Origin of the sequence: Nevskia ramosa DSM 11499 (assembly GCF_000420645.1) — a bacterium.
Lineage (GTDB): Bacteria > Pseudomonadota > Gammaproteobacteria > Nevskiales > Nevskiaceae > Nevskia > Nevskia ramosa.
Genome location: NZ_ATVI01000005.1, coordinates 978232 through 1035902 on the forward strand (window position 1 = coordinate 978232; position 57671 = coordinate 1035902).

Genomic DNA, 57671 nt, shown 5'->3' on the forward strand with positions numbered 1-57671 from the left:
GTATTCCACCGCAGGGATCATGCGGCTGGTGCGGAAGCGATCAGCGCGGCTCTTGTCGGTCATCAGCTTGTCGCGGCCGGACCGCAGCAGCTCGTCGAAGAACACCGCGGCCTCGACGCTGAGCATGGTCAGTTCGATATCGAATTCAGGCACTTTCAAGGGCACCAGATCGACCCCCATCCGACGCAGCTGATCGAGCGTGGCCTGATCGTTCTGCTTCCAGCTGGCCAGGCGATCGCCATCGCCAAAGGCTTGCGGCAGGTAGCCGACCTTGAGCTTGCGCCAGTCCAGCATCGCATCCCAGTTGAACGGAATTTCGCTGACCGACAGATCGCGGCCATCGGGCCTGGCGATCACGCTCATCACCGCGGCGCAGTCTTCCACCGAGCGACACATTGGCCCGAGGCGGTCCTGGGTCCAGCTCAGCGCCATTGCACCATAGCGGCTGACCCGGCCGAAAGTCGGACGCAGGCCGGTGACGCCGCAGCGTGCCGACGGGCTCAAGATCGAGCCGCCGGTTTCGGTGCCGATCGCGAACGGCACACAGCCGGCGGCCGTTGCCGAACCGGGCCCGGCCGACGAACCGCTGGCGCCCTCATCGAGCTTCCAGGGATTGTTGGTGCGTCCGCCCCACCAGCGATCCCCGCCGGCCAGTTCACCGGTGGCAAGCTTGGCGACGCAGACCGCACCAGCGGCGGTGAGCATCTCGACAATGCTGGCGTCGTAATCGAACACCTGATCCTTGTAGGCACCTGAGCCCCAGGTGGTGGGGTAGTTCTTGACCGAGATGATGTCCTTCGCGCCCCAGGGAATGCCGTGCAGCGGGCCGAGATCGCGGCCGGCGGCCAGCTCGGCATCGGCCTTCTTCGCCTGTTCGAGCGCGAGATCGTCGAGCATCGTCACCACGCAGTTGAGCTTGCCGTTGTGCTTCTTCAGCCGCGCCAGAACCATCTGCGTCAGTTCCACCGAACTGATCTGCCGGGTCTTGATCAGCTGCGACAGCGCGGTGACCGGCCAGAACGCCACGGCCTCAAGATCGGCCGGACGCTTGACCATCGCCGGCTTGCTGAAGCGTAGCGGCCTGGCCTGGCGATCGACCTTCATGCCCGCCGTGATCGGGCTGAAGTAGAACGGCGGGCCGACATCGTTCGGGATCGCCGTGGCGCGGACTTTCTGCATCCGGTCGAAGCTCTGGTTGACCTGCTTGACCATGCCCTCGTATTCGGCCTCGCTGAACTCGAGGCCGGAGATCCGCGCGGCGTCCTTGATCATGGCTGCGTTGATCGCTGCGGCACCGGTCTTTTCGACCTGTGCCCAGAGCACGCCGGGCAGCAGCGTTGCCGACAGGCCCAGGGTCGAGAAGCTGGCCAGAAAGCGGCGGCGGGTAGCTGCGAGGTTGCGGCTCATGGCGGAGTCTCGGAGATCAGCGGAGCGGGCCAAAGGCCGGCGGTGCGAATCGGTGATGGGTCGCCGATTCGTAAGCCGTGCCGACCTTGATCAGCACCGGCTCTTCACCTTGTCCCGCGAAGAAAGTGATCGAGATCGGCAGCGGATGCTTGAGCGTGGTTTGCTTGGTCCCCGGCGCCAGCACCGGCACATAATCGGTCTTGTCGGCGTTCAGCGCGTACTGCGGTTCGACGATCGTTGTCGTCACGCCGGCCGGCACCGCGACTCGCGGAATCTGGAAGAACGGGCTGATGCTGTCGAGACTGATGGCACCGACATTCGGGCCCTGGATCTTCGGCGTCGGCACCGTGTTCTCCGGGTGCACGAAGACATCGATCTTGTTCTCGTACATCACCCGCAGCAGCGCCAGCCGTGCGATATGGCTGCGGGCCAGGGCATCGGCCTTGCCGGCCTGTTCGTGGCCCTGCCACTGCACCCAGTTCTTCGCGCCGGCCAGGGATTTGTCCTCGCGGAACTTGGCATTCGCCACCCAATCACCCCAGGTCTTGATACGCGCATCGCCGCGGTCGATCAGGTAGCGATCGATGTCGAACGCGAGGTCCGCGCACAGCGCCGGCTGGCAGGGCACGGCGCCGAAGCTCATGAAGTTGGTGATGTTGACGGCATCGGTCAGCGGCGCCTGGCGCTTGCTGAGCTTGAGCAGATAGGCGTACGAGGTGACGTCGTAGCCCGGCACCTCGAAAACCAGCTTGCCGGCCTTGTCGCGGCGCTGGAAGATTTCCGGCATCGCCCAGGGCAGCAGTTCTGACAACGCATCGGAGAACGTGTACTTCAGGTCCGGCACGGCGGGATCGTCCGGATACTCTGCGGCACGCATCTCGACCAGCTCGGCACCGAGCCGATCGCGCAGCACGCGCTTGATCTCGGCATCGATCTGATCGGAGATCGCCACGTGGTTCGCGGTCTTCTTGACCATGTGCTCGCGGACGATCGCGATGCACAGGCCCTTCAGCGGCTTGGCGTCGCTCTTCAGCTGTGCATCGCCGGCGATGAAGCTTGCGTAGGGCTGAGCAGGCACCAGTGACTTCGGCACTGAGGTGAAGGGATCGCGCGAATCGTAATAGCCGCTGACCGGATCCTTGACCGCATCGAGCACCTTCACGGCATCGGCCAAAGTACGGGCATGGATGCCGGCGCGATCGTTGAACCACTGGTAGCCGATACCACCGTTGTCCGGCAGCAGGCCCTTGGTGGTCAGCAGGGTCGCCACACCATTGCGCGAGGCCGGGCCCTGGCAGGACGCGCCGGACTGCTCGCAGATGCCGATCGCGACAAGGTTCGCCGACACCGCAACACCGGAGCCGCCGCTGGAACCGCGCGAGACGCGCTCGGTGTCATACGGATTGCAGGACTGGCCGCCCCAGGAGCCGTGGGTCTGGCCGCCGGCGACGAAGTTGTAGCGCGCCTTTGCCGGGCCGCCCGGATCGCCTGGCCCGCCATTGAATTCATGGGCAACGGACTTCGCATAGATGATTGCGCCCTTGGCACGCAGCTGGGCGACGATGGTCGCGTCGTGCGGCGGCACATCCATCGCGAAGTTGACGTCGTTGTTCGCTGTCGTCCGCATGTCCTTGGTGTCGTACGGGTCCTTCACCGCCGTGGTGATGCAGTACATCGGCATCGCCGCGAGATCGGGTTTGCTGCCGTACAGCGCATCAAGTTCCGCCGCGCGTTCCAGCGCGTCCGGCAGCTTGCGGAAGGCTTCGCAGACCGCCGGCGCGCCGGCCGGCAATGCGCCCTTCGATGGATGCCGATCGAAGTCGCCCCTGCAGGTCACCGAACGCTCGCCGCGGATGTTCAGCGTCTCCAGCGCATTGACCTGGCCGGCGTCCGCCATGCCGACTCTCATGCCGTTCTGAGCACTGACGGTCGGATCCGAAACCGTCGCCTCCATGCGCCCGAATTCGAGCGGCAGGCCCTTGTACTGGCCTAGGTCCGGAAAGATCGTCGAAGCCTTCACCGTGCGGGTCGGGAAGTGCAGCGGCGCGCCCGCCCTGACATAGCCATTCGCAGCCGGAATCTTCTTGCCATCAGCCGTGAGCAGCGCCGTGCAGACGCCGTTGTAGGCACGAGCGCGATCGATGTAGGCCTGCACGACGCCGACGCAGGTGGTCTTGCCGGAGGTGATCGCAGACTGGGTGTCGGCGATGCTGGCTTCCTGGATGTCGAACTTCGCGGCGGCTGTCGCTGCGGTGCTGGCGATCAGCAGCATTGCCGTCAGAAGCTGACTCACGCCGGGAAGTGATGCCGTGCTGGACTTGATCAAGACGAAGCTCCCGCGTGAGCTGGCCGGATGGCCGTGACATCTGCTCAGACGGGTGCGGGGATGTGTCCCCCCACCTTGGGCTTGGCTTTGCGTTGGTCTTGCTGCGGTTGGTGTGACTGGCTTTGCTTGTTCTAGGCTTGATCCGCCTTTGCTGTCGTTTGTTGATTTCAGCGCACTATTCCGCGCTGTCGCGAAAAGCGCGGAATAGTGCGCCGAAGCAAGCCAACAACCGCAACGACCGATCAAGCCGAGAACAAGCTCAAACACAACCGGGCGGACGAGGAAGGACTCGCCAATCAATGCGTCTGAAAAACCTCCTGATACAAACCCAGCTTCTCCCGGATCGCGACCAACTCCTCCGCCGTCGGATGCGCTACATCCAGCACCCTCGGCAACGGTCCGAACTTCATCAGCGCCGCCGTCAGCAATAGCCGCGCCTTGGTCGTGGTCAGGTTGTTGCCTTCGATGAACAGGTTGCGCGGGTTGACCTTGACCAGGCCGCTGGCGTCGCCGCGTGCGGTCTTGACCACCGGCAGGCCTTGCAGCACCGCGAGTTCCAGCGCCTTGTCCTGTGAGGCGGACATGCTCGAGTACGGTGCCAGGCCTTCGCCGACGATGCCGGCCAGCGGGTACTCGCCGAGCAGCATGTCGATGGTCGCGACGATGCCTTTCTCGGCGCTGGGATCAGGCACGCCGCTGTCGTCGTACCAGTTGTCGCCCTTGAGCATCGCGACTTTCGGGATCGCCTGCGGCAGCAGTTCGCCGGCCGCATTCTTGATCGTCACGGTCACCGCTTCGACCTTGCCGGCCTTGGTCTTCAGCCAGCCGCTCTGATTGGCCGGCAGCTGGCTGATGCGCAGCTCGGATTTCCAGGTGTGCTTGCGGGTCGGGATGTTGGTGAGATAAGCGCCGGCGGTCATCGAGCCGAAGATGCCGCCGTAGCCACCGGTGGCGACATAGGCACCGGGATGGGCGTCGCCTTTCTCCACTTCACGCGCGGAGTAGATGATCTCGTCCTGGACCATCACCGTGCCGAGCCGGTTGCGGCCTTGTTCATCGGCCCAGACCTTGGAGTTGATGTAGTCGATCGAATCGAGAATGTTGCCGTCGCCATCGGCGCTGACCAAGCCGCGATTGCGGTGCGCGGAATTGGCGGAGATCGGCAGTTGGGTGTCGATCAGCAGACTCAGCCAGTAGGCGCTGTCTTCGACCGTGGGGCTGCCTTCCAGCCAGATCGCGCCGGCGTACTTGCCGCTGGCCAGCACGCGCTGAACGATGTTCGCTTCGCGGGCCAGCATCGGCCGGATCTGCGAGGCCGAGTACGGGCCGTAGCTGAAGAAATCACGGCCGAGCTTTTCCGGGGCGATATCGCCTTCGCCGGTATCGCTGCGCTTCGCCGCTGGCAGGCCTTTGGTATAGCCGCCGGAAGGCACGGCGCGATAGAAGTCGTAATCGGCGCGGGCTTCGATGCCGCCGCCATCACGTTCGATCTCGGCGAAGATCCGTGAGCCATCGGGCACGAAGGTCTGCCTTGACTGCGCAAACGGCGCGCCGGGAAACGCGAAGGTGTCGTCCCAGGCTTTGCCATTGGCCTGGCGGCCCATGTAGGGCAAGGCGTAGAGACCGTCTTCGGGCTTCAAGGTGACGGCATAGACCGGCTTGTCGTCGGCGCCGCCACGGGTTTTCGAGAACTTGCCGGCGGTGTTCACGTAGCCATCCGGTGGCGCATACAGCTCGGCGACATCGGCTTCCAGCGGATGGGCCGAGAACTGTTCGACATAGACGGTGACCGGTGCCGCCAGGCGTTGGTAGCGCGGCCAGTCGGTCTGGGTCTTGCCCCAGGCATCGGTCAGCAAGGGCAGGCCGTACTGGGCGCGCGCCTTGTTGCTGGTGATCAGCGGCTTGTTGTTCTGGATCGTCGACGTCGGGCCGGAGAACACGGCGATGCGCGGCTTGCTGTCAGCGGCAGCCGCGGTGCCCGCGGTGATCGTGATCAGGCTGGCGGCGAAGGCAGCGGCGATCCGCGTGCGGCGCGGCGTGAGGGAAGCTGGAGGCATGGTCGACTCGGAGGGCAAGCGGACATCCGCATTCCTTAGACGCACGCCACCGGCAGACCCCCACCGTCGATGAACAGACCCTAGTTCAGGAAGGATTTCTTCAGGGTCACGCCGCCCGAAGTCTGGTTGGCGATCGCCCCGCGCCAGAACGTGCGGCCGATGCTCAGGCTCATCCAGAGGCCTTTGCCGAGATGCAGATCGGTGCCGGCGCTGAGCTTGTAGAAGCTGTCGTCGTCGCGGTCCTTGAACCAGTCGTGAAGCACGGCAGCTTCCAGGTTTGCGTTCCACGGCGCGGTGCCGCCGCGCAGGCGCGCGGAGATCACCACTTCATCGGCATCGACGAACGTCCTAGGCTGCCGAGGGTCCTGCAGAGGCTCGTTGTGGCGATACAGCACCTGGCCGAGGATTTGCGCATGGCGGCCGAGAAACGATGGTGCGTAGTCGGGATGAGTGCCGAGCGCATCGAAGCCATAGGCCGTGGTGCCGAAGGCGACGAAGCCTCTGGGTTCGAGCGCGCCGAGACCATCGCTGAGCGTGCGGAAGGTCGGCGAGATGCCGATCGCATGGCCGGTGGCGTTCCAGGTGTAGGCAGCCACCTGAGGATCGTCGCGGCAGGCTCGCATGCCTGCACGCACGGTCTCGTGCAGCGCGGCGCGATACGCGGTCTGGCTGGCTTGCCACTGCGCCTGCAGTGCCTCGTGTTGCTGCTGCGCTTCCTGACGTTGAGCTGGCGCGGTGTTCGGGTCCTGCAGCAGCAGGTCGACAGCCTTCAGTCGTGCGGCAAGCTCCGCCAGCTGGTTGCGCGCTTGCTCCGGTGGGCTGATATGCCGCTCGAAGCAGTCCTTCAGCGAGCCCGGACCGCGATGGACGCGGGGATCGCGCTGCTCGTGCAGGACGATGCGCACGGTCGGCGCGAAGCGAGTGCTGCGATCGTCGTCGCTCTCGCCCTTGCTGACCGCCATCGACAGCTGGATGCGCGACACGAAGCGTTTTTCGCGGTTGTGCTGGTAGTCGGCAAGATCGAGCTGCGATTCGCTCAGGCTCACCGGCGCGAAATCGATGCCGAGTGCTCCGCGTGGATGACCCTGGTCGTCGAACACTTGCGCGGCAGCGATCGAGAGGTCTGACGAGGCCAGCGACTGTGCGGTGAGAAACGGCGCCACGCCCAGCGCGGTGAAGCTGGCCGGCTCGGGGCCGGCGACATCGATGCGGGTATCGCGCAGCCGGGTGTACTGCTCGACATCGCCGAACCAGGAATCGTCGCCTGACCACGCCGCATTCGCAGCCATGGCGGCCGGCAAGGCCAACACGAGTTTCCAGCGAGACATGGATGCTCCAGAAGCCGCCCCCGCGGCAATTCGCACAGGCTCGCGGGTTTCGGCGGCCATTGCAAAGGCCGGGCAAAGGCTGATGCGCGGGTAGGGCGCGGCGACTAAGCGGCGTCTGAAGCAAGGACCACCCAACCCACGCGCGGAGCCTCGATGAACACGCCATTGCTTTCCCACCGCCTGCGCCCGCTGGCGCTTGCCGCCGCATTGTTCATGGCGGCACCGACCGCACAGGCCGCGCCGGTGCCGCTGACCGATGCCAGCATCGCCGAACTGCAGCAGGCGATGAGCGACGGAAGCTTGAGCAGCGAGCGCCTGGTGTCCCTGTACCTGAAGCGCATCGAGGCCTACGACAACCGCGGCCCGGCGATTCATTCGGTGATCCTGATCAATCCGAAGGCGCTGGAAACGGCGCGCGCGCTCGACAAGGAGCGCAAGGCCGGCAAGCTTCGCGGCCCGCTGCACGGCATTCCGGTGGTGCTGAAGGACAACTACGACACCTACGATCTGCCGACCACCGCCGGCTCGTTCCTGCTCAAGGGCTCGATCCCTCCGGACGACGCCTACATGGTCAAGCGGCTGCGCGAGGCCGGCGCCATCGTGCTGGCCAAGGTCAATCTGTCGGAGTTCGCTTCCGGTGGCGCGCAGAGTTCGCTCGGCGGTCGCACCCGCAATCCGCATGATCTGACCCGCACGCCATCCGGCTCCAGCGGTGGCACCGGTGCCGCACTGGCGGCGGTGTTCGCGCCACTCGGCTTCGGTACCGACACCGGTGGTTCGATCCGTGGCCCGTCGACCTCGAACGGCATCGTCGGCCTCAAGCCCACGCACGGTCTGCTCAGCCGCGATGGCATCGTGCCGCTGGCGCTGAGCTTCGATACCGGTGGCCCGATGGCGCTGAGCGTTGCCGATATCGCCGTCTCGCTCGGCACCATGACCGGTGTCGATCCGGCCGATGCCGCGACGCAGAAGAGCGCCGGCAAGTTCGAAACCGATTACACGAAGTATCTGAAGGCCGACGCGCTGAAGGGCGCCAAGATCGGTATCGCCCGCGATTTCATGGGCCAGGACGACGAGGTCGACTGGGTCATCGAAACCGCGCTGAGCACGATGCGCAAGGCGGGTGCGACGATCGTCGACGTCAAGTATCCGAAGTGGCTGCTCGACAGCCGCGGCGAGTTCTACAACGCCATCCGCCGCCCGGAATTCCGCGCCCAGATCGGCGACTACCTGAAGACCCTGAAGCCGGGTTATCCGAAGTCGCACGACGAACTGATGGCCGGCGTCGAGTCGCTGGTGTCGCCGACCGACGGCATGATCCCCAACGAAGGCCGCTGGATGCTGTTCAAGCAGGAAGCCAAGAGCGGCACGCTCGAAGACGCCGAATATCTGACCATCCGCGACCATGCGCTGCCGCTGGTTCGGGCCGAGCTGGATGGCGTGCTGAAGAGCAACGGCCTCGATGCGATCGTCTACCCGACGTCACCGAAACGCCCGGCACGCACCGACATCGATCCAGTCACCGGCGGACCCGAAGGCCGCTCGGCCACCAACTTCGCGAACTTGAGCGGCTATCCGGATCTGATCGTGCCGGCCGGCTTCACCACCGGTGGGCTGCCGGTCGGCATCTCGTTCTTCGGCCCGGCGTTCAGCGAGCCGAAGCTGATCGCGCTCGGCTATGCCTTCGAGCAGTTGAGCCACGCACGCCGCTTGCCGGCGCTGACGCCGCCGCTGCCGGGTGAAGCGATCGGGCGTTGATGGCTGCGCGGTAGGACCGCAGGAAGCTGCCGTTCGCGGCAGCTTCCTGCGCGACGCTGATCCGGGGACAATCGGCCCATGTCCTCGCTCAATTCGCTGCTGCCGATCGCCCTGGTGATCATCATGCTTGGCCTCGGTCTGTCGCTGACCGGTGCCGATTTCCGGCGGGTGCTCGAGCAGCCGCGCAGTGTCGTCGTGGCGCTGCTGTGTCAGGTGTTGCTGCTGCCCGCGGTCTGCTTCGGTCTCGCCGTGGGCTTCGGCCTGCTGCCGGAACTGGCGGTGGGGCTGATGCTGCTCGCGGCTTCGCCCGGTGGGCCTATCGCCAACATCTTTTCCCATCTGTCGAAGGGTGATGTGGCGCTGAACATCACGCTGACGGCTGTCAACTCGCTGCTTTCTCTGTTCACCCTGCCGCTGGTGGTGAATCTGTCGCTGGCGTACTTCATTGGCGAAGGCCGCGACGTGCCGCTGCAGTTCGCGAAGATCATCCAGGTGTTCCTGTTCGTTCTGGTGCCGGTCGCGGTCGGCATGGGCGTGCGGCGGCGCTGGCCGATGCTGGCGCAGCGGCTGGACCGGCCGGTGCGCCTGCTGTCGATCGTGGTGCTGGCCTTGATGTTCGCGCTGGTATTCGTCACCGCACGCGTGGCGTTGATGGCCAACCTGACCACGGTCGGTTCCGCGGTGCTGGTCTTCAACGTACTGAGCCTGTCGGTGGGTTACGCGGTGGCGGTGATGGTGAAACTGAAGAAGCCGCAGGCGATCTCGATCGCGCTCGAAGTCGGCATCCACAACGCGGCGCTGGCGATCACCATCGCACTGTCGCCGCAGCTGCTCGGCAATCCGACGATGGGCATTCCGCCAATGATCTACGGGCTAACCATGGTGGTCACGGCGCTGGGCTTCGGGCTGCTGGTGAACCGGCGGCCGCGCGCAGGTTCCTAATCGGTTTCAACCCGGAGGCGGCAGCGTCGCCGGCGGCGGTGTTGCCGGTCCGGCGACGATCAACAGCGCATCGATCTCGGCAAGATCGGTCTCCGCCAGTCGGCCGGCCTGACGCTTCAGGCTCAGCACGCTGATCAGATAGTCATAGCGGCTCTGCGAATAGCTGCGCTGCGCGGCGTACAGGTTGCGCAGCGCGGTCAGCACATCGACTTCGGTACGAGTGCCGACCTTCAAACCCAGCTGGCTCGATTCCAGCGCCAGCTGGCTGGACTTCATCGCCGCCTGCGTGGCCTGGACGCTGGCGATGCCCGAGATCACGCCCTGGAAAGCGTCGCGGGTCTGGCGTTCGACGGCGCGCTGGGTGCCTTCCTCGCTGGCTTTCGACTGGCTGCCGAGGGCGGCGGCCTGTCGCACCTGCGACGCGATCTGGCCGCCGGCGTAGATCGGCAAGCTGATATTGACGCCGATGCCGCCACGGGTGGAATCGGCATTGCGTTCGCTGCTGTTCAGGTTCTCGTTGTAGGTCGCGGTCAGCGCCAGGGTCGGGTAGTGGCGGGCGCGCACGGCACTGACATTGCGCACGGCGATCTCGGTGCCGAGGCGGGCGATGCGCAGGTCGTAGTTGTCGCTGCGGGTAGCGTCCAGCCAGGGCTCGATGCGCGCCGGTGTTGGTGGTGCCAGCGGCATGTTCTCGGCCAGCGCCTGGCCAGGATCGGCTTCGCGGCCGGTGATCTCCTCCAGGGCGCGCTGGGCATTCGCCACCCGTCGCTCGGCAGCGATCACCGTGGCGATGCTGGCGTCGAAGGCGGCGCGGGTTTCCTGCACGTCGATGATCGTTGCCAGCCCGACCTCGCGACGCCGCTCGGCCTGCTGCCACTGGCGTTCGGTGGCGGCGCGCTCGGCGCTGCCGGTGCGCAGCGCATCGCTGGCGGCCAGCACTTCGAAATAGGCCTGTGCCAGCCGCAGGATCAGCGACTGCTGGGCATTGCGATAGGTCGCCTCGGCCTGCGCCACGCTGATGTCGGCCTGCTTCAGGCGCTGGAAGGCTTCGAAGCTCCACAGGGTTTGCGACAGCAGCACCTGGGCCTGGTCGGCGGTGTTGTAGAAATCGACCTTGCTGCTGGCGGTGGGTGCCGGATTGGTCGGGTCGGTGATGATGCGGTTGCCGCTGGTGGTGATCTCGTTGTGGCTGCGCTCGTGGCTGCCGGTGGCGGTGAGCCGGGGCAGGAACGCCGATACCGCCTGCGGCTTGGCTTCGACGGCGGCATCGCGCGCGTACTGCGCCGCCAGCAGCGTGCGGTCCTGATCGAGCGCCTCGTGATAGCTGTCGAGCAGATCGTTCGCGGTGGCGGCGCAGGGCGCTGCTAGCACGCCGGCAAGCAGGGCAGGGACTATCGGGCAGCGCATGGAGCGTCCTGGAAAAAGGGTTCGGCAAAACGATGCCGTCCCTATGCAGACGTTTGCGGCGGCGGCTCCCCCACCGCGGACCCCAGGCAATTGTCAGTGAATCGTCGAGGTGGGGGGAAAGCGTGCGGCTGCGTCTCTAGATGTGTAGCCCGTCGAAACGGGCATTGCCGCTGTTGCCTGCCGCCATCGGATTCAGCCTCCTGGCCGGCGCGCCCTGAACCACGACCGGAGCCGAGCATGGCCGCAGAAGCAGGAGGTCCCCCGAGAATGTCGACCATCAGCCCCAGCCCGGTGCCCAGGCTGTATCGCGGCGCGGTGCTCAAGCATGGGCTCGACTGGGATCGCATCGATGCGCTGCTGCACACCGTGGAGCCGACGCCGCAGAACCTGCAGCTGTTCCAGGATGGCGCAGTCGATCCAGCCAGCTATGTCGAGCGTGCCGGCGAACTCGGCATGTCCCGCCCGCGGCTGATCAAGGAACGCTTCTACAGCCTGCTGCGCGGTGGCGCGGCGCTGGTCTTCAACCGCATGGAGCTGCATTCGCTGGAAGCACGCCAGCTGTGCGCGGCGGTGTCACGCCTCGGTGGCGCGTCCGGCATCGGCAACGGCTATCTGAGCTTCGGCGGCCAATGCGCTTTCGACAAGCACTGGGACACCCATGACGTCTACGCCGTGCAGCTGATCGGCCGCAAGCGCTGGCAGCTGTTCCAGCCGACCTTCATGAACCCGCTGGCCGAGCACACCAGCGAAGCGATGGCCATGCAGTGCCCGGACAAGGTAGTGCTCGACTGCGTGCTGTCGCCCGGCGACATGCTCTACGTGCCGCGTGGCTGGTGGCACCAGACCCTGCCGTTCGACGAACCGAGCTTTCATCTCTCGGTCGGCCTGTATCCGCCGACCATGCACGATTTCCTCGGCTGGGCACTGGCCAGAGTCGCGCCGCAGCGCCTGGCCGTGCGCCAGACCTTGTCGAACGATCCCGGCGTGGTCGCCGGCGATCTCGGTGCTGCTGTCGAGGCGCTGCGCGATCTGCTGCTCGACCCGGCGGTGCTCGCCGACTATCGCCGCGAGATCGCGCTGGCCGATCGCCCGGTACCGGAATTCGAGTTGGCGCGCTTTGCCGGCGAACGGACCATCGGCCCGGAAACCCTCCTGCGGCTGTCGACGGCCCAGGCTGCGGTCCGCACGCCGGAGGCCTTGCTGATCAACGGCCGCGCGCTGCCTGCCGACGGGCTGGGCGCGCGGATCATCCAGCTGCTGGCAACGGTGCCGATGTGCAGCTTCGCGGCGCTGTCCGACGCCTTCATCGATGTGCCGGAAGCGCTGTTGCAGGAAGGGGTGTTCGAACTCTCGGCGCACGGCTGCATCGTCACCGGCGGCGTGCAACTGGCCGAGCCGTGAGCGCTCGTCATCGGCAGCTCGGCTGCATCGGCAGGTAGGGGAAGCTGTCTCCCAAGCGTCACCAGTACAGGCCGCCACGCTGCCGCTCTGCCGACGCCATGAACCACAGCCTTTCGATGTCCGCCGAATCGCCTGCCCGTAGCACCGGGCAGCGATCAAACGGGACGATGCAGCAGCGCTGGGTGCTGTCGCCGGGCCTCGATGGCCTGCTGATCATTGCGGCACCGGTGCTCTGTCTGCTGCTGGCGATCGCCACCTTTGCCTGGCTGCCGGCGGAACGCGCCGCGACCCTGGTGCTGGTCACCCACGTGGTGCTGACCGTCGCCCATCACCTGCCGACCTACATCCGCCTGTACGGCGATCTCGATACCTTCAATGCCGATCGCTGGCGCTGGCTGCTGACGCCGTTGCTGCCGTTCGGACTTTCTCTGGCGGTGCTGATCCATCTGCGCGCGCAGGGCTACGGCCTCGAACAGTTCTTCTACCTGTTCATCCTGCTGACGCTCTGGGATCCGTGGCACTTCCTGATGCAGCACTACGGCTTCATGCGCATCTACGACCGTGGCAACGCCGCGCCGCGTCAGCTTGCCGCTGGCATGGATCGCATGGTCTGCACGGCCTGGATGCTTTATCTGCTGCTGGCCTCCAGCGCCTGGCTGCCCGAGTTGCTGCAGGATCTCGATACCAGGCTGGCGCTGCCGCTGCTGCTGGCACTGCCGGCCGGTGCGGTCGATGCCGTGACCAGCGGCGCGGCAGCGATCGCGATCCTGGCCAGCGTCGTCTATGCCGGCTATCTGTGCTGGTGCTGGCGGCGCGGCTGGTTCGTCAGCCCGGCCAAGGTCGCGCTGCTGGTGCTGACTTTCGGCGTCATGTGGCTGAGCTACACACCGAACGCGCTGATCCGCGAATGGGCGCCGGGCTGGTCGTTCAAGGTCGGCTTCGCGACCGTCGGCATCGTCCACATGACCCAGTATCTGGCGATCGTCTGGCGCTACAACCGCAATCTCGCCGCACGCCCGAATGCCACGCGCGCCGGCTGGTTCCGCTGGCTGCACAGCCGCAACACGCTGTGGGCTGCTGCGCTCTACGTGATCGTCTGCATCGCCTACGGCGAAGGGCTGACCACCGATTTCCAGACCGACTGGATCACCATCCCGGTGCTGGCACTCGGCTTCACGTCGACGCTGATGCACTACTACTTCGACGGCTACATCTGGAAGCTGCGCAAGCCAGGGACGGCAGCGACGCTGGATGGCAGCGCAGCGGGTTCAGCTGATCCGACACCGGCAGGCCGTCGTGGTCCAGCGCTGCGTGACTGGCTGCGACCCCTGCTGATCTTCGGCCTGCCGCTGGGCCTGATGACCACGGTGGCGGCCGCATCCTGGTCGGTGCCGCAGCCGGCCTATACCGAAACCCTGAAGGAAGCGGTGCAGGCCGCTCGCGCCGGCGATCGCGAACAGGCCGTGCGCAATGCCCGCCGCGCGCTGAGCGCAATGGACCGCGAGCTGCCGCGTGTCCGCGCGCTGGCGCGGCTCGAGGATTCCTCTTCCCGCGATGCCCAGCTGGCCTTGTTGCTCTACAGCCATCGCTGGGTGCAGTACGCGCTGCTGCCACAGCTCGGCGGCCGTGACGATATCGAACAGCTGGCCTTGCAGCGCGATGGCATCGCCGAGCCGCTGCAGATCATCGATCGCGCCCTGGCCCGCGGCGGCAGCGTGGCCCATCCCGGTCATGAAGCGATGAGCCTCGGTGAAGCAAAGCGCCTGCGCGATGGTTGGGCCAGGCAGATGCAGCAGCTCGATCAACAGCTCGCGCAGGTCGCGCCATGAGCGGCCGAAATGAATACCTCGATGTTCAATTACCAAACCGGAGGCTGCGGATGATTCGCTCGTTGTTGTGGTCGCTTTGCCTTGCTTCGCTGGCGTTGGCGCCGGTGCAGGCCGGGGCACTGCCGCAAGTCCGCCTGTTCACCACCGGCGGCACCATCCAGAGCAAGGGCGCGCATCGCCAGAAGCTGATGGAGTATTCCGATGGCCGGGTGACGCCGTCCGAGCTGGTCGACGATCTGCCGGAGCTGCGTGATGTCGCCCAGCTCAGCTATGCGGAGATCAGCAACGTCGGCTCCGGCAACATCGATACCAAGACCCTGCTGACCCTGGCCCAGCAGGTCAATGCCTGGCTGGCGCTGCCGGAAGCGGCGGGTGCGGTGGTCACCCACGGCACGGCGACGCTTGAGGAAACCGCGTACTTCCTGAACCTCACGGTGAAGTCGGACAAGCCGGTGGTGGTGGTCGGCGCGATGCGGCCGTTCACCGCGGTGAGCCGCGATGGCCCGATGAATCTCTACAACGCGGTGCGTGTGGCCACGACGCCACAGGCCCGGGACATGGGCGTGCTGATCATGCTCAACGACGAGATCAATGCGGCCCGCGACACCACCAAGAACAACACTTATCGCGTCGATACCTTCATCGCCCGCGATGTTGGCCCGCTCGGCTTCGCCGACAGTGACAGCATCGTCTTCTATCGTCGGCCGATCTACCGCCACACCTCGCACAGCGAGTTCGATGTCTCGAAGCTCAGCAGCCTGCCGCGCGTCGACGTGCTCTACGCGTATCAGGAGTCCGATGACGCGGCGGTCAAGGCCTTCGTTTCGGCGGGTGCCAAGGGCATCGTCAACAGCGGTGGCTACTCGGAGCCGCTGGCCGCACTGAAGGACAAGGGTGTGGTCGTCGTGCAGAGCGATCGCAAGGGTTCAGGCCGCGTGGTCAAGAGCGAGAAGGTGGCTGCCAAGGGCCAGGTCACCGCCGACAACCTGCCACCGCAGAAGGCTCGCATCCTGCTCCGCCTGGCGCTGACCAGGACGACCGATCCGGTCGAGATCCAGCGCATCTTCGACGAATACTGATCATCAATTTTGGGGTCACCATGAACCGTCTTTCCCTGATCGTTGCCGTCATCTCGGCAACGCTGCTCACCGCTGCGCCCATGCTGACTGCGAGCGCTGCCGAAATCCCCACCTACGCGCCGCCGCCAGCCGCGCCACCGCCCGGCACCAGGCTGCCGACGGTGGTCATCATGTCGATGGGCGGCACCATCGCCAGCCGCGGCACGCCACGCCTGAACGTCGCCAACTACGGTGGCAAGGGCGTGCCGCGAGTCGATCCTCAGGACTGGTTCAACGACGAACCGGAACTGGCAACTATCGCCAATATCCGTCTCGAAGACGGCCGCCCGCCGGTCGATCGCGCCAGCGGCGAAACCCAGGGCGATGACCTTAGAGTCGCCGCCCGGCTGCGGGTGCTGATGCAGGACCCGACGGTCGATGGCGTGGTCGTCACCCACGGCACCAACACGCTCGCCGAATCGGCGTTCCTGATGAATCTGATTATCGACACCGCGAAGCCGATCGTCTTCGTCGGCTCGCAGCGGCCGTGGACGGCGCTGTCCGGTGACGGCCCGCGCAACCTCTATGACGCGGTGCGAGTCGCCGGTACGAAAGAGGCTGCCGGCAAGGGCGTGCTTCATTGCATGAACCAGTACATCAACACCGCGCGCGATGTCTCGAAGACTTCCGCGTATCGCGTGCAGACTTTCAAGGGCATCGATGTCGGTGCCATTGGTTTCGCCGACCCGGACATCGTCAAGTTCTATCGCGAGCCGATGCGTCGACACACGATGGCCTCCGAGTTCGCCGGCCGCGATTACAAGGATCTGCCGACCGTCGAGATTGCCTACGCGTATCGCGATGCGCCGGGCTACATCATCGATGCGATGGTCGCCAACGGTGCCAAGGGCATCGTCATCGACGGCACCGGCGCCGGCAGCCCGACCACCAGCCAGACCGACGCGATCAAGCGCGCCCAGGCCAAGGGCGTGGTCGTGGTCGCCACCGCCCGCACTCACGGCGGCCGCGTGCAGGACACGCCGCGCCGACGCGAAGCCAAGATCGTCCCTGGCGACAATCTGGTGCCGGAGAAGGCCCGCATCCTGTTGCAGCTGGCGCTGACCAAGACCAAGGACGTGGCCGATATCCAGAGAATTTTCAATGAGTACTGATCGCCGCTCGCTGAGTTCGTTGCTGGCGGCTGCATTGCTCGCCGGCTTCGCGACGGCTGCCAGCGCCGCAGCGCCGACGCTGCCGAAGTACGAACATTGGGTGAAGCTGAAGCCGGAGAACTCGGTGATCGGCAACTTCCCGGCGCAGAAGAAACCGATCCTCACCGTGAAGTCCGGCGACACCGTGCGCATCGACGGCGGTGGCGGCAACCGCTGGATGGAGCAGGACCCATTCGCCTGGATCAAGGACAACGGCATCAAGCTGAACGCCGAGGAAACGGCGGCGATCCGCGAGATCGACACCGTGATCAAGGACACGCCGCGCCAAGGCGAGATCAAGACCGGGCATCTGCTGATCGGCCCGATCGCCGTCGAAGGCGCGATGCCCGGCGATACCCTCGAAGTGCGCATCATCAAGGTGGTGCCGCGCCTGCCGTACGGCACGGTCGGCCAGCGTTCAGGCCGCGGTGCGATTCCTGATGACGTGAAAGAGCCGTTCACGGTCGTCGTCAACTTCGACGAAGCCCGCACCATGGGCTCGTTCGGCGGCGGCATCGAAGTGCCGCTGCACGCGTTCCAGGGCGTCATGGGCGTGCTGCCGGCAGAAAGCGAAGGCCCCAACCGGCGCAGCGGCCCACCCGGTGTGTTCGGCGGCAATCTCGACTGCAAGGAACTGATCGACGGCACCTCGCTGTACCTGCCGGTGTTCCATCCGGGCGCGCTGTTCTTCACCGGCGACAGCCATGCCGCGCAGGGCGACGGCGAAGTCACCATCAACGCCATCGAAACCGCCAACACCTCGGTGCTGCAATTCGTGCTGCACAAGGGCAAGAAGCTGAGCGCGCCACGGGCCGAGAGCGCGACTCACCTGATGGCCTTCGGTCTCGATCCGGATCTCGATACGGCGATGCAGATGGCGACCCGCGAGACCAATTCGCTGCTCGGTGACGTCTACGGCCTGGACTTCGCGCATGCCTTTGCGCTGTCCAGCGCAGCCGTCGATTTCCGCGTGACCCAGGTGGTCGATGAGACCAAGGGAATTCATTCGATGATCGCGAAATCGCTGTTCACGAAGGCGAAGCTGGCGCCGTTCTGGGCGGCGGGGAAGGGGCGGTAGGGTTGGTCCACATTTAAGGATATTGGTCGGGTTCTCGACTTGATCCGCCCTCGTTCTCGTTGACTGATTTCGGCGCCCTATTCCGCGCTTTCGCGCGGGTAACTTTCTTCGAACGCCCGAAGAAAGTCACCAAAGAAGTGCGCCCCGCGGCATGCCGCCGACTCGCGAGAAGAAGAAGCGCGAGTCGGTTCCCTGTGCTTCTCGCGCTCTCCGGGGCACCGCGCCGACAGGCCATCCATGGCCTGGCAGCGCTCGACCGGCATCCATGCCGGTCGTCCCTCTCCGAGCACTGCGATGCTCGGCGGCATGCAGGGGGGATGAACGTCAACGGCAGAAGCAAAGCACGGCAACGTCAAAAGCCAAGGCGGCTTCGCTTTTGATTCTGCAGTTGCTGCGGCTTTTGACTTTGGACCCCCTTAAGCGCGCCGAGCATCGCAGGCCATGGCGGACAGGCTCCGAAGGAGGCGAGGCAGGATGCCGATGCCTTTTCGCCGCGCCACGGATGGCGCGTCGAAAAGCCCCGTCATGGCCGAGAAGCACAGGGTGAAGATTCGCGCTTTGCGAGCACTGCTCGCTGCGAATCTGAACGCCCGGCCGGGATGTTCGGCCGGGCCGGGGGTATCAGAAGGACTCGCGATCCGACGCAGCGCCGGGGGCGCCCTTCCTTTGGTTACTTTCCTTGGGCGTCAAGGAAAGCGGGAAGCGATTAAAGCTTCCCGCGCCCGATAGCGCGGAATAGTGCGCCAACGCCAGCCAACAACAGCAACGGCGGATCAAGTCGAGAACGAACAAATTGTCATCGAACTAGTCATGTGGATAAGGCCAGACCGAAACGACCCATTGTCTCTCCGCGACGCTTCTTGCTATATCGAACCCCAACCTCGAACAGCATGGCCACCAGCCCCATGAACGCACGCACCCTGATCCCAATCATCTTCTGCATCCTCACAGGCTTCGCAGGCATTGCACGCGCCGGCGAACAGCGAGTCGAGGTCGCGAAAGGCGTGAGCGGTGCCTGGCTGACACCCGACAGCGGCTGGGACGGCCGCACCGTGCTCATGCTGCATGGCTTCGCCGATGACATGGATGGCGTCGGCGACCTCGGCAAGCACCTCGCCCAGGCGATGGCCGCGGAAGGCATCGCAAGCTTGCGGATCAACTTTCGCGGCGAAGGCGATCGCCTGCGCACCCACATCGAATCGACCTTCCCGACACGGCTGGCCGATACCGCATCCTCCTACGCCTTCCTGCTGAAGCAGAAAGGCGTCGACGTGAAGCACATCGGCGTCTGGGGCTTCAGCCTCGGCGCCAGCACCGCGATCGAGACCGGCGGCAGCAAGCCGGCGTGGTTCCGGACGATGGCGGTCTGGTCCAGCCCGGCTGGCGACCAGTTCGCGATGTGGCAGCAGAGCGTGCCGGAAGTCGTCGAGAAAGCGCTGCGCGACGGCGAGGCCACGGAGGACGTGCCGGGCTGGAAGAAGATCACCACCAAGCGCGCGTTCTACGAAAGCTTCCGCGGCTTCGATATCGACCGCTCGCTGGCGAAATACCCCGGCGCCTTCCTCACCGTACGAGGCTCGCAGGATCACCTGCCACAGCACGATGCGGAGTTCCTGCGCATCGCTCCCGGCCAGCCCGCCGAAGCCCTGCTGATCGGCGGTGCCGACCACATTTTCCGCGTCTTCGATCCCGGTGCCCCGCTCGCTCAGCGCGCGATGGATGTCACGGTGGCTTGGTTCGTTCGGACGCTGTGATCACAGCTGTGTAGTGCGGGAAAGCCGCAGGCGCAGCCCACCTTCTGCAACGCGCCGACTGCCAGACGAGGCGGGATGCGCGGCCAAGAATCCGGCCGCTTTCCCGCCCTACGTGCGTTCAATCCCTCGCCACCACAGGCCCCAAAGCCGGCACGCTGGCCGGCGGTCGGCGATAGCGAGTGGCCTGTTCGTAGGCATAGGCGTAGCCAACGATCTTCGCGTCGTCCCAGGCGCGGCCGAGGATCTGTAGGCCAACCGGCAGGCCCTGGCCGAGGTAGCCGCTCGGTACCGATAGCGCGGGCCATTGCAGCGTGCTGCCGACGAAGGTCAGGCTGCTGCCGAGGCCGGTGACGCCGCCCTTGGGGTTGGCTTCTTCGGTCATCAACTGGGTGTTGCGGTCGCCGTTGACGACGGGCAGTTGCGCCCAGGTCGGGAAGACCACGGCGTCTATCTTGCCGCTGTCCATCGCCTTGGTGAACGCGACTCTGTAAGCCTCTTCGACTTCCAGTCCCTTGATGGTTTCCTGATCGGTGGCGACCGGGCCGGCGGCGGCATCGGCTTCCAGTCGCACCTGATGCAGCGGATGGGCGAGCTTGGAGGCGGCGATGGCTTCCATCGACGGATACGGGATGCCCGGATGGGCGGCGAGGTAGCGGTTCATGTCGTCCTTGCGGCGTGCCGAAGTCTGCGGCGCGCGGGGCAGGGTTTCGATCTCCGGTACGGCGAACGGATCGACGATCACGGCACCCGCGGCCTTCAGTTCGGCGAGCGTCTTCTCGAAGTTCGCGAGAATGCGCGGATCGGTGTTCTTGGCGGTGAAGATCTGCCGCAGCACGCCGAGGCGCGCGCCCTTCAACGCGTCCTTCTTCAGCACCGCGGTATAGGTCTTGGCGATATGGCCCTTGGCGCGCAGCGTGGCGGCGTCGGTGGGATCGATGCCGGCGATGGCGTCGAGCAGCAGCGCCATGTCGGTGACATTGCGCACCATCGGCCCGGCGGTGTCACGAACGCTGTTGTTCGGCTGGATGCCGTCGCGCGATACCAGGCCGACGGTCGGCCGCAGGCCGGCGAGGGCGTTGTGGGCGGCGGGCATGCGTACGCTGCCGCCGGTATCGGTGCCGATGCCGACGGTCGCGAAGCTCGCGGCGATCGAAGCGCCGGTGCCGCCGGACGAGCCGCCGGTGGCGAACGCGGTGTTGTACGGGTTGCGCGCGAAGCCCGGCAGCACCGAGTTGATGTTGTCGCCGCCGCCGTTGGTGAACTCCGAGGTGGAAGCCTTGCCGAGGATGATGCCGCCGGCCGCCTTGATCTTCGCGACCAGGGTCGCGTCGCGCTTCGGCATCCAGTTCTTCCAGCCCTGGAAGCCGGAAGTGTTCGGCATGTCGTCGGCGTCGATCACGTCCTTCACCAGCACCGGGATGCCATGCAGCGGCCCCTTGAGCTTGCCGCTGGCCTTGAATGCGGCGTCGATGCGATCGGCTTCCTCGAGCGCTTTCGGATTGAGATTGATGATCGAGTTCAGATACGGGCCCTGCTTGTCATAGGCTTCGATGCGGGCCAGATACATCTCCACCACCTGGCGCGTGCTCAGCTCGCCGGATCGATACGCGGCCTGGATGTCGGCAATGCTGGCTTCCTCGATCTGCAGCGCGTGGGCGGGTGCGGCGGCGATCAGCGCAGCGGCGAAAGCGGCGAGCAGGGACAGGCGGCGGTGACGCATTGAGGATTCTCCAGAGTAGCCAGGACGGTCTTCTGAAGATGACGGCCAATGTCGGCGCTGACCCTACGTCCCGGCTCAGGTAGGGGAGCGATGCCGCCTCGCGTCTGAATCAGTACGGCACCAGCGTTCGAAATCTGCATTGCCGTGGCCGCGTATCCGGAAAGCCACACTCATGAACTACTCCCTGTCACGCCGCAAGTTGTTGGGCACCACCGTGGCTGCGACGGCTGCCGCCTCGCTGGGTCGCCTCGGTCCGGCCTTCGCGGCTGCGGACACACCGGAGCAGCTGGTGCAGCGCTCCGTCGTCGAAATCGCGGCGATGATCCGCAACAAGCAGGTCAGCGCCGTCGAGGTGGTGAAGGCCTGCTACGCGCGCATCGACGTGGTCAATCCGCGCATCAACGCAGTGGTGGCGCAGTGTCGCGAACGCGCCTTGGCCGAAGCCGCGGAAGCCGATGCCTTGCTCGCCCGAGGCCAGATCAAGGGCCCGCTGCACGGTGTGCCGTTCACGGTGAAGGATTCCTTCGATACCGTCGGCGTGGTCAGCACCGCCGGCACGCTCGGCCGCAAGGATTTCGTGCCGGGCAAGGACGCCACCGTGGTCGCCCGTGTGCGCGAAGCCGGCGCCATCCTGCTCGGCAAGACCAACACGCCGGAGTTCACGCTCGGTGGCGGCGCCCGCGAAACCTTTAACCTCATCCACGGGCAGACCTACAACCCGTATGGCGAAGGCTATCTGTGCTCCGGCTCGTCAGGCGGCGCGGGCGCCATCGTCGCTGCGGCGGGTTCGTACTTCGACATCGGCTCCGACTACGGCGGCAGCATTCGCGGCCCCGCGTTCGCCAACGGCATCGCCGGCCTCAAGCCCACCTATGGCCGGGTGCCGCGCACCGGCCACATCGTCGGTTACGGCGGGCCGTTCGATAACTTCCAGGAGATCGGCCCGCTGGCGCGCCGGGTGGCCGACATCGAACTGCTGCTACCGATCATGATGGGTGAGGATTCATCCGACGCCGCGATGGCGCCGGTGCCGCTGGGTGCTTCGAAAGACGTTGATCTGAGCCAGCTGCGCGTCGCCTGGTATGACGACAACGGCAGCGTCAAGGTCAGCGGCGAAGTACAGGCGATCATCAAGCAGTGCATCGGTTACTTCCGTGCGCTGGGCTGCAAGGTGAAGGAAGACCGACCGCCGCGCTTCAAGGAACTGGCCGATACGCGCGGCGCGTTCTCCGGCGCCGACGGCCGCGAGTTCATGCGTCGCCTGCTGAAGAAGCACGGCACCGTGCAGGCCTCGCCCGGTTTGAACATCAGCGGCACGGCCGTGCCCAGCGCCGAGTTCACGCGCCTGTGCGAGAAGATGGACGAGATCAAGCGCGAACAGTTGGCCTGGTTCGAGCAGTACGACCTGATCCTCTGCCCGGTCACCTGGCGCGCGGTGCAGAAGGTGCCCACCGAATTCATCAAGTCGCCGGAATGGGGTGCGGGCTACGGCGGCATGACCAGCGAATACAACACCACCGGCTGGCCCGCCGGCGTGGTGCGAGTGGGCACCTCGAAAGAATCCAAGGGCCTGCCGTTGGGCATCCACGTGGTGGCGCAGCCCTGGCGCGATGACGTGGTGCTGGCGGCGCTGGCCCACATCGAAGCGCAGACCGGCGGCTGGATAGCTCCCCCGCTGTGATCGCCCCACGAACCTCCTTCCCGAATCACGACGAGCCCGCCATGCCCAAATCCGAAACTGCCGCTCTTGCTGTTGCTCACCACAACTTTCCCGAGCCGCGCAGCCGTCGCGAATTCCTCGGCCTGGCCCGCGCCGTCGCGGCGGCTGCGGCCACCGTTGCAGCGGTCGCCGCACCGCGCGCGCTTGCGGCTTCGACCGACACCAGCAACGAACTGATCTATATGTCGGCGACCAAGCTCGCCGGCCTGATCCGCGCCGGCAAGGTATCGGCCAGCGAAGCGGTCGAGGCCTACATAGCCCGCCAGCTGAGCGTCAACGACATGCTCAACGCGGTGGTGATGAACAGCTACACGCGTGCTCGTGCCGAAGCGAAAGCGGCGGACAAGGCCGCAGCACGCGGCAACTGGATGGGCCCGCTGCACGGTGTGCCGATGACCATCAAGGATTCGCTCGATACCGAAGGCGTGATCACCACCGGCGCCACCTATGGCCGTCAGCAATTCATTCCGAAGAAGGATGCGACCGTCGTCGCCAGAGTCCGCAAGGCCGGTGCGATCCTGCTCGGCAAGACCAACACCCCGGAGTTCACCTTGGGCGGGCTCGGCGGCATCAGCGCCGCCTCGAACCTGCTGTACGGCTCCTCGCACAATCCCTATGACCTGACGCGCAGCACGGCCGGTTCGTCCGGTGGTGCCGGCGCCATCGTCGCGGCGGGTGGTGCGGCTTTCGACATCGGCTCCGACTGGGGCGGTTCGATCCGCGGCCCGGCCCACAACAACGGCATCGCCGGCATCAAGCCGACTTCGGTGCGGGTGCCGCGCACGGGTCACATCGTCGACTACGGCGGCATCTTCGATCTCTGGCAGCAGCTGGGGCCGATGACCCGTAGAGTCGAAGACCTGACGCTGATCACGCCGATCATCTCCGGCCCGGATTTCCACGACGCCTCCTGCGCGCCGGTGCCCTGGGTCGATCCGGCGACCGTGGATATCAAGAAGTTGAAGGTGGCGTTCTGCGTCGACAACGGAGCAACAGGGCAGGGCGCAACGGATGAGGACACGAAGAAGGTCGTGCGTCAGGTGGCCGCCTGGCTGACTGGCGCAACGACCTCGGTGACCGAAGCCGCACCCACTGAAGTGCTGAAGACCTTGTCCGCCGCGCGCAGCAAGCTGTCCAGCGGTGACGGCTATGCCTACTACAAGCGCCTCGCCGAGAAGTGGCACACCGAAAACATCTCGCCGCAACGGAAGACCCAGATGGCCGATCCGAAGGTGCTGAGCACCGCGGAGATGGTCGAAGCCTGGGAACAGCAGGACGAGTGCAAGTCGCGCCTGCTCGCCTGGATGAAGAACTACGACGTGTTCGTCTGCCCGGTCTCCGGCAAGCCCGCGCAGCCGATCGATGTGCCCGGCGGTGCGCCGATGGGTGGCGGTGCCGGCAACGGCTGGCCGTACACCGGCGTGTTCAATTCCACCGGCTGGCCGGTGGTCGTGGTCCGCGCCGGCAGCTCGGCGGACGGCAAGCTGCCGATCGGCGTGCAGATCGTCTGCGCGCCCTGGCGTGAGGACATCTGCCTGGCGGTCGCTTCATTTGTCGAGGCGCAGAGCGGGGGATGGAAGCAGCCGCCGATTTAGCGATTTCCTTACACCTACACCCGTCATGCCCGCGCAGGCGGGCATCCAGTTCTGGCCGTAGCGCACCGCATCGAAACTGGATTCCCGCCTTCGCGGGAATGACGGGATCTTCTGTCCGTTCGACTCGAGAACGGTCCGCGCCAGCCCGCAACGCCAAAGGTAGGGGGAAGGCCCTGCGATCCGTTCCATGAACAGACTCCGCGCGCCGCGCGGCCCTGTACGCCACCGAACGAGCATTTCCATGGGATTGCCGCAGCCGCCGCCCGCTACCGATCACGATCAACTTGAAAACCTGGGCCTGAGTCGTCGGCGTTTCCTCGCCGGCACGGCAGCAACCGGTGCAGCGCTGGCCTTCGCGCCGATGCGCAGTGTGCAGGCTGCCGCTGGTGATGCGCTGACCTCGAAATCGGTCACCGAGATCGCCGCGATGATCGCTTCCAAGCAGGTCACGTCGGTGGACGTGGTCAAGGCCTGTTACGCGCGCATCGACGCCGTGAATCCCAAGTTGAATGCCGTGGTTGCCACCTGTCGCGAACGCGCGCTGGTGGAAGCGGCAGCGGCCGACACCCTGCTGGCCAGCGGCAAATCGCTGGGCCCGCTGCACGGCGTGCCGTTCACGATCAAGGATTCCTTCGATACCGCCGGTGTCGTCTCCACTGGCGGCACGCTGGGCCGCAAGGATTTCGTGCCGGGCAAGGATGCGACCGTCGTCGCCCGAGTCCGCGCTGCCGGCGGCATCCTGCTCGGCAAGACCAACACGCCGGAGTTCACGCTCGGCGGCAATGCCCGTGGCACCTACAACCTGATCCACGGCCAGACCTACAACCCCTACAACCAGGCCTACACGCCGTCCGGCTCGTCCGGCGGTGCCGGTGCCATCGTCGCTGCCGGGGGTGCCTACTTCGACATCGGTTCCGACTACGGCGGCTCGATTCGCGGTCCGGCCTTCGTCAACGGCATTGCCGGCATCAAGCCGACCCTGGGCCGTGTGCCACGCACCGGCCACATCGTCGGCTACGGCGGCGCTTACGACTTCTTCCAGGAGACCGGCCCGTTGGCCCGTCGGGTCGAAGATCTGACCCTGCTGATGAGCCTGCTCAACGGTCCGGACTTCTCCGATGCAACGATGGCGCCGGTGCCGTTCGGCGATCCGGCCAAGGTCAACCTGAAATCGCTGAGAGTCGCCTGGTACACCAGCAACGGCACCATCGACGCGTCGTCGGAAAGCCAGGCACTGGTCAAGCAGTGCGTCGCTTATTTCACCGCGCTCGGCTGCACGGTCAAGCAGGACCAGCCGCCGAAGATGCGCCAGCTCTGGGAGATCCGGCAGAAGTACGAGAACGCCGATGACCGCGCCCATATCCGCGCGCTGCTCAAGAAGCATGGCACCACCCAGGCGTCGCCGGGCCTGCGGCTCGATGGCGAGGAAGTGCCGAGTGCCGATTTCACCCGCCTGCTCGAAGAGATGGACGCGATCAAGAGCGAGCAGCTGGCCTGGGTCGAAGGCTATGACCTGATCATCTGCCCGGCCGCCAACACGGCGCCGCAGAAGATTCCGGCCGAGTTCGTGCGGCCGCCGAATTCGGCGGCGGCGGCCGGCGGTGGCTACACCAGCCAGTACAACACCAACGGCTGGCCGGCCGGCGTGGTCCGCGCCGGCACGTCCAAGGACGAACCGGGCATGCCGCTCGGCATCCAGATCGTCGGCCAGCCCTGGCGCGATGACGTCGTGCTCGCGGCGATGGCCCATGTCGAGAAGCAGACCGGCGGCTGGCAGCTGCCTCCCATCTAAGGCCAGAACGCGATCATGAACATGCCCAAGCAGATTTCAGAAATGCTCGCCGCGCCGGCCCATGCCGAGCAGCCGACCACCCGCCAATTCACGCGCCGCGACCTGCTCAGCGTGGTCCGCGCAGCCGCGGTTGCGCCGGTTGTCGCAGCGCCCGCGATGTCGGTCGCCCAAGCGGCATCGACCGACACCAGCAACGAACTGATCTACATGTCGGCGACCAAGCTCGCCGGCCTGATCCGCGCCGGCAAGGTGTCGGCCAGCGAAGCGGTCGAGGCCTATATCGCGCGTCAGCTATCGGTGAACGACGAGCTGAATGCCGTCGTCATGAACAGCTATGCCCGCGCTCGCAAGGAAGCGGCCGCCGCCGACAAGGCCGGTGCGCGTGGTGACTGGATGGGCCCGCTGCACGGCGTGCCGATGACCATCAAGGATTCGCTCGATACCGAAGGTGTGATCACCACCGGTGCGACTTACGGCCGCCAGCAATACATCCCGAAACAGGATGCGACGGTCGTCGCCAGAGTCCGCAAGGCAGGTGCGATTCTGCTCGGCAAGACCAACACGCCGGAATTCACACTCGGCGGTCTGGCCGGCATCAATGCCGCGTCGAACCTGCTCTACGGCTCCTCGCACAACCCTTACGACATGACCCGCTCGACCTCCGGCTCGTCCGGTGGTGCCGGCGCGATTGTCGCGGCCGGTGGTGCGGCTTTCGACATCGGCTCCGACTGGGGCGGTTCGATCCGCGGCCCGGCGCACAACAACGGCATCGCCGGCATCAAGCCGACCTCGATCCGCGTGCCGCGTACCGGCCACATCGTCGACTACGGCGGCCTGTTCGATCTGTGGCAGCAGCTCGGGCCGATGACCCGTCGCGTCGAAGATCTCAGCTTGATCACGCCGATCATCTCCGGCCCGGACTACCGCGATGCCTCCTGCGCGCCGGTGCCCTGGGCTGATCCGGCCGCCGTGAATCTGAAGAAGCTGAAGGTCGCTTTCTTCGCCAGCAACGGCGTCAGCGAAACCGATGATGACGTCAAGAACACCGTGATCCAGGCCGCGAAGTGGATGGAAGGCGTGGCCACCAGCGTCACTGAAGATCTGCCGAAAGCGATCCTGCAGGACCTCTACGACGCGCGCACCAAGCTGACCAATGCCGATGGCTGGGCGTTCTACAAGCGCATGGCCGCGAAGTGGGGCACGCAGAACTTCTCGCCATCGGTCAGCGAGCGGATGAAGACCCTGACGCCGATCTCGACCGCCGACACGGTCGCCGCGTGGGATGCAGCCGACGACGCCAAGTCGCGGATGCTCGGCTGGATCCAGAAATACGACGTGCTGCTCTGCCCGGTGGCCGGCAAGGCCGCCGAAGTGATTGATCGCCCGGCCTCGGCCGCGCGTCCGAACGCCTACACCTGGAGCTACACCGGCGCCTTCAACTCGACCGGCTGGCCGGTGGTCGTGGTCCGCTGCGGCACTTCGGCGGACGGCAAGCTGCCGATCGGCATCCAGATCGTTGCCGCACCCTGGCGAGAGGACATCTGCCTGGCCGTTGCCAGCTTCCTGGAAAGCAAGTCCGGCGGCTGGAAGAAGCCACCGATCTGAGCGCAGCCCTTGACCATCCAGCGTGTGACGGCCAGCTGGCCGCTTCGATCCCGACAGGAGTTCAGCAGCATGCGGAGTGGTCAGTTGATGCGACGGGGCGAGATGCTGAGTCTGGCCTTGTCGCTGTGCTTGGCAGCCGGCTCGGCAAGCGCGCAGGCCGCTCGCAGCGCGGCGGCAAGCTTCCCGGTCGAGGAGATCTCGATCGCCAGCCTGCAGGCCGCGTACAAGGCCGGCAGCACGACGGCGGTTGAAGTCGTTCAGGCTTCGCTGGATCGCGTCGCCGCCTACGACAAGCAAGGCCCGCTGCTCAACAGCTTCATCAATCTCAATCCGAATGCCCTGGCGGAAGCGGCGGTACTCGACGCCAGGCTGAAAGCGGGTGGCCCGCTCGGCGCTCTGCATGGCGTGCCGGTGGTGGTCAAGGACAACATCGACGTTGCCGGCCTGCCGATGACCTCCGGCTTCCAGGGCTGGAAGCACTACCTGCCGCCGACCAATGCGCCGATGGTGACGAAGCTGCGCGCCGCCGGCGCGATCATCATCGGCAAGGCTTCGCTGTCCGAGTTCGCGCGCGGTGGCGGCGACAACATCAACTCGGTGCTCTCGGGCTTCGCCCGCAATCCCTACAACACGGCGTTCGCCACCGGTGGTTCGTCCGGCGGCACCGGCGCCAGCATCGCTGCCAGCTTCGGCGTGGTCGGCATCGGCACCGATACCGGCGGCAGCGTGCGCATGCCCTCGGCTCACAACGCACTCGCCGGACTGAGGCCGACGGTCGGTCTGGTCTCGCGCACCGGCGTCGTGCCGCTGGACAGCATCCGCGACACCGCCGGGCCGATGGCGCGCTCGGTGACCGACATGGCGATCCTGCTCGACGTGATTGCCGGTGCCGATCCAGCCGACGCCGCGACGGCGCGCAGCAAGGGCCACATCCCGCCGAGCTATGCGGCGCTGCTGAAGCCGGATGCGCTGAAAGGCGTGCGCCTGGGCGTGCTGCGCCAGGTGTTCAACGCCAAGGTCGCCGACCCACGCGTGATCGCCCATTTCGAGCAGACCATCGCCGAACTGAAAGCGGCTGGCGCGACGATCGTCGATCCGTTCACCGTGCCCGAGCTGGACACGATTCCGCGGCCGCCGCAGACGCCGGCGCAGTTCAAGGCCGATCTCACTTACTGGATCTCGAAGCATCCGGGTGTGCCGTATCCGTCAATGCAGCAGATCGCCGATTCCAAGCTGGTTCATCCGCTGCATCAGGTCGGCATGGAACTCGCCGCCATTGCGAAACCGGTCGCCGAAGATGCCGACACGATCGAAGGCGCGAAGGGCGAGCAGGGCTATCGCGACGGTTTCACCAAGGCGATGAACGCCGCCAAGGTCGATGCCCTGGTGTTCCCGACCTGGGCGCAGTTGCCGGCAATCAACGGCGATCGCAATACGCAGCTGGTCGATGAACCGAAGCCTGCGCCGAATGCCGGCCCGACCGCGCTCGCCAGCAGCCTGACTTTCGTCGGCAGCGCAATGCAGTGGCCGGCGTTATCGGTGCCGAGCGGCTACCTCGGCGAAGGCTTGCCGGTGGGTCTGCAGATCCTCGGCCGCGCCTGGGACGAGGCGAAGATCATCAACTACGCCTACGCCTACGAGCAGGCCACGCACTACCGCCGGCCGCCGCCGACGGTGCCGCCGCTGGCCTCGTCGTTCGCCAGCCGCTTCATCGGCACCTGGCAGCTGGTGCGCATCGACGAGCGCGATGCGGCCGGCAACATCAAGCCTTCGTCACGCGGCCCCTCGACCGGGCAGTTGTTCTATGGCGCCAACGGAAGACTATCGGTGCAGATCATGAAACTCGGCCGTCCCGTGCTGGCGTCCGGGATGATGAACAAGGCCAGCGAAGCGGAACTGAAAGGCGTCGTCGAAGGCTTCAGCTCCTATTTCGGCACCTGGGAATTGCTGCCGGCCGAAGGCTGCGTGGTTCACGTGCAGGACGGCAATCTGCTACCGAATGGCATTGGCCAGCGCGCCAAGCGCTACTACGCCTTCGACAGTGCCGGCCGGCTATCACTGACCACACCGCCACGCGGCGAGCCAGGCCGTGAAACCTCGCAGATCCTGATCTGGGAGCGCATCTCGTGAAAACCCCATTCAAGCTGATCATCGGCACGCTGGTGATCGCCACCGTCGCCGGTCTCACCGCGCCGCGCTGGATGCCGCTGCTGCATGGCGCCAAGAAGCCGACCGATGTCACCGTTGCGGGAGAGGCGAAGAAGAGCGGCGAGGGCAAGGCCAAGGGCGATGGCGGTGGACGTGCCCCGCAGAAGGTCAGTACCTTGCTGATCAAGCCGGAACCATTCACCGAAACCCTGAGCGCCACCGGCTCGCTGCTGGCCGATGAAGGCGTGGAACTGCAGGCCGAGATCAACGGCAAGATCGCCGCGATCCGCTTCCGCGAAGGCTCGAAGGTGAGCCGCGGCGAGTTGCTGGTGAAGCTCAACGACTCCGATCTGCGCGCCCAGCGCGAGCTGGCCAAGCACAACCTGGAACTGGCCGTGCTGCGCGAGCAGCGGGTCGGCCAGCTGGTCAAGGAAGGCATCGTCACTGCCTCGGACTACGACACCGCGAAGTACGAGGTATCGGCGCGCATCGATCAGATCTCGATCATCGATGCCCAGATCGAGAAGACCGAAGTGCGTGCGCCGTTCGATGGCGTGGTCGGCCTGCGCTATGTCAGCGAGGGCAGCTACGTGAACGCGACCACGCGCGTGGCGACCCTGCAGCAGATCGATCGTCTGAAGGTCAATTTTTCGGTGCCGGAGAAGTACGCCGGCCGGGTCAAGGTCGGCAGCGCGATCAGTTTCTCGATCGTCGGCAGCGATCGTCGCTTCAAGGGCTCGATCTACGCCTTCGATCCGCGCATCGATGCCGGCACCCGCACCGTGGTGATCCGCGCCGTCTGCGAAAACCCGGGCGGCGCGCTGCTGCCTGGTGCCTTCGCCAATGTCGAACTGGAACTGGCGAAGCTCGATGACGCGATCCTGGTGCCGGCCGAAGCGGTGATCCCCGGCGTCAGCGAAAAGAACGTCTTCGTGCTGGTCGATGGCAAGGCGACGCGCCGGCCGGTCGAGATCGGCACGCGCACCGCCAATCAGGTGCAGATCCTCAGCGGCCTGGCAGCCGGCGATCGCCTGATCGTTTCCGGCCTGCAGCAGATGCGCGAAGGGCTGGCAGTGGCCGATGCTGCTGATAACGACGGCGCTGCCAAGGAAGGCCCGGCGACCGCCAAGGTCGACAAGGCCAAGGCCGGGAAGACTCGTTCATGAGTCTCGCCGAGCTCAGCATCCGGCGGCCGGTGCTGACCATCGTCATCTCGCTGCTGATCATGCTGTTCGGCGCGCTGGGCCTGAAATCGCTGCCGGTGCGCGAGTACCCGGCGGTCGATCCGCCGTCGATCTCGATCACCACCAGCTATCCGGGTGCCGCCGCCGAAGTGGTGCAGGCGCAGATCACCGAGCCGCTCGAGGAGGCGATCAACTCGGTGGCCGGCATCAGCGCGCTGACTTCGACCAGTCGCGAAGGCGCCAGCCAGATCACCGTCGAGTTCTCGCTCGATTCCGATCTGGAAACCGCGGCCAGCGATGTCCGTGATCAGCTGGCCCGTGCGGTGCGCAATCTGCCGCCCGATACCAATCCGCCGATTCTCAACAAGGCCGATGCCGATTCGAGCCCGATCTTCGGCCTGGCGATCAGCAGTCGCCAACGCTCGCAGCTGGAGCTGTCGGCCTACGCCGATGCACTCAGAGAACGCCTGCAGACGGTGCCTGGCATCGCCCAGGTCGAACAGCCGGCCGAGAAGCGCTACGCGATGCGCCTGTGGATGGACCCGGACCGCATGGCTGCCTACGGCATCTCGCCGATCGATCTGCGCGCAGCACTCAATCGCGAGAACCTGGAACTGCCGTCCGGCCGCATCGAGGGCAGCGCCATCGAGCTGCCGGTGAAGACGATGTCTCGCCTCAACACGGCCGAAGATTTCAACAACCTGATCGTCAAGCGCAGCGAGACCACCATCGTCCGCTTCCGCGACATCGGCTATGCCGAACTCGGCGCCCAGAACGAACGCGGCGCATTGAAGATGGGCGACAAGCCGATCGCCGGCCTGTACTTCAAGCAGCAGCCGGGCGCCAACCAGATCGACATCGTCAACCAGTTGCGTCAGCGGCTGGATGAAGTGCGCAAGGACCTGCCCAAGGATCTCAGCGTCGACATCGCCTACGACAACACCGAGTACGTGCGCCGTTCGCTGATCGAAGTCACCGAAACGATCTTCATCGCCTTCGTGCTGGTGGTGCTGGTGGTGTTCGCCTTCCTGCGCGAATGGCGCACCACCTTGATTCCAGTGCTGGCGATTCCGGTGTCGATCATCGGCGTGTTCGGCGTGATGTCCGCAGCCGGCTTCTCGATCAACACGCTGACGCTGCTCGGCATCGTGCTGGCGATCGGCCTGGTGGTCGACGACGCCATCGTGGTGCTGGAAAACATCTACGCCAAGATCGAGGCCGGCATGAGCCCGGTCGAAGCCGGCATCTCCGGCACGAAAGAGATTTTCATGGCCGTGGTGTCGACCACGATCACGCTGGCCGTGGTGTTCCTGCCGCTGCTGTTCATGGGCGGCTTGTCCGGCCGTCTGTTCCGCGAGTTCGGCGTGACCATCGCCGGCGCGGTGCTGATCTCGGCGATCGTGGCGCTGACCCTGACGCCGATGCTCAGCGCCCGCCTGCTGAAGGCGCATCAGGGCCACGGCTGGCTGTTCACCCGCACCGAGCCGATGTTCGATGCGCTGGAGCACAGCTACGCACGCGGCCTCGGCGGCTTCCTGCGCTTCCGCTGGAGTGCGCTGCTGGTGCTGGCGATCTCGGCCGGGCTGATCTGGGTGCTGATGGGCCTGCTGCCGCGCGAGCTGGCGCCGATGGAAGATCGCGGCCGGGTCTGGGTGCGCGCCACGGCCGCCGAAGGTGCCAGCTACGACTACATGCAGAACTTCATGGATGACGTCACCGCGGCCACTGCCGACCGAGTGCCGGAAGCGCATCTGATGATGACCCAGGTGCCGGGCTTCGGCGGCTCCAATGGCGTCTCCGGGCCGGTCAACAATGGCTTCGTGCGGGTGTTCCTGAAAGAGCGCGAGGATCGCCAGCGGACCCAGGGCGAGATCGCCGCGGACCTGCAGGCGATGGCCCGGCGCTTCAACGGCGCCAGAGTCAACATCACCCAGGAAGCGAGCATCGGTGACCGCCGCGCGGCGCAGGCCGGCGTTCAGTACGTGGTGCAGGCTCTGGAGATCGCCGAGCTGGCCGAAGCGCTGCCGAAGTTTCTCGAGGAGGTGAAGGCCAGCCCGGTGTTCACCTTCGTCGACTCGGATCTCAAGTTCAACAAGCCGGAAGTGAAGGTCAGCATCGACCGCGCGAAAGCGCAGACCCTGGGCGTATCGGCGCAGGACATTGCCCAGACCCTGCAGGCGGCGCTCAGCGGCCAGCGCTTCGGCTACTTCATCTTCAACGGCAAGCAGTACGACGTGATCGGCCAGTTGACTCGTGATTTCCGGTCGCGGCCGGATGCGCTCGAAGGCTTGTCCGTACACAACGCTTCCGGCGAGCTGGTGCGGCTGGACAACCTGGTGACGATGGTCGAAAGCAGTTCGCCGCCGGAGCTGTACCGCTTCAACCGGCTGGCGGCGGCGACCATCTCCGGCACCCTGGCGCCCGGCCACACGATCGGCGAAGGCATCGCCGTGTTCGATGCCGCCGCCAGGAAGGTGCTCGACAGCCGCTACACGACCACCCTGACCGGCGCCGCGCGCGACTTCGTGCAGAGCTCGTCATCGCTCGGCGTTGTCTTCCTGCTGGCGCTGGTGCTGATCTATCTGGTGCTGTCGGCGCAGTTCGAAAGCTTCAGCGATCCGCTGGTGATCCTGCTCACCGTGCCGCTGGCGCTGGCCGGTGCGCTCGGCGCGCTGTGGATGTTCGATCAGACCCTGAACGTGTTTTCGCAGATCGGCCTGATCATGCTGATCGGCCTGGTCACCAAGAACGGCATCCTGATCGTCGAGTTCGCCAATCAGCGCCGCGAGGCAGGTGCTGCGTCGGCATTAATCGCCGTGCGCGAAGCGGCGGCAGCGCGTCTGCGGCCGATCCTGATGACGACCCTGGCCACCTTGCTCGGCATCCTGCCGATCGCGCTGGCGCTGGGCGCCGGCTCGGAAAGCCGGATGTCGATGGGCATCGCGGTGATCGGCGGCCTCTTGATCGGCAGTCTGCTGACCCTGTTCGTGATCCCGGCGATGTACGTGATGCTGAACGCGCTGGTTGGCGGCCGTCGTCACGCGAGCACCGACGTGGCGATGCCGAGCGCTGGCGTGCAGTAAGACTCTGTGGGGCTCAGTGAGCCTCTGGCGCCGCTCTCAGCTTTGGGCGAATACCGTCAGGCCGCGGGTGAACGCGCACAGCGTCGATGGCGTATAGCCGTAGCAGTTGCGGACCGAGCGGCTCAGGTGTGTCGAATCGGCGTAACCGGCATCGAGCGCCACGTCGACCAGGCGCGGATTGCCGGCCATCAGGCTGAGGAATCGGCGCGCGCGCTTCCAGGCACGGAAGCGCCGGAACGTCGTGTCGGTCTGCTCGGTGAACAGGTGCATGAATCGGGAAGGCGACAGGAACACCCGGGCGGCGCACTGCTCGGCACTCAGCTGCGCTGTCTCCGGGCTGACGATCAGGTCGACCACCCGGCGGATACGGTGATCGAGCCGGCGCTGCGGCAAGGCGCTGCCGAAGAATTGAATGTCGATGTCCGCCTCCGCACTCCGCGTGTTGCTGAAGCCTTCGGCAAGCGCGGCCGCCGTTCGTTGCCGACGAGCCGGTGTTGCCATCAGCGTGGCCTGCAGCGCCGTGCCGTCGACCGATTCGGGCTCGACCAGCAGCACGGCGAGATCAGTCCCGCCGGGCAGCACGCGGTGCGGGGTCCAGGGCGGCACCAGCGCGAAGCGGGCGCTGCGGGCTTCCCGGCCGTCTTCGTGCAGCGTGAACGGCACGTCTATCGACAGATAGAAAGCCCAGCAGCCAAGGCAACGCCGGCTCGGCCGGCCGAAGTCCCCGTAATAGGCGAGTCGATCGTGGGTGATCAGCAGTCCTGGCTCGGCAGCCGAATGGGCCGGGTTTCGGACAGGCGCTGCCAATACCAGGGTCGATGCCATCACTGCGGTCTCCTCGCATGAATTCGAGCGTCTATTGGGATCACGCGCTCATCGATTGCCCCGGACTTTAATGTTGGCCGGGCCGCTCGAAGAAGGGTTGCCGGGCGCCGACTGACGAATGGTCAGCCGATTGGGTCAAGACAGCCGGCGCATCGCGCAGGATCGTGGCCTGTCGCCGGCTTCCCCGGCCTTCACCTTCTTGCGCCGCCATGATCATCGACGTCACCCCTTCGGCCTGCGAATTTCCGCTGCTGATCAAGCAACTGCTGATCACGCCGATCGCGCGCGCATCGACGCGCGAAATCGTGTCGGTGGACGGCCTGCGCTACGGCTATCCGGAACTGGTTCGCCGGATCGCGCGTCTGGCCAATGTGCTCGATGACCTCGGTGTCTCGCCGGAAGCGACGGTGGCGATCCTCGACTGGGACGGTCACCGATACCTGGAAGGCTATTTCGCGATTCCGATGACTGCCCGGGTAATGCAGACGGTCAATATCCGCCTGTCCGCCGAGCAGATCCTGTACACGCTGAACCATGCGCAGGCGGAAGTGCTGATCGTCCATCCGGACTTCCTGCCGCTGCTGGCACCGATCCTGGACGGCCTGGAAACGGTGCGGACGATCATCGGCATCGACGATTTCCACACGCCGGATCCGCGCTACGTCGGGAGCTACGAAACGCTGATGGCGGCGGCCTCGGACCACTACGATTTTCCGGACTTCGACGAGCGCACTCGGGCAACGATCTTCTACACCTCGGGCACCACCGGGCTGCCGAAGGGCGTGTACTACAGCCACCGGCAGATCGTGCTGCACACCATGGCCCTGCTGGCGACCTACGGCACCGCGCCCGCGCAGGGGCGGGTCAGCGAAGACGACGTCTACATGCCGATCACACCGATGTTCCATGCCCATGCCTGGGGCTGGCCGTACGCCGCGACGCTGCTCGGCATGAAGCAGGTCTACCTCGGCCGCTACACGCCGCAGAAGGTGATCGAAACCATCCGCCAGGAGAAGGCCAGCTTCTCGCACTGCGTGACGACCTTGCTGCAGATGGTGTTGAACGAGCCTTCGGCGGCCGGTCTCGACCTGCGCGGCTTCAAGTTCCTGATCGGCGGCAGCGCGTTGCCGGTGGGCCTTGCCCGGCAGGCGCTGGAACGCGGCATCGACGTGTTCACCGGCTACGGGATGTCGGAAACCGGGCCGATGCAGGTCATCAACCATCTGAGCCGCGAGGAAGCGGCGACCGATCTCGACACCCAGGCCGTCCTGCGCACCCGTGGCGGCCGGCCGGCGATCCTCTGCGACGTGCGCATCGTCGATGACGAGGTGAATGTGCTGCCGCGGGACGGCAAGCGCGTCGGCGAAATCGTGTTCCGCTCGCCGTGGAACACCCAGGGCTATTTCGGCAACCCGGACACGTCCGAAGCGCTGTGGCGCGGCGGCTGGATGCATTCCGGCGACCTCGGCGTGATGCATCCCGACGGCAGCCTGCAACTTACCGACCGGATCAAGGACGTGATCAAGTCCGGCGGCGAATGGATTTCCTCGCTCGATCTGGAAAGCCTGACGTCGCGCCATCCGGCCGTGGCCGAAGTGGCCTTCATCGGCGTGCCCGATGCGACCTGGGGCGAGCGGCCGATGGCGCTGATCGTTCTGCGCGACGACGATCGCGCCTCCTGCACGGGCGACACGATCCGCGAGCATCTGCAGGCGTTCGCGGAGCAGGGGGCGATTCCGAGGTACGCCGTGCCGGAGCGCGTGCTGTTCGTCGATGCGCTGGAAAAGACCAGCGTCGGCAAGCTCGACAAGAAAGCGCTGCGGGCGCGCTACGTCGGTCCGGCCTGATCAGCAGCGGCGGCAGGCCCGACAGATCGCCCCGCAAGGGTCGATGGCGGCGTTCGATCAGACGGCGACGGCGGCGCGCGATTCAACCGCACTCAATTCGAAGTTCTGGTAGCCGTCGGCAGCACCGTGTTCGCACTCGGCGCAGTAGGCCGCGTAGCCGCCGAGATAGACGAGCATCCGGTGCTTCTTGTTCGGGATGTTGTCGCCGAAGTACCAGCTCTTGACTTGCGCGAACAGCGTCGGCGCGGCGATCTGTTCGACGGTCTGCATCCACTGCGCCTCGCACTCGGGCCGCGCTTCGATGCAGTCCAGTCCTGTTCGGGCGAGATGATTCAGGCAGCGTTCGATCCAGCCGGCCTGGTACTCGGCGATCTGGATCGGCGCCCAGAAGGCGCTCGGGCTGCTGGGCCCGTTCATCATCATCAGGTTCGGGAAGCCGGCGCACATCATCCCGGCGTAAGTGCTGACGCCTTCCGCCCAATGCGCCTTGATGGTGCGGCCGCCGCGGCCGCGCACGTCGATCTTCTCGATCGCTCCCGTCAGCGCGTCGAAGCCGGTGGCGAAGATGATGACGTCGCAGGCCAGCAGCTTGCCGCCGACCATCAGGCCTTCCGGCACTGCGCCCTCGATCGGGGATGCATTGACGTCGACGAGATCGACATTGGCCTGGTTGTAGACCTCGTAGTAGCCGGTGCCGGCGCAGAGCCGGCGCGCGAGAATCGGATAGCGGGGTGTCAGCTTGTCGGCTGTCGCCGGATCGTTCACTGCTTCACGAATCTTGCTGCGCACGTAATCGGCACAGGTTTCGTTGGCGGCTGGATCGAGCAGCAGGTCCTTGAACGCGGTGTAGAAACTCAGGCCGCCGGCTGCCCAGTTGGCGTCGTAGATCGCCTTGCGCTGTTCCGGGCTCACTTCCAGCGCATTGAACTTCGGGTGCGGATCATCGAGGAAGGCCAGCGGGAAGAAACCGCCCATCGACTCGAACTGCCGCCGCCGCAGTTCCTCGTAGCGGGCCTTCATCTGACACAGGTAGTCCTCGTCCAGCACATGGTTGCGCGCCGGGATGACATACGACGGCGTCCGCTGCAGCACGGTCAGATGCGAGGCGATTTTCGCGACCTCCGAGATCGTCTGGATGCCGGACGAGCCGGTGCCGATCACGACCACGCGCTTGCCGGCGAGATCGATGCCCTGCGGCCATTGCGAGGTGTAGGCCTGGATGCCGCGATAACTGTCCAGTCCCCGAATCTGCACGCGCTTCGGCGCGTGCAGCAGGCCGGTGGCGAGGACGCAGTGGCGGGCCAGGATCCGTTCGCCGGTCTGCGTGGTCAGCGTCCAGCGATGACGGTCTTCGTCGAACACGGCGGTGACGATGCGGGTGTCGAGCTGGATGTGCTCGCGCAGGCCGAAGCGATCGGCGACATGATTGGCGTAGCGCAGCAGTTCCGGCTGCGGCGAGTAGCGTTCGGTCCAGTCCCAGTCCTGCTGCAGTTCCGGCGAGAACGCGTAGCAATAGGCCATGCTTTCGACGTCGACCCGCGCGCCCGGATAACGGTTCCAGTGCCAGGTGCCGCCGACGCTGCTGCCGGCTTCGAACAGCCGCACGTTTCGCTTGCTGCCGACGGCCCGGTACAGCATGTGCAGGCCTGCGAAGCCGGCACCGATGATCGCCAGTTCGAGTTCGTCATTCATCTCAGGCCACCTCGCCGATGACGCGGCTGGACGACAGCTCGAAGCCCGGATAGCCGGCCTGTGCTTCCTGGTCGATCTCACCGAAGTAACGCGGCGCGCCGCCGAAATAGAACAAGGGCGCGGACTTCTTGCCGGGGATGTTGGCGCCGAGAAACCAGGAATGGAGTTTCGAGCCTTCGCTCAGCAGGGTGGCGTCGAGCAGCATCTGCACGTAGTCCGTCCAGGCCCGGCAAGCTTCAGGGCGGGCTTCGATGCAGTCCTGGCCGGTCGCTTTCAGGTGGCGCAGCGCACCGCCGATCCAGTTCGCCGCGCGGTCGATCACCATCGGAATGTTCGCGAACGGTGCCTGCGGCCCGGAGATCATGAACAGGTTCGGGAAGCCATTCATGCAGATGCCGAGCTGGGTCTGGACCTCGCGGTTCCAGGTGTCGGCCAGCGACTGGCCGGCGCGGCCGCGCACGTCGACGTGCATCAAGGCTCCCGTGGAGGCATCGAAGCCGGTCGCGTAGACGATGATGTCGAAGTCGCCGAATTCGCGGCTGCCGGTCTTGACGCCGGTTGCCGTGATCTCTTCGATCGGATCGTCGCCGACATCGACCAGCGTCACGTTCGGGCGATTGAAGGTCTCGAAGTAGAAGTGTCCCAGTGGTGGCCGCTTGGCCAGCAGCGGGTACTTCGGGCACAGCCTTTCGGCGGTCACCGGATCACGGACGATGGTGCGGATCTTCCGGCGCACGAACTCGGCGGCGACTTCGTTCGATTCGCGGTCGATTAGCAGGTCGTAGAAGGTTTCGAACAGGAAGCGGAAGCCGCCGGCTTCCCAGCCGCGTTCGAGCACGCGCTGCTGTTCCTCGGGCGACACGTCCTTGACGGCGAGCGTCGAGTCTTCCATCGGGAAGGCGAAGATCTGCCGGTGGCACTGCGCGACCATCGCGTCGAAGCCGGCTCGCAGCTCGCGCTGCTCGGCGTCGGTGATGACGTAATTGCGCGCCGGCATCACGTAGTTCGGCGTGCGCTGGAACACCGTGAGCTGTGCAGCTTCGTGGGCGATGATCGGGATCGCCTGCACAGCACTCGCACCGGTGCCGATCACGGCGACCCGCTTGCCGGCGAAGTTCACCGGCGTCTTTGGCCAGTGGCCGGTGATGTACGTCTCGCCCTGAAAGGCATCGACGTTGCGGAACGGCGGCTTGTAGGTGACCGACAGCAGCCCGCTGGCGCTGACCAGATAGCGGCAGGCGTGACGTGCGCCAGTCGTGGTGATGACGGTCCAGAGGTTCTGCGCATCGTCGTAATGTGCGGAAGCCACGCGCTGCCCGAAGCGCAGATCGCGGCGCAGCGCGAGCACGTCGGCCGCGTGGTTCAGGTAGTCGAGTGACTGCTGCTGGGTGGCGAAGCGCTCCTTGAACGTGAAGCCGTCATTGAGTGCTTTCGAGAAGTAGAAGCAGTAGGCCCAGCTTTCGGTGTCGGTGCGCGCGCCTGGATAGCGATTCCAGTACCAGGTGCCACCGAGATCGCTGCCGGCCTCGAGGACCAGCGCATCGAGCCCGATCTCGCGGCATTCATGCAGCATCCGCAGTCCGCCGAAGCCGGCGCCGATGATCAACACCTCGTGCCATTCGGCTGCGAGCTTCGCTGCGAAATCATCCGCTGCCATTGCATCTCTCCTGGTTGCTTCACCGGTGCCAGGTGGTCCGAAGCGTCGGCGCATCTGCCCAGCGATCCGCATTCGAATCGACGGTAGCAAGAGAAGCTCGCTGCGCGCGTGTATCAACCTGCTATCCGTCGAGCACGCTGTTGGGCCAAGCCGTTCGGCGATCGTCGCCTCGGTCGCTACCGTCGGCCGGGTAGGGGATCGGCTCCTGCGCACGTCGGTAACGGTAGGACTGAACTGAAACCTTTTTCGATCGGTTGAAGTTCAGCCCAGACGATTCCGTACCGGACGCCGGCATCGTCATTCCACGGTCCAGGCTGCTGCGGAGGGGATAGCGATGCTGCGTAAGGGACTACAGATACTCGTGATGTCGGCGCTGGCGCTAAGCGCAGGTACCACACTCGCGGCTGATAAAGCTTTTCATCTGCAGGAAACCTCGATCGAGCAGATTCATGCGGGTATCCGCTCCGGCGAAGTCAGCTGCAAGCAGATCGTCGAAGCCTATGTGGCGCGCTCCAAAGCCTACAACGGCGTCTGCACGGCGCTGGTGACTGCCGACGGTGCGAAAGCGAAAAGCGTGCTAGGCACCATTCGCGGCGGCGCGGCGATCAAGTTCCCGACCAAGACCGTGGCCTTCAGCAGCCTGGTGCCGGACTTCAGCAAGTACAAGGGCGATGCGCCGGACTACGGCCACATGGAAGCGACGATGTCCGATCCTTCCGTGTTCCAGCAGTACGGCATGGTCGCCGGCATTCCGAACGCGAAGCAGATCAGCGGCCTGGATACGATCAATCTCCGCGGCGAGCGTTCGGTGTCCTGCAAGGCCGAATGCGATGCCGCGACCGGCGCGCTGCCGGCCAGCTGCCCGAAGGCCTGCGACAGCTTCCGCCAGCAGCCGGACGCCATCGAGCGTGCCGCCGAACTGGACAAGCAGTACGGCAGGAATCCGGACCTGGCGGCAATGCCGATGTACTGCGTGCCGATGTCGTTCAAGGCGATCTACGACGCCAAGGACATGCGCTCAACCGGCGGCGCCGATGCGAAGTACGCGATGGACGCGGCACCCAAGGATTCGACGCTGATCGCCCGCATGCGCAGCGCCGGCGCGATCATCTTCGCCCACGCGCTGAACGCCGAGTACAACGGCGGCAGCGGCGATCCCGGCGGTGCGAACAAGGTCAAGAAGCCGTCGATCGGCACCGGCGGCGCCCGCGAAACCTGGGGCGGCACCACCTGCAATCCGTATGACACCGAGCGCGAAACCGGTGGCTCCAGCGGTGGTTCCGGCACGTCGGTCGCGGCCAATCTGGTGGTCTGCTCGATCTGCGAAACCACCGGCGGTTCCTGCCGCAATCCGGGCACTCACAACGGCGTCGTCAACTTCGTGCCGACCAAGGGCATGATCTCGTTCGGCGGCGCCATCGGTGCCAATCCCTATCAGGATCGTCCCGGCATCCATTGCAAGACGGTGGCCGATACCGCGACCGTGATGGACGCTTTCCGCGACAGCAAGACCGGCAGCTACTTCGATGCCCGCGATCCCTACACCTCGCTGCCGCGGGTGATCGCCACCAAGACCTCGTACAAGAGCGCGCTGACCCCGGCCGGCACGGCCAAGCCGCTGGCCGGCCTGCGCATCGGCGTGGTCCGCGAGCTGATGGTCAAGCACACGGCCAGCGATGGCCCGATCGTCGATGGCATCAACCGCGAGCTGCAGGTGCTGAAAGATCTCGGTGCCGAGCTGGTCGAGACCGTCGATCCGCAATACCCGGATGATCCGTCGATCCCGAACCTGAGCTTCGGCTTCCAGGAAGCGATGGCCGAAGTGCTGCCGTTCCACATGCCCGAAGTGCTGGCCTGGAAGAAAGACGGCAAGCCGGAATTCGAAGTGCCGGGCTGGGATGTCAGCAGCCGCAAGTATCTGGTTGCCGCCTCGAACCACAAGGCACCGTGGCCGGCGAAACTGAACCTGCGGCGGATCATCGGCAACCCGCCGGGCGGCGACGACGTGGTCACCGGCTACACCTTCAGCTTCAACATGGCGCAGTACCTCAACGAACGCGGCGACAGCACCATCTATGACTGGGACACGCTCAACGCCAACGCCAAGTACTTCAGCGACGCCAAGCTGACTGCGGCGAAGAACTGGGGCGCGAAGGAAATCGACATCCGCACCTACGACACCACCTACACGATGAAGCGCCGTGACGCGATGCGCATGGTGATGATGAAGGTGATGGAGCAGAACAAGATCGACGTCTTCGTCAATCCGCCGCTGTCGACACCGCCGGCGAAGATCGGCGCTGCTGCCGAACCGGATCGCGATCTGCGCCTGGGCTTCGGCTATGGTGCCCGTCTCGGCATCCCCGAAGTGCACGTGCCGGCCGGCTTCCTCGACACGCTGTACGAAGCGACCTTCGTGCTCAGCAAGGATGGCAGCAAATACGAAAGCGTGGCCGCCACCAAGCCGACCAGGCTGAGCAGCCCGCTGCCGTTCGATATCGCCTTCTGGGCCGGCCCGGGCGAGGAAAGCATGCTGTTCAAGGTGGCCTCTGCCTACGAGGCGGCGACCCATCATCGCAAGGCACCGCCTGCGTTCGGGCCGCTGGCTGGCGAGCCTTGAGGCCGGCTTGAGGATGCCGCATCGACGCGGCATCGCGCTGGCAGCAGCGGCCACCTTGTTCTGGCCACTGCTGTCAGCCGCCGGGCCGCTGACTTACGCGGATTGCGATTCGGCCATGCAGGCCCAGTTCACTGGCATCGGGGCCGGCATCAGGGCCGGCGATCGGGTGGCCGAATTTCCGCCGGATGATGGCTGCGTGACCCGGCTTCTGGCCCGCAGGGTCGGCGATGACGGCCGTGTCTACCGGGTCTCCACCACGGCCGACGATGCCGCTGCGGTCAGCGGCAATGTCTTCGCGATCCAGCTGAAAGTGCAGCTTCATGCGGCGCCGGATCTGTGGTCGTCCAGCGAGGATCCGGGCGGCGTCTACGGCTACTGGACGTCCAGCCCGCCGGCCGAGAACTTCGCCACGCCGGAGCCCCTCGATCTGATCTGGGCGGCGGCGCTCGATGACGCCAGCCTCGGCGCGGTGAATCTCGGCGTGGTCGCCAATGCCTTGCTGAAGGCGCTGAAGCCCGGTGGCGTCCTGGTGGTCAGCGACGCCGCGTCCCGGCCGTTGCGGCGCGAGCTGATGGCCGCCGGCTTTGAACTTGTCAAGGCGCGGCAGTCATCATTGCTGAAGTACCGCCGGCCCTGAAGCGGCTGCTCAGGCTGCGTCGGACACCGCGACGCAGATCTTGCCGAAGTGCTGGCCGCTGGCCTGATGACGGAAGGCATCGCCCAGCGCGAGCAGCGGGAAGCTGCTGTCGATCACCGGACGCAGGCCGTTGACCTCGATCGCACGGATCAGGTCCAGCTGATGGCGTCGGCTGCCGACCGTGAGGCCGATCATCCGGCCCTGCTTGCGCATCAGTTCGGAGGTCGGGATCACGCCTTCGCGGCCGGCGAGCACGCCGATCAATGCGATGTGGCCACCGGCGCGGATCGCCCGGATCGACTGCGGCATGGTGCCGGCACCACCGATCTCGACGACATGATCGACACCGCCGCGATCACAGAACTTCGCCGCCGCCGCGCCCCATTCCGGGACTGACTTGTAGTTGATCAGATGATCGGCGCCGAGCTTGCGCAGACGCTCCAGCTTCTCGTCCGATGACGAGGTTGCGATCACCGTGGCGCCGGCCAGCTTGGCCAGCTGCAACGCGAAGATCGACACGCCACCGGTGCCCTGAACCAGCACCGTGTCGCCGGCCTTCAGTCCGCCGTTGACCACCAGTGCCCGCCAGGCGGTGACGCCGGCGCAGCTCAGCGTTGCCGCTTCGTCGTAGCCGTAGTTCGCCGGCATCTTGGTCAGTGCGGTTTCCGCCACCGTCGCGAATTCGCGGGCATAGCCGTCGATGCCGTCGCCGGGCACGCTGGCGAAGCCGTTGAGTTCCGGTTCGCCGTCGAGCCAGGTGGGATAGAAGGTGCTCAGCACCTTGTCGCCGACCTTGAACAGCGTCACCTCATCGCCGACCGCGACGACATCGCCGGCGCCATCGGACATCGGAATGCGGCCTTCCGCCGGCTTCAGCGCGCCGATCACCACTGCGTAGTCGTGGTAGTTCAGCGAGCTGGCGCGGACTCTCACCAGCACTTCGTTGCGGCGCGGCGCGCGCGGTTCGACGGTGGCAGGAGTGAGGCTGTCGAGTGAGGCCGGCAGCTTGATGCGGATGGCGTTGGTCATCTTGGAGATCGGCAAGGCGGTGAGGGCAGGGCCGCCATGATCCACCGATAGTCGATGCCGGTGCCAGCTTGAGAGGAACCGCTCTTCCGGCTAGCCGCGAAGCTCGGACGGCGACTGGCCGAAGCGTGCCTTGAACGCCCGGCTGAAATGGGCCGGATCCTTGAAGCCCCATTCGTAGGCGATGCGGGTGATCGACAGCCCGGTCGATGCCGAAGCTTCGATCGCGGCACGGGCGCGGTCCAGCCTGCGGGTCCACAGCCATTCGGACAGATGCAGGTCTTCCTCGGCAAACAGCTTGCTGAGGTAGCGCGATGAAATGCCGTGGGCCGCCGCGATGCGTCGGCAGTCAAGATCGGGCTGGGCCAGATGATCCTCGACGAACTGGCGGATACGCTGGCGCAGCGCGTGGCGGCTGCTCAGGCCGTGGCCGCTGTCGCCGCCCGGCGACACTTCGAACGGCTCGGCCAGGGTGCCGACCAGGATGTCGACCAATGCCTGATGGAACACCGCCTGGGTGGCCGGTGCCAGGGACGGCAGCTCGGTCGCCAGCCCGGCCACAAAGCCGAAGGCCAGCCTGGCCGAAGCGCGGCCGGAGCGAAACGGAATCGCCGTGACTCGCTCGGGGCGAACCATGCGTCGGCTGACCAGCGCACGCGGCAAGCGCAGCACGATCTGTTCGAAAGGCTGGTCGAAGATCAGCCGATACGGCCGGGTGCTGTCATAGAGCGCGAAGTCGCCGGGCGCCAGCAGCGCGTCGCGCTCGCCCTGAACCACCCGGCCGTTGCCGTGCAGCTGGAAGCTGAGCAGGAAGAACTCTTCCGGGCTATGCCGGATGCGCGCTGGCGTTCGCGCCACGCGCTGGGCATCGGCGACGACTCGCGAGACCTGCACGTCCCGCAGTTCGCCGTTCGATACCGAGCCGGAAAAATCATCCGACTGCGGCACCTCGCAATCCAGTGACACGAAGCTGGACGAGATCATCTCGCGCCAGTATTCGACGCGCTGTGCCGGCTCGACACGATCACAGGCAATGCGCACCGGCAGGGCATTGATCGCTGATGGAGTCATGGGCGCACCTTCCAGTCTGCAGAGGCTGCTCGCAGTCTCCGTCCGCGGCATGGCCTGCCGCAAGCTTTGTGGTCAACAGGTTCCTGCCCAGACAAGCAGCCGTTCTGCTGGAGACCAGTCATCGGTCCGGTTCTGTCCGAAACTGCCAGCCATCGCCAATCATCGATCCCGCAGCAGAGCCGACCATGACCCTACTCCGCGTCGCCACCGTCCAGGCCGCACCGGCCTTTCTCGATCTCGAAGCCGGTGTCGCAAAAACCGTGCGTCTGATCGAGGAAGCGGCACAACGCGGTGCCAAGCTCATCGCCTTCCCCGAATGCTGGCTGCCGGGCTATCCCTGGTGGGTCTGGCTCGATTCGCCGGCCTGGGGCATGCAGTTCGTGCAGCGCTATCACCAGAATTCGCCGCGTGCCGACGGGCCGGAAATGGACACGATTCGCCGCGCGGCGCGCGAGCACGGCATCGTCGTCGTGCTCGGCTATACCGAGCGCGATGCCGGCACCTTGTACATCGCCCAGCAGCTGATCGATGCCGAAGGCAGGCTGATCGCGGCCCGCCGCAAGCTGAAGGCCACGCATGTCGAACGCACGGTGTTCGGCGAGGGCGACGGCAGTGATCTGAAGGTGCATGACACAGCGATCGGCCGGCTCGGCGCGCTGTGCTGCTGGGAGCATCTGAACCCGCTGAACAAATACATCATGTATTCGCAGCACGAGCAGATTCACGTGGGCGCCTGGCCGAGCTTCAGCGTCTACGAAGGTGCGGCCTATGCGTTGAGCCCGGCGTTGAACACGGCGCTGAGCCAGGTCTATGCGGCGGAAGGTCAGTGCTTCGTGCTGGCGTCCTGCGGCATCGTCTCGCCGGAGATGTTCGAGCTGCTTTGCGACACGCCGCAGAAACGCCAGCTGCTGAAAGTGGGCGGCGGCGCGGCGATGATCTTCGGCCCGGACGGCAGCCCGCTGTGCGAACCGCTGCCGCCGGATCAGGAAGGCCTGCTGATCGCCGATATCGACCTGAGCCTGATCGCGCTGGCCAAGGCGGCTGCCGATCCGGTCGGCCATTACTCGCGGCCGGACGTGGTGCGGGTGGTGTTCAACCCGCATTCGCCGCAGCGGGTCACGCGGGTGGCGGCGCGCAAGGATCTGCTGGATACCGAGGCCGAGGACACCGGAAGCTAGCCGACGTAGGGTGCGCCTCACGCCAGTCCGTCATCCAGGCAACGGGTTTCATCGGCTGCGACGCGGCCAGCCCTTGCGAGGATGGCCGGATGGCGCTGACAAGACGCGAGTTCAACACGCTGCTGGGCGGGGCTGCGGCGTCCGCCGCCTTGAGTCCCTTCGGTTCGGCACTGGCCGCTGATTCCAGCGAGCTGACCAGCCTGAGCCTGACCAGCGTCGCCGCCGCGATCCGCGCCGGCAAGGCCACGGCGACCCAGGCGGTGCAGGCCTGCCTTTCGCGCATCGACATCTACGATCCCAAGCTCGATGCCTTCATCACCGTGATGAAGGACAAGGCGCTGGCCCAGGCCGCCGCGCTCGATGCCGAGCAGAAGGCCGGCAAGTTCCGCGGCCCGCTGCATGGCGTGCCGATCGCGATCAAGGACAACATCGACACCGCCGGAACGCTGACCACCGGTGGCAGCGCGCTGTTCGAGGATCGCGTGCCCGGCGTCGATGCGCCGGTGGTTGCCAGCCTGATGGCCGCTGGCGCGATCGTCATCGGCAAGACCAACCTGCAGGAATTCGCCATGGGCGGCGGCGAGACCTCGTACTACGGGCCGGCGCGCAATCCCTGGAATCTGGCCCACAACACCGGTGGCTCCTCGTCCGGCTCCGGTGCCGCGCTGGCGGCGTTTTTGAGCTACGGCGCGCTCGGCACCGACACCGGCGGCTCGGTGCGCATGCCGGCCTCGTACTGCGGCATCGTCGGCCTGAAGCCCACCTATGGCCTGGTGCCGATCCGCGGCATCCTGCCGCTGGTGCTGTCGCTCGATCACTGCGGGCCGATGGCACGCACGGTGGCCGATTGCGCGCTGATGCTGAACAGCATGGCCGGCTACGACAAGTTCGACATCACCAGCGCCGAACATGCCCGCGAAGACTACGTCGCTGCCTTGAGCCAGCCCGTATCGGGCTTCCGCATCGGCCTGCCGCCGAGCTATTTCGATGGCCTGGAACCGGATGTCGCCAAGGCCGTCGACGAAGCCGTGGCGGTGCTCAACAAGCTGACCAAGGGCAGCAAGGAAGCCAATCTGCCGTCGATCACTTCACGGCCCAGCCTCGGCGCGCTGGGTGAGTACATGGCTTATCACGAGCAGTACGTGAAGAGCTCGGCAGCCAAGTACATGCTGCCCGAACGTCGTCGCCTCGAAGCCGCGCTGGCCGCACCGCCGAAAGCCGCCGACTACGTGCGTGCCAAGTGGGATCTGGAACTGCTGCGCCGGACCATCGACGACTCGTTCAACGGCTTCGATCTGGTCGTCTGCCCAACCCAGCGGATCGTCGCGCCGAAGCTCGACGATCTGATCACCCGCGCCTACAGCACCACGCCGAGCAATCCGCTGGTCACTTCGAACTGCTCGCCGTTCAACATCTTCGGCCTGCCTTCGATCTCGCTGCCCTGCGGCTTCAGCAAGAGCGGCCTGCCGATCGGCCTGATGATCTCCGGGCCGAAGTTCTCCGAAGGCAAGGTGCTGGCGCTGGCCCAGGCTTACGAGCAGGCCACGCAATGGCATCTGCGCAAGCCCGCGCTGTCGCCGAAGATGGTGGTGCCGGCCGTGGTGAAAGGCGCATGAGCACGAGCAAACAGGATGCACTCGCGGCGCTGTCGATCGCCGAAGCCGCCGCCAAGCTGCGCAGCGGCGAAGTCACTTCGCGGCAACTGACCGAAGCCTGCCTGGCACGCATCGCGGTCTACGACCCGATGCTCGATGCCTTCATCACCGTGATGAAGGACAAGGCGCTGGCCCAGGCCGATCAGCTCGATGCCGAGCAGAAAGCCGGCAAGCTCAGAGGCCCGCTGCATGGCGTGCCGATTGCGCTGAAGGACAACATCGACACCGCCAGCACCCGCACCACGGCTGCCAGCGCGCTCTGGGAAGACCGGGTGCCGCCTGCCGATGCGCCGGTCGCCACGCGGCTGAAGCAGGCCGGTGCGGTGATCATCGGCAAGACCAATCTGCACGAGTTCGCGATGGGTGCCGGTGAAGCCTCGTTCTGGGGTGCGGCGCGCAATCCCTGGGCGCTGAACCTGAACACCGGTGGTTCCAGTTCCGGCTCCGGCGCTGCTGTCGCTGCCGATCTTTGCTACGGCGCACTCGGCACCGATACGGCGGGTTCGATTCGCCATCCGGCCGCCTACTGCAGCCTGGTCGGTTTGAAGCCGACTTTTGGCCTGGTGCCGATCCGCGGCATCGCGCCGCTGACCCTGTGCCTCGATCACTGCGGGCCGATGACCCGCACCGTCGAGGACAACGCGATCATGCTCAACGCGCTGGTCGGCTACGACCGTGGCGACATCACCAGCGTCGAGCACAAGCGCGAGGACTATGTGGCCGCGCTGAAGCAGCCGGTGTCGGGCTTCCGCCTCGGCGCGCCGCTCGGTTTCAAGGAAGGCACGCACCCGGAAATCCTGCGCGTCTGCGAGATCGCCATCGCCGTGCTGGCCCGCATCACCGCGGGCATCAAGGACGTGAGTCTGCCGAGCACGGGCGATCTGAGCATCGGCGCCCTCGGCTACTCAGGCGAGACCTGGGCCTGGCACGAGGAAACCTTCAGGGATTCGCCGGGCAAGTACCAGCTGGCCAGCCGCCGGCGCCTCGAAGGAGCTGCGAAGGACGAGCCGAAAGCGCCGGACTACATCCGCACCAAGTGGAAGCTCGATCTGCTGCGCCGGACCATCGACGACAGCTTCACCGACTTCGATCTGGTGGTGATGCCGACCATGCGCAAGATGCAGCCGGTGCTCAACGACATGTTCAAGCGCATTCGCGAACCGAAGCCGGGCGATCCGTCGGCGCTGTCGAACTGCAGCGTGTTCAACGCCACCGGCCTGCCGGCGATCTCGATTCCCTGCGGCTTCAGCAGCGACGGTCTGCCGATCGGCCTGATGATCGCCGGTCCGCGTTTCTCGGAGGGCAAGATCCTGGCACTCGCCCAGGCTTACGAACGCGAGACGCGCTGGTATCGGCAGAAGCCGAAGCTGACGCCGGACACGCTGGTGCCGGCGCTGACGGTCTGATCGATCAGGCGCTTGGCCAGGGCAGATTGACGATGAACCGGGCACCCTGGCCGCGCTGCGAGGCGACCTCGATGCGGCCGCCGTGACGCTCGACGATCTCGCGTGACAGGGTCAGGCCGAGGCCGGCGCCGCCGGTGTTGCGGCCGAACTGCACGAACGGCTCGAAGACGCGGGCGAGCTGGCGGCGGGTCATGCCTTCGCCGCTGTCGCGGACTTCGATGCGGATCGCGTCCGGGCCAGCGACGACGTTGATGCCGACTTCGCCACCGGGCGGCGTGTGACGGATCGCGTTGCCGACCAGGTTGTCGAGCACCCGCGAGAACTGCGAGGCATCGAGCTGCAGCTCCGGCAGTCCGGCGGCAACCTTCGCGACGATGCTCAGGCGGCGTTCCAGCGCCATCGGCTCGAAGCGGGCAACGGCATCTTCGGCCAGTTGCGCGAGCTGCACCGCTTCGAGCTTCAGCGGTGTATCGGCATGGCTCAGGCGCGAGACATCGAGCAGATCGCCGACCAGATCGGCGAGGCGCTTGGTCTCGGTGTGCACGGTCTCGAACAGATCCGCCTCGCGCGTGTCCGGCGCGAACGCGGTGCGCTCGGCGAGCAGGTCCATCGCCATGCGCAGGCCGGAGACCGGCGTGCGCAGTTCGTGCGAAGCGCGCAGCAGGAAATCCATGCGCAGCTTTTCCTGCTCGCGTTCCTCGGTGACGTCGCGCAGCAGCATCACCAGGCCCGGCCGGGTTTCGTCGGTGAACGGCGTCAGCGCGATCGCCAGGATGCGCTGCATCAGGCCTTCGCCGATGGTCAGGTCCGGCTCGTCGTCCTGAGACAAGGTCTGGTTGGCGATGTCGTCGGCAATGCGCTGGTCGAAGCGTTCGCCGCTGAGCAGTTCGTCCAGCGTGCGGCCGATCGCCAGTTCCATCGTGGTGCCAAGTTGGCGCGCGGCGATCGGGTTCAGGCGTTCGATCTGGGCGCGTTCGTCGATGATGATCAGACCATCGTCGATCGAGCCGAGCACCACATCGTTGCGGCGCTGCTCGGCCAGCAGGCGATCGATGCTGGTCGAGTTGTAGGCCTCGAGTGCGGTGGCCATCTCGTTGAAGTGGTCGGCCAGCGCGTTCGCTTCGACGAGGCTGGAGCGTTCGATGCGGACATCGAAGCGGCCATCGGCCACGGCCTTGGTCGCGGCGGCGATCTTCTGCAGCGGCGCGCTGGTGGCCCGCGCCTGGACGATGCCGAAGCGGATGCCCAGCACGCTGATGACGATGCCGCCGATGCCGAGCGCGCCGATCTCGTACCAGGCGCCGGTGCCGGATTTTGCCCAGGCCAGCGCCAGCAAGGCGCCGCCGGCGAAAGCGATGATGACCAGGGCCGCGTAGCTGAGCAGCAGGCGATGCAGGATTCTCATGGCGATTCGATTGCTGGGGCAGGCGGCGGATCAGATGCCGTACTGCTTGCGCTTGCGGTACAGGGTCGAGGCGTCGATGCCGAGGGTCTTGGCGGCGACTTCCAGCGTCTCCGCGGAACCGAGCACGCTGAGGATGTGCTCGCGTTCCAGGGCCTGCAGGCTCAGGCCCTGTGTCGAGCGTGTTGCCGGCGCGCTGCCGCCGGCATCGCCAAGCGCGAGATCGCGCGGTTCGATCTGCTCGCCGCGACAGAGGATGCTGGCCCGTTCGACGACGTTGCGCAGCTCGCGGATGTTGCCGGGCCAGCGATGGGCGGCGAGGGCAGCCAGCGCCGCCTCGCTGAAGCCGCGGGCACGGCCGCGATGAATGCGGATGAACTCGTCGAGGAAACCGTGTGCCAGTTGCGGCAGGTCTTCGATGCGGTCACGCAGCGGCGGCAGATGAATGCGGATGACATCGAGCCGGTAGAGCAGATCCTCGCGGAAGGTCCCGGCGCGGACCATGGCGTTGAGATCGCGATTGGTCGCGGCGACCAGGCGCACATCGGCCTGGCGGGTCACCGGATCGCCGATGCTTTCGTATTGCTTGTCCTGCAGGAAGCGCAGCAGCTTCGGCTGCAGGGCCAGCGGCACTTCGCCGATCTCGTCGAGAAACAAGGTGCCGCCGTCGGCCTGTGACACGCGCCCCGGCGAGTTGGCAATGGCACCGGTGAACGCGCCCTTGCGATGGCCGAACAGTTCGCTCTCGAACAGCTCCGCGGATAGCCCCGGGCTGTTGATGGTCACGAACGGTGCCGCCTGGCGGCCGCTCCAGCGGTGGATCGCCTTCGCGATCACACCCTTGCCGGTACCACTTTCGCCAAGCACCAGGATGCTCGCCTCGCTTTCGGCAACCTGGCGTGCGGTATCCAGCAGGGCAGCCATCGACGGCGAGCGGCTTTCGAGTTGCGCGTCGCCACCGCTGCGGCGGCCGGTCTCACGTTCCAGCTCTTCCAGGCGCAGATCGAGCCTTCGCGCATGCAGGTGAGTAGCAGCGGCTATCCGCAACTGCTCGGGCGAGCAGGGCTTGACCAGGTAATCGGTGGCGCCGGCGCGCATCGCCTGCACGGCGGTATCGACCGAGGAGTGTGCGGTGACGATGACCACCCGCAACCACGGTGCGGCGATCCGGATGGCCGGCAACAGCTCCAGCGCATTGCTGTCACCGAGGTTGAGGTCGAGGAAGCAGACATCGAAGACACGGCTGCGGATCAGCGCCATCGCCTGTTCGCCGCTGGCCGCCGTGGCGACGGTGTGACCGTCATCCTCAAGGCAGTAGCGGAAGGTCTTCAGCAGGGCTGCTTCGTCATCGACGACGAGCACGCGGCCCCCGGTCTTGTCAGCCAAAACGGCAGTTCTCCATGTGCGTGGTGAGGCCGGAAATGTAAGAAGGTATTTCTTGCATTTTGCACGGTTGGAACGACGACATCTTGCAACTTGCCCGGACCATAGCACGGTGCATTAATGCAAGTATTTGAAAAACCAAAGATAAATTTCTGGCACGAAGCATGAGATGTATTAGGCACAGCACGCCGGTTGGCGGTGTGCCGGGCCTGCCGCAAGAAGGCGGACCTGATCCAGACAGATCGCACCGGAGTTTTCTCATGCTGCATTACGCCGTCGTTTTCTTTGTCATCGCACTGATTGCGGCCTTGCTCGGTTTCTCCGGTATTGCCGGTACTGCGGTCGGCATCGCGAAAGTGCTGTTCCTGGTTTTCATCGTGCTGGCCATCGTCTCGTTGATCTTCGGCCGTCGCGCAAAGCTTTGATGTCTTGACGCTGCAAACGCTTCAAACCCTTCCCTCAAAACGTTTCCAAAAAAATTTCACTTCAAGGAAAACACTCATGAACTTCAATATCCGCAACAACTCGAACCCGCTGATTCTCGCCGCCGTCGTCGTCACTTTCGGTCTCGCCGCCTGCGGCAAGTCGGTGCCGCCGGGCCAGGTGTCCGATAGCGCCGCCGCCGATGCGCCGAAGGAAAGCGCCACGCTGGGCAAGGCAATCTCCGATACCGCGATCACCGCATCGGTGAAGGGCCGTCTCGGCAGCGACGCCCGGGTTTCCGAGTCGGATATTTCGGTTGAAACCAACAATGGCATTGTCACCCTGAGCGGCACGGCCAAGGGCAGCGATGCCAAGAACGCCGCCGAAGAACTGGCCCGCGCCACGCCGGACGTGAAGGGCGTCGACAACCGCATCGCGGCGCCGACCGCACTCGATACGATCGCCAAGAATGCCGAAGGCGTTGCCAGCGATGCCGGCGAAGCGATCAGCGACACGGTGATCACCACCAAGCTGAAGGCTGCGCTGATCGCCGACGAGTCGACCAAAGGCACCGCCATCAACGTCACCACCCAGGACGGCAAGGTCACCCTGAGCGGCGAAGTTGCCAGCAAGCGCGAGCGTGAGAACGCCATCGCCATCGCCAGCGGCACCGGCGGCGTGAAGAAGGTCGACGCCGACGCGCTGAAGGTTGCCAGCCGCTAAAGCCATAGCCCGATCGCCCGAACAGGCTCTCTTGTCATGACCCGCACCTTCGACCAGCTGGCAGCGCTGCATCGTCAGCTGCTCGCGGTGCGCGGTCATTGCGAAGTGCTGGCCTGCACGGCGGTTCCGGCAGTTGCGACCGTATTCGCTCGGCTGGCCACGGCGAAAGCCGAGCTGGCCGGGCAGCTGGCGCAGGAGCTGAATGCGGCCACTGTCAATCTGACCGTGGTCATCGATACCCGCAGGACCGCGAGGCTGTATCGCCGCTGGCTGGCGATGAATGCCGGGCAGCAGCTTGCCGGGGATTCGATGGCCAACTCGGCGGATGTCGCCGCGTTGGTAGCCGCCGAAGATCGCTTGCTGCATCGCTGCGAGCAGTTGCTGGCCAGCAAGCCGTCACTGACGTTGCGACAGGCCTTGAAGCGGTATGTGCCGCAGGTCGAGGTCTGCCATGCGGAGTTGCGCCGGTTGCATGTGTCACCTGATCGAGCTGCATTGATACCGGTAAGGACGCCGGTCTGGCAGCTGAGAGTCAAGCGCTGATATCAGCGCTGCGTACACCACACATAAAAACACCCCGAGTCGAAAAGGAGATTCACATGAACGAAGACATCATCAAAGGAAAGCTCAAGCAGCTCACTGGCAACATCAAGGCCAAGTGGGGCGAATTGACGGATGACGATGCATCCCTGGTCAACGGCAAGCGCGACGTGCTCGTCGGCAAGCTCCAGGAAAAGTATGGCTTGACCAAGGAAAAGGCCGAGCAGCAGATCAAGGAACTGGAAGACGCGAACTGATCTGCCACCCCCGAACTGAGGGCTTCCCCCGGAGCCTTCACGGCTGATCCCCCCGGTCAGCCCAAGCCGGTGACGGCACGGTTCCCCCCGGCCGTGTCGTCACCGGGCTGCAGGCCGAACGGCCGCAGCAGCACCCCCGCATCACTAACCCTGTTTCAACTCCAATACCTAGTGCCTGAGAGGGCAAGGAGCTGTCATGCAAGTCAATCACCGTGCTCTGCGCAGCACGTTCACCGCCGCCGTTCTCGCATCGTTCGCAGGTGGCGCCGTTGCCGGAGACGGCTGGTATCTGGGCCTGGAAGGAGGCTCGAACTGGCAGCGCCAGTCCAACGACACCCAGAGCTTCGGTGGCCTGCTGGGTGGCCAGTCACCGTTCGCGTCCAAGTACGACAACGGCTGGGTCGGCGGTGTGACCAGCGGTTATGCGTTCTCCAACGGTTTCCGTCCTGAAGTGGAACTGGCCTATCGCCAGGACCGCTACAAGCGGATCTTCGACTCCGCGTCATCGGCTGAAGGCGATGGCCGCAAGGACACCCGCAGCGCCTTCGCGAACCTCTGGTACGACCTGAAGAGCGACAGTGGCCTGTTCAAGACCGTGCATCCGTACATCGGCGTCGGCGGCGGTGTTTCGCAGCTGTGGCTGGAAAATGTCGGCAGCGCCGGCCAGGAACTGGTCAACGACCATGACACCGTGTTCGCCTATCAGGGCGGCGCCGGTATCGGCTTCGATCTGTCGCGGCGTTTGACTGCTTCGGTCGACTACCGCTACGTCGGCACCGAAAAGGGTTACTTCGAAGCCAACCCGGGTGCGGGTGGCGGACGGGTGAACTCAGGCTTCAACGGTCAGTCGGCCTTGCTGTCGGTGCGCTACGTACTGGCCGAGCAGAAGCCGTCCGATCTCGACGGCGACGGCGTGCCGGACAAGCGTGACGTCTGCCCGAACACGGCACCCGGCACGCCGGTCGACAGCACGGGTTGCGCGCTCGATGCCGACAAGGATGGCGTCAACGACAAGCTCGACGTGTGCCCGAACACGCCGGCCGGCGCCACGGTCGACGCCAAGGGTTGCCCGATCGACAGCGATGGCGACCGCGTTCCGGATTACGCCGACCAGTGCCCGAACACGCCGCCTGGCACCGATGTCGACGCCAAGGGCTGCACCATTGCACCGCCGGCTCCGGCCATCGCCGATACCGATGGTGACGGTGTTGCCGACGGCATCGACCAGTGCCCGAACACGCCGCCTGGCAAGAAGGTCACGGCCAATGGCTGTGCGGTCAACCAGTCGCTGATCCTGAAGAACGTCCACTTCGCGTTCGCCAAGTCGCTGCTGACCAACGATTCGAAGACCGTGCTCGATACCGTCGCCAAGACGATCATCGACTCGCCGGGGTTCCAGATCGAGATCGCCGGCTACACCGATAGCGTCGGTTCCGATGCCCAGAACCTGAAGCTGTCGGAGGCGCGTGCCCAGTCGGTTCGCACCTACCTGGTCAGCCGCGGTGTGTCGGCCAGCGTGCTCAGCGCCCACGGTTACGGCGAATCCAACCCGGTGGCCAGCAACGACGACGAAACCGGCCGCGCCGACAACCGTCGCGTCGAGATGAAGATCATCAACTAAAGCCCGACCCATCCGGCGCGGTCACTGCGCCGTATTTCAGGCTCCGCATTGGGCGATCCGGCAACGGGTCGCCCATTTTTTTGGCCGACGCATCGCCGGGCGGGCCGACCGGGCGGGGCGAACCGGTATCCTTTGCGCGCCCCTGCCGACCCCAGCCCGCGACTCGCCCCGTGACCCGCATCGACTTCTACATCCTGTCCGACGACTTCGCCGCTGCGACCAGCCACGTGCTGACCGCCTGCAAGCTCTGCGACAAGGCCACCGCCGGCGGCAAGCGCGTCTACGCCTATGTGCCCGACGCCGCCACGGCCGAAGCGCTGGACACCGCGCTGTGGAGTTTTCGGCAGGGTGGCTTCATCGCTCATGAACGCCTTGGCTCCAGCTTGGAAGAGCCGCTGCCGGCCGTGCTGATCGGCGCCAGTGAACCGCCGGCCAGCTACGACGGCGTGATGATCAACCTCGGTCTCGACGTGCCCGATTTCTTCAGCCGCTTCGAGCGGGTGCTGGAAATCGTCGACGCCGATCCGTCCGCGCGCACCAAGTCGCGCGAGCGCTACAAGTTCTACCGCGATCGCGGCTACGAACTGGCTACCCACAATCTCTGAGACCGCCATGTCACGAATCCTGAAGGCGGTATCCCGCTGCGCCGTGCCGATCAGCCTTGCGCTGCTGCTGCCGGCCTGCAGCCTGTTCAGCACCACGCCATCGCCGGCCAAGCGCCAGGCGGTTCGTGATGCGCTGCCCTATGGCATGGACATCGCCCAAGCCCAGTCGAAGCTGTCCGGCCTCGGCTTCGCCTGCAGCCGCCGCACCGGCAACTACACCGACGAAAGCGGCGCCGAGCACAGCAGCGAACGCTTCCTGTTCTGCGAACAGCGCCCGAACACGATCAGCTTCGCCTGCGAGAACCGCGACCAGGTCACCGTGATCGACCGCGACGGCACCGTCGCCGGCATCGAAGTCACCCGGGGTCCGTCTTGCCAACCGGCATCGCCGCCGCCGGCGACGCGGTTCAAGTAGCCGCTGGTTCGGACCGGCGCGCCGCACGCCGTACAATCCCGCTCCCGTTTACCGATAACAAAGCGCCGCTGCGGCTCACGCAGCCGGCACCGAAGACCCGACGACCCTGACATGGACAAGACGTTCGACCCCAGCCGCGTGGAAGCCCAGTGGTGCCAGACCTGGGAAGCCGATGGCTGCTATCAGCCGAGCGGCAGCGGCAAGCCGTACTCGATCATGATCCCGCCGCCGAACGTCACCGGCACCCTGCATATGGGCCACGCGTTCCAGCACACGGTGATGGAC

42 protein-coding genes (2 of these 42 only partly in view) are annotated in these 57671 nt (G+C 65.7%); 29 read left to right on the top strand and 13 right to left on the bottom strand.

Features of this window, described 5'->3' with window-relative positions; translation table 11 throughout:
* From G513_RS0105120 to G513_RS0105135, 4 genes are all read right to left on the bottom strand, one after another.
* Positions 1–1407, bottom strand: the 5' portion of a protein-coding gene (locus G513_RS0105120; protein ID WP_022975747.1) for an amidase. Its footprint begins 354 nt before the window's first position; the window shows 1407 of its 1761 coding nt (coding positions 1–1407); the start codon lies at positions 1405–1407; its stop codon lies off the left edge, out of view.
* Positions 1408–1423: 16 nt separating this feature from the next.
* On the bottom strand, positions 1424–3700 hold the full coding sequence (locus tag G513_RS0105125; RefSeq protein WP_156891397.1) for an amidase family protein: 2277 nt from the start codon (positions 3698–3700) through the stop codon (positions 1424–1426).
* Between the two features lie 329 nt (positions 3701–4029).
* Positions 4030–5790 (bottom strand): asparaginase domain-containing protein, encoded by a 1761-nt coding sequence (locus tag G513_RS0105130; RefSeq protein WP_022975749.1) that lies wholly within the window; start codon positions 5788–5790, stop codon positions 4030–4032.
* Between the two features lie 80 nt (positions 5791–5870).
* Positions 5871–7118 (bottom strand): hypothetical protein, encoded by a 1248-nt coding sequence (locus G513_RS0105135; protein ID WP_022975750.1) that lies wholly within the window; start codon positions 7116–7118, stop codon positions 5871–5873.
* 153 nt (positions 7119–7271) lie between these two features.
* On the opposite strand from G513_RS0105135, the gene G513_RS0105140 reads away from it, so the two are divergent.
* Entirely contained in the window at positions 7272–8876 is a 1605-nt protein-coding gene (locus G513_RS0105140; protein ID WP_022975751.1) for an amidase family protein, read from the top strand.
* Between the two features lie 78 nt (positions 8877–8954).
* Positions 8955–9818 (top strand): bile acid:sodium symporter family protein, encoded by an 864-nt coding sequence (locus G513_RS0105145; RefSeq protein WP_022975752.1) that lies wholly within the window; start codon positions 8955–8957, stop codon positions 9816–9818.
* Between the two features lie 6 nt (positions 9819–9824).
* Here G513_RS0105145 and G513_RS21455 read toward each other — a convergent pair whose 3' ends face one another.
* Positions 9825–11225, bottom strand: coding sequence for a TolC family outer membrane protein (locus tag G513_RS21455; RefSeq protein WP_022975753.1), 1401 nt, complete (start codon positions 11223–11225; stop codon positions 9825–9827).
* Between the two features lie 267 nt (positions 11226–11492).
* Between G513_RS21455 and G513_RS24690 the strand changes: the two genes are divergently transcribed.
* The 6 genes from G513_RS24690 to G513_RS0105180 all read left to right on the top strand — a co-directional run bounded on the left by G513_RS24690 (position 11493) and on the right by G513_RS0105180 (position 19556).
* Positions 11493–12626, top strand: coding sequence for a JmjC domain-containing protein (locus G513_RS24690; protein ID WP_022975754.1), 1134 nt, complete (start codon positions 11493–11495; stop codon positions 12624–12626).
* Between the two features lie 98 nt (positions 12627–12724).
* The gene (locus G513_RS0105160) at positions 12725–14455 is read left to right on the top strand and encodes a hypothetical protein (protein ID WP_156891399.1); all 1731 of its coding nucleotides are present in this window, start codon (positions 12725–12727) and stop codon (positions 14453–14455) included.
* Between the two features lie 50 nt (positions 14456–14505).
* Complete coding sequence (locus G513_RS0105165; protein ID WP_028475163.1) at positions 14506–15534, top strand: asparaginase; 1029 nt, start codon at positions 14506–14508, stop codon at positions 15532–15534.
* Positions 15535–15554: 20 nt separating this feature from the next.
* Positions 15555–16685 carry an asparaginase gene (locus G513_RS21465; protein ID WP_022975757.1) on the top strand — a complete coding sequence of 377 codons (1131 nt, stop codon included), beginning with the start codon at positions 15555–15557 and terminating at the stop codon, positions 16683–16685.
* Positions 16675–17802, top strand: coding sequence for an acetamidase/formamidase family protein (locus G513_RS0105175; protein ID WP_022975758.1), 1128 nt, complete (start codon positions 16675–16677; stop codon positions 17800–17802). Before G513_RS21465 ends, G513_RS0105175 begins: the two co-directional genes overlap by 11 nt.
* A gap of 890 nt (positions 17803–18692) precedes the next feature.
* The gene (locus G513_RS0105180) at positions 18693–19556 is read left to right on the top strand and encodes an alpha/beta hydrolase family protein (protein ID WP_022975759.1); all 864 of its coding nucleotides are present in this window, start codon (positions 18693–18695) and stop codon (positions 19554–19556) included.
* Between the two features lie 118 nt (positions 19557–19674).
* Here G513_RS0105180 and G513_RS0105185 read toward each other — a convergent pair whose 3' ends face one another.
* A complete protein-coding gene (locus tag G513_RS0105185; protein WP_022975760.1) occupies positions 19675–21276 on the bottom strand; it encodes an amidase family protein in 1602 nt (533 codons plus the stop codon).
* A 172-nt stretch (positions 21277–21448) separates the two neighbouring features.
* Between G513_RS0105185 and G513_RS0105190 the strand changes: the two genes are divergently transcribed.
* The 7 genes from G513_RS0105190 to G513_RS21480 all read left to right on the top strand — a co-directional run bounded on the left by G513_RS0105190 (position 21449) and on the right by G513_RS21480 (position 34403).
* Positions 21449–22957 carry an amidase gene (locus G513_RS0105190; protein WP_022975761.1) on the top strand — a complete coding sequence of 503 codons (1509 nt, stop codon included), beginning with the start codon at positions 21449–21451 and terminating at the stop codon, positions 22955–22957.
* A 41-nt stretch (positions 22958–22998) separates the two neighbouring features.
* Positions 22999–24591 (top strand): amidase, encoded by a 1593-nt coding sequence (locus tag G513_RS0105195; RefSeq protein ID WP_022975762.1) that lies wholly within the window; start codon positions 22999–23001, stop codon positions 24589–24591.
* A gap of 241 nt (positions 24592–24832) precedes the next feature.
* A complete protein-coding gene (locus tag G513_RS0105200; protein WP_022975763.1) occupies positions 24833–26383 on the top strand; it encodes an amidase in 1551 nt (516 codons plus the stop codon).
* A gap of 15 nt (positions 26384–26398) precedes the next feature.
* Positions 26399–27988 carry an amidase gene (locus G513_RS0105205; protein ID WP_022975764.1) on the top strand — a complete coding sequence of 530 codons (1590 nt, stop codon included), beginning with the start codon at positions 26399–26401 and terminating at the stop codon, positions 27986–27988.
* Positions 27989–28075: 87 nt separating this feature from the next.
* Positions 28076–30118: an amidase family protein gene (locus tag G513_RS21470; RefSeq protein WP_245563081.1), complete on the top strand. Its 2043-nt coding sequence runs from the start codon at positions 28076–28078 to the stop codon at positions 30116–30118.
* Complete coding sequence (locus tag G513_RS21475) at positions 30115–31302, top strand: efflux RND transporter periplasmic adaptor subunit (RefSeq protein ID WP_022975766.1); 1188 nt, start codon at positions 30115–30117, stop codon at positions 31300–31302. The genes G513_RS21470 and G513_RS21475 overlap by 4 nt, the downstream gene beginning before the upstream one ends.
* A complete protein-coding gene (locus G513_RS21480) occupies positions 31299–34403 on the top strand; it encodes an efflux RND transporter permease subunit (RefSeq protein WP_022975767.1) in 3105 nt (1034 codons plus the stop codon). The genes G513_RS21475 and G513_RS21480 overlap by 4 nt, the downstream gene beginning before the upstream one ends.
* 36 nt (positions 34404–34439) lie before the next feature.
* On the opposite strand, the gene G513_RS21485 is transcribed toward G513_RS21480, so the two are convergent.
* The gene (locus tag G513_RS21485; protein ID WP_022975768.1) at positions 34440–35228 is read right to left on the bottom strand and encodes a helix-turn-helix domain-containing protein; all 789 of its coding nucleotides are present in this window, start codon (positions 35226–35228) and stop codon (positions 34440–34442) included.
* A 209-nt stretch (positions 35229–35437) separates the two neighbouring features.
* Between G513_RS21485 and G513_RS0105230 the strand changes: the two genes are divergently transcribed.
* A complete protein-coding gene (locus tag G513_RS0105230) occupies positions 35438–37075 on the top strand; it encodes a fatty acid--CoA ligase (RefSeq protein WP_022975769.1) in 1638 nt (545 codons plus the stop codon).
* 57 nt (positions 37076–37132) lie between these two features.
* On the opposite strand, the gene G513_RS0105235 is transcribed toward G513_RS0105230, so the two are convergent.
* Together G513_RS0105235 and G513_RS0105240 are read right to left on the bottom strand one after the other, a co-directional pair.
* Complete coding sequence (locus tag G513_RS0105235) at positions 37133–38767, bottom strand: flavin-containing monooxygenase (protein WP_028475168.1); 1635 nt, start codon at positions 38765–38767, stop codon at positions 37133–37135.
* A gap of 1 nt (position 38768) precedes the next feature.
* Positions 38769–40424, bottom strand: coding sequence for a flavin-containing monooxygenase (locus tag G513_RS0105240; protein ID WP_022975771.1), 1656 nt, complete (start codon positions 40422–40424; stop codon positions 38769–38771).
* Between the two features lie 334 nt (positions 40425–40758).
* Between G513_RS0105240 and G513_RS0105245 the strand changes: the two genes are divergently transcribed.
* Both G513_RS0105245 and G513_RS0105250 read left to right on the top strand, forming a co-directional pair.
* Complete coding sequence (locus tag G513_RS0105245) at positions 40759–43044, top strand: amidase family protein (protein ID WP_245563067.1); 2286 nt, start codon at positions 40759–40761, stop codon at positions 43042–43044.
* Positions 43045–43057: 13 nt separating this feature from the next.
* A complete protein-coding gene (locus tag G513_RS0105250; RefSeq protein ID WP_022975773.1) occupies positions 43058–43681 on the top strand; it encodes a hypothetical protein in 624 nt (207 codons plus the stop codon).
* Between the two features lie 9 nt (positions 43682–43690).
* Here G513_RS0105250 and G513_RS0105255 read toward each other — a convergent pair whose 3' ends face one another.
* Together G513_RS0105255 and G513_RS0105260 are read right to left on the bottom strand one after the other, a co-directional pair.
* On the bottom strand, positions 43691–44710 hold the full coding sequence (locus G513_RS0105255) for a zinc-dependent alcohol dehydrogenase family protein (RefSeq protein WP_033417329.1): 1020 nt from the start codon (positions 44708–44710) through the stop codon (positions 43691–43693).
* Positions 44711–44800: 90 nt separating this feature from the next.
* Positions 44801–45778, bottom strand: a complete 978-nt coding sequence (locus tag G513_RS0105260; protein ID WP_022975775.1) for an AraC-like ligand-binding domain-containing protein — start codon at positions 45776–45778, stop codon at positions 44801–44803.
* A 185-nt stretch (positions 45779–45963) separates the two neighbouring features.
* Between G513_RS0105260 and G513_RS21490 the strand changes: the two genes are divergently transcribed.
* The 3 genes from G513_RS21490 (at position 45964) to G513_RS21495 (ending at position 50017) form a co-directional block, all read left to right on the top strand.
* Positions 45964–46956: a carbon-nitrogen hydrolase family protein gene (locus tag G513_RS21490; protein ID WP_022975776.1), complete on the top strand. Its 993-nt coding sequence runs from the start codon at positions 45964–45966 to the stop codon at positions 46954–46956.
* 89 nt (positions 46957–47045) lie between these two features.
* Positions 47046–48572 (top strand): Asp-tRNA(Asn)/Glu-tRNA(Gln) amidotransferase GatCAB subunit A, encoded by a 1527-nt coding sequence (locus G513_RS0105270; RefSeq protein WP_022975777.1) that lies wholly within the window; start codon positions 47046–47048, stop codon positions 48570–48572.
* Positions 48569–50017 (top strand): amidase, encoded by a 1449-nt coding sequence (locus G513_RS21495; protein WP_022975778.1) that lies wholly within the window; start codon positions 48569–48571, stop codon positions 50015–50017. The genes G513_RS0105270 and G513_RS21495 overlap by 4 nt, the downstream gene beginning before the upstream one ends.
* 4 nt (positions 50018–50021) lie before the next feature.
* Here G513_RS21495 and G513_RS21500 read toward each other — a convergent pair whose 3' ends face one another.
* On the bottom strand, positions 50022–51422 hold the full coding sequence (locus G513_RS21500) for a sensor histidine kinase (RefSeq protein WP_022975779.1): 1401 nt from the start codon (positions 51420–51422) through the stop codon (positions 50022–50024).
* A 30-nt stretch (positions 51423–51452) separates the two neighbouring features.
* Positions 51453–52805, bottom strand: coding sequence for a sigma-54-dependent transcriptional regulator (locus tag G513_RS0105285; protein ID WP_022975780.1), 1353 nt, complete (start codon positions 52803–52805; stop codon positions 51453–51455).
* A 257-nt stretch (positions 52806–53062) separates the two neighbouring features.
* On the opposite strand from G513_RS0105285, the gene G513_RS25330 reads away from it, so the two are divergent.
* The 8 genes from G513_RS25330 to G513_RS0105325 all read left to right on the top strand — a co-directional run.
* A complete protein-coding gene (locus tag G513_RS25330) occupies positions 53063–53227 on the top strand; it encodes a DUF1328 domain-containing protein (RefSeq protein ID WP_022975781.1) in 165 nt (54 codons plus the stop codon).
* Positions 53228–53303: 76 nt separating this feature from the next.
* Positions 53304–53948, top strand: a complete 645-nt coding sequence (locus G513_RS21505) for a BON domain-containing protein (RefSeq protein ID WP_022975782.1) — start codon at positions 53304–53306, stop codon at positions 53946–53948.
* 36 nt (positions 53949–53984) lie between these two features.
* The gene (locus G513_RS0105300; RefSeq protein WP_022975783.1) at positions 53985–54491 is read left to right on the top strand and encodes a hypothetical protein; all 507 of its coding nucleotides are present in this window, start codon (positions 53985–53987) and stop codon (positions 54489–54491) included.
* Between the two features lie 56 nt (positions 54492–54547).
* Positions 54548–54745, top strand: a complete 198-nt coding sequence (locus tag G513_RS0105305) for a CsbD family protein (protein WP_022975784.1) — start codon at positions 54548–54550, stop codon at positions 54743–54745.
* A 196-nt stretch (positions 54746–54941) separates the two neighbouring features.
* Positions 54942–56366 (top strand): OmpA family protein, encoded by a 1425-nt coding sequence (locus G513_RS26200; protein WP_022975785.1) that lies wholly within the window; start codon positions 54942–54944, stop codon positions 56364–56366.
* A gap of 170 nt (positions 56367–56536) precedes the next feature.
* On the top strand, positions 56537–56971 hold the full coding sequence (locus G513_RS0105315; protein WP_022975786.1) for a DNA polymerase III subunit chi: 435 nt from the start codon (positions 56537–56539) through the stop codon (positions 56969–56971).
* A gap of 7 nt (positions 56972–56978) precedes the next feature.
* Entirely contained in the window at positions 56979–57386 is a 408-nt protein-coding gene (locus tag G513_RS0105320; RefSeq protein ID WP_156891405.1) for a hypothetical protein, read from the top strand.
* Between the two features lie 111 nt (positions 57387–57497).
* A protein-coding gene (locus G513_RS0105325) for a valine--tRNA ligase (protein ID WP_022975788.1) crosses the window boundary here: on the top strand, positions 57498–57671 show its 5' end (the start). Its footprint extends 2751 nt past the window's final position; 174 of the gene's 2925 nt are visible here — the first part of the coding sequence; the start codon lies at positions 57498–57500; the stop codon falls past the right edge of the window.

Bases quoted from the DNA above. Each gene is read 5' to 3' on its own strand.
- G513_RS0105190 (WP_022975761.1), top strand. From the start codon at position 21,449: ATGAACTACTCCCTGTCACGCCGCAAGTTGTTGGGCACCACCGTGGCT.
- G513_RS26200 (WP_022975785.1), top strand. From the start codon at position 54,942: ATGCAAGTCAATCACCGTGCTCTGCGCAGCACGTTCACCGCCGCCGTT.
- G513_RS0105160 (WP_156891399.1), top strand. From the start codon at position 12,725: ATGAACCACAGCCTTTCGATGTCCGCCGAATCGCCTGCCCGTAGCACC.
- G513_RS0105270 (WP_022975777.1), top strand. From the start codon at position 47,046: ATGGCGCTGACAAGACGCGAGTTCAACACGCTGCTGGGCGGGGCTGCG.
- G513_RS21485 (WP_022975768.1), bottom strand. From the start codon at position 35,228: ATGGCATCGACCCTGGTATTGGCAGCGCCTGTCCGAAACCCGGCCCAT.
- G513_RS0105235 (WP_028475168.1), bottom strand. From the start codon at position 38,767: ATGAATGACGAACTCGAACTGGCGATCATCGGTGCCGGCTTCGCAGGC.
- G513_RS0105180 (WP_022975759.1), top strand. From the start codon at position 18,693: ATGGCCACCAGCCCCATGAACGCACGCACCCTGATCCCAATCATCTTC.
- G513_RS21505 (WP_022975782.1), top strand. From the start codon at position 53,304: ATGAACTTCAATATCCGCAACAACTCGAACCCGCTGATTCTCGCCGCC.
- G513_RS0105130 (WP_022975749.1), bottom strand. From the start codon at position 5,790: ATGCCTCCAGCTTCCCTCACGCCGCGCCGCACGCGGATCGCCGCTGCC.
- G513_RS25330 (WP_022975781.1), top strand. From the start codon at position 53,063: ATGCTGCATTACGCCGTCGTTTTCTTTGTCATCGCACTGATTGCGGCC.
- G513_RS21480 (WP_022975767.1), top strand. From the start codon at position 31,299: ATGAGTCTCGCCGAGCTCAGCATCCGGCGGCCGGTGCTGACCATCGTC.
- G513_RS0105200 (WP_022975763.1), top strand. From the start codon at position 24,833: ATGGGATTGCCGCAGCCGCCGCCCGCTACCGATCACGATCAACTTGAA.
- G513_RS0105240 (WP_022975771.1), bottom strand. From the start codon at position 40,424: ATGGCAGCGGATGATTTCGCAGCGAAGCTCGCAGCCGAATGGCACGAG.
- G513_RS0105305 (WP_022975784.1), top strand. From the start codon at position 54,548: ATGAACGAAGACATCATCAAAGGAAAGCTCAAGCAGCTCACTGGCAAC.
- G513_RS0105300 (WP_022975783.1), top strand. From the start codon at position 53,985: ATGACCCGCACCTTCGACCAGCTGGCAGCGCTGCATCGTCAGCTGCTC.
- G513_RS0105185 (WP_022975760.1), bottom strand. From the start codon at position 21,276: ATGCGTCACCGCCGCCTGTCCCTGCTCGCCGCTTTCGCCGCTGCGCTG.
- G513_RS24690 (WP_022975754.1), top strand. From the start codon at position 11,493: ATGTCGACCATCAGCCCCAGCCCGGTGCCCAGGCTGTATCGCGGCGCG.
- G513_RS21490 (WP_022975776.1), top strand. From the start codon at position 45,964: ATGACCCTACTCCGCGTCGCCACCGTCCAGGCCGCACCGGCCTTTCTC.
- G513_RS0105135 (WP_022975750.1), bottom strand. From the start codon at position 7,118: ATGTCTCGCTGGAAACTCGTGTTGGCCTTGCCGGCCGCCATGGCTGCG.
- G513_RS0105250 (WP_022975773.1), top strand. From the start codon at position 43,058: ATGCCGCATCGACGCGGCATCGCGCTGGCAGCAGCGGCCACCTTGTTC.
- G513_RS0105205 (WP_022975764.1), top strand. From the start codon at position 26,399: ATGAACATGCCCAAGCAGATTTCAGAAATGCTCGCCGCGCCGGCCCAT.
- G513_RS0105175 (WP_022975758.1), top strand. From the start codon at position 16,675: ATGAGTACTGATCGCCGCTCGCTGAGTTCGTTGCTGGCGGCTGCATTG.
- G513_RS0105255 (WP_033417329.1), bottom strand. From the start codon at position 44,710: ATGACCAACGCCATCCGCATCAAGCTGCCGGCCTCACTCGACAGCCTC.
- G513_RS0105320 (WP_156891405.1), top strand. From the start codon at position 56,979: ATGTCACGAATCCTGAAGGCGGTATCCCGCTGCGCCGTGCCGATCAGC.
- G513_RS0105140 (WP_022975751.1), top strand. From the start codon at position 7,272: ATGAACACGCCATTGCTTTCCCACCGCCTGCGCCCGCTGGCGCTTGCC.
- G513_RS0105245 (WP_245563067.1), top strand. From the start codon at position 40,759: ATGCTGCGTAAGGGACTACAGATACTCGTGATGTCGGCGCTGGCGCTA.
- G513_RS0105165 (WP_028475163.1), top strand. From the start codon at position 14,506: ATGATTCGCTCGTTGTTGTGGTCGCTTTGCCTTGCTTCGCTGGCGTTG.
- G513_RS21495 (WP_022975778.1), top strand. From the start codon at position 48,569: ATGAGCACGAGCAAACAGGATGCACTCGCGGCGCTGTCGATCGCCGAA.
- G513_RS0105230 (WP_022975769.1), top strand. From the start codon at position 35,438: ATGATCATCGACGTCACCCCTTCGGCCTGCGAATTTCCGCTGCTGATC.
- G513_RS21470 (WP_245563081.1), top strand. From the start codon at position 28,076: ATGCGACGGGGCGAGATGCTGAGTCTGGCCTTGTCGCTGTGCTTGGCA.
- G513_RS21465 (WP_022975757.1), top strand. From the start codon at position 15,555: ATGAACCGTCTTTCCCTGATCGTTGCCGTCATCTCGGCAACGCTGCTC.
- G513_RS0105195 (WP_022975762.1), top strand. From the start codon at position 22,999: ATGCCCAAATCCGAAACTGCCGCTCTTGCTGTTGCTCACCACAACTTT.
- G513_RS0105145 (WP_022975752.1), top strand. From the start codon at position 8,955: ATGTCCTCGCTCAATTCGCTGCTGCCGATCGCCCTGGTGATCATCATG.
- G513_RS21455 (WP_022975753.1), bottom strand. From the start codon at position 11,225: ATGCGCTGCCCGATAGTCCCTGCCCTGCTTGCCGGCGTGCTAGCAGCG.
- G513_RS0105260 (WP_022975775.1), bottom strand. From the start codon at position 45,778: ATGACTCCATCAGCGATCAATGCCCTGCCGGTGCGCATTGCCTGTGAT.
- G513_RS21500 (WP_022975779.1), bottom strand. From the start codon at position 51,422: ATGAGAATCCTGCATCGCCTGCTGCTCAGCTACGCGGCCCTGGTCATC.